Source organism: Amycolatopsis sp. NPDC006131 (genome assembly GCF_040614175.1).
Taxonomy (GTDB): Bacteria; Actinomycetota; Actinomycetes; order Mycobacteriales; family Pseudonocardiaceae; genus Amycolatopsis_E; species Amycolatopsis_E tucumanensis.
In genome coordinates this window covers 1-56,043 of sequence record NZ_JBEXTX010000044.1, presented here as the reverse complement: position 1 = coordinate 56,043, position 56,043 = coordinate 1, and the positions used below count along the sequence as shown (strand labels likewise).

Sequence of the window (56,043 nt, the reverse complement as noted above, 5' to 3'; positions counted from 1 at the left end):
AGCCTTGACGCCCCACCAGCCGGACTGGACCATTCCTCCCCACGCCAAGCGGAACCCCACTTCCGCAATGTGGAATCGAGGTCGGCATGTTCGTGCAGGAGCTCGCCCCGCTAGCCGGTTCACTCGGCCTGTCCGCGCTGGTCGCGGCACTCCCACTGGCCACCGTCCTCGTCCTGCTGGGCGTGGTCCGGATGAAGGCCCACCAGGCCGGCCTGATCGGCCTGGCCGTCGCCCTCATCGTCGCCGTCACGATCTTCGGCATGCCGATCGGGCAGGCGATCTCCAGCGGTTTCCAGGGCGCCGCGTTCGGCCTCTTCCCCATCATGTGGATCGTCGTCAACGCGCTGTGGATCTACCGGATCACCGTGCGCACCGGCCACTTCGACGTGCTCCGCCGGTCGTTCGGCCGGGTCTCCGACGATCCCCGCATCCAGGCGCTGATCATCGCGTTCTGCTTCGGCGCGCTGATGGAGGCGCTGGCCGGCTTCGGCGCGCCGGTCGCGATCAGCTCGGTGATGCTGGTGGCGCTCGGGTTCACCCCGGTGCGGGCGGCGGTCGTCGCGCTGGTCGCCAACACCGCGCCGGTCGCGTTCGGCGCCATGGGCACCCCGGTCGTCACCCTCGCGCAGGTCACTGGGCTGCCGCTGGACACCGTGTCGTCGATCGTGGGCCGCCAGACGCCGATCCTGGCGTTGTTCGTGCCGCTGCTGCTGGTCTTCATCGTCGACGGGCGTCGCGGGCTGCGGGAAACGTGGCTGCCCGCGCTGGTGTGCGGCGTGGCGTTCGGGGTGGTGCAGTTCGCCGCCGCCAACTACGTTTCCGCGCAGCTCGCCGACATCGGCGCCGCGCTCGCCGGCGCCGCCGCACTGGTCGCGCTGCCCGCAGCCCGGAAGCCGGCCCGCGAAGAGGTCCGGACCGCCGTGCTCACCGGTGTGGCCACCGAAACGCTGGACCGGCCGGAGGACCGCGGCGAGGTCGTCCGCGCCTACCTGCCGTACGGGCTGATCATCGTGATCTTCTCGATCGGCCAGCTGCCGCCGGTCAAGCGGCTGCTCGACGCGGCGACGTGGAAGTTCGACTGGCCCGCCCTGTCGGTGGCGAACTCGGCGGGCAAACCGGTGTCCGGCAACACGTTCTCGGTGCCGTTCCTCAGCACCGGCGGCACGCTTGTGTTGGTCGCGGGCGTCCTGACCGCGGTGTTCCTGCGGGTCCGCGCCCGGGACGCGGTCCGCGAGTGGGGCGGCACGGTGCACGAGCTGCGGTTCGCCATCCTGACCGTGACGAGCGTGCTCGCGCTGGCCTACGTGATGAACCTGTCCGGCCAGGCCACCACGATCGGCTACTTCATCGCGGGCGCGGGCGCCGGCCTGGCGTTCCTGTCCCCGGTGCTCGGCTGGTTCGGCGTGGCGGTCTCGGGTTCGGACACCTCCGCCAACGCCCTGTTCGGCGCGCTCCAGGTGACCGCGGCGCACCAGGCCGGGCTGTCGCCCGAACTGCTCGCCGCGGCCAACTCCTCGGGCGGCGTGCTCGGCAAGATGATCTCCCCGCAGAACCTGAGCATCGCGTGCGCGGCGGCGATGCTGCCGGGCGAAGAGGGCACGCTGTTGCGCAAGGTGCTGCCGTGGAGCGTGGGACTGCTGTTCGTGATGTGCCTGATCGTGGTGGCGCAGGCGAGCTTCCTCAGCGGGATGCTGCCGTGAGCTCCGGGCGCGTGACCGCGGCGCGGTGCCAGCTCCACCAGCCGTGCACGACCAGCGCCGCGAACACGAGGTACACCGCCGCGGAGAAGTACAGGCCCGAGGAGATCTGCAGCGGCACGCCGATCGCGTCGACGACCAGCCACACCAGCCAGAACTCGACCAGGCCGCGGCCCTGGGCGGCGAAGGCGACCAGCGTGCCGATGAAGATCGCCGCATCCGGCCACGGCGCCCAGGAGGCGTCCAGCGCGTCGAGCACCAGCGCCATCACCACGGTGCCGACCACGAACGCGGCCGCCATCACCAGCCGCTCGACGGCCCGGCCGCTACGGACGACCACCCCGTAGACCGGGTCGCGGCGGCGGGTCCAGGCCCACCAGCCGTAGACCGAGATCAGCAGGATCGCGACCTGCCGGGCCGCGAGCCCGCCCAGGTGCGCGGAGGCGTAGACGGCGAACAGCAGCACCGTCGCGCCGACCTGCACGGGCCAGGTCCAGAGCGTGCGCCGCTGCGCCAGGAAGACCACGGCGAGCGCGCACAGCTGGCCGACCAGCTCCGCGATGGAGATCCACTGCCCGAAAACGGACAAACCGTGCTGCAACAGAACGTGCATGGCGCCTCCCGTCTGGCCGGATCAACCTGCCACAAGAGGCGGTGATTCCCTCACCCGCAGTGAGCCCCGCAACATCATCGGAAAATTACTTGCACGATCGAGTGAGAAGACTGGCGGAAAAATATCCACAAGGTCCATAGTGGACCTACCGGTGGGGACCGGGGAGATGAGGCCGCCCGGCGCTGCGAGAACCGCGATGCGCCGGGCGGCCTCGCGTTTACCGGACGGCCGGTTAGAGTCGGTTCACCATGACCCAGACCCACGGCAGCCAGCCCCACGGCAGCCAGACCAGCGGCAGGCGCCTGGCCAAGCACCACGGCCTTTCCGCGAAGACGCTGCGCAGGCTGGAGCGCGCCTCCGGGCGCCTCGCCTCGGCCAGCGTCGCCGCAATGGAGCAGCGGCTGCCGTGGTTCGGGCGGCTGCCCGCGGAGCAGCGGGCGAGCATCCTGCTGATCACCCAGACCGGCGCGGCCGGGTTCGTCGACTGGCTGCGCGATTCGCAGGAGGCGCTCAAGCTCACCACCGACGCCTTCCGCGGCGCCCCCGAGGACCTGTCCCGCTGGATCAGCCTGCGGCAGGCGGTCGGGCTGGTGCGGCTGGCGATCGAGGTGTTCGAGGAGCAGCTGCCGGAATTCGCCGCCACCGAGGCCGAGAACGCCGCGCTCACCGAGGGCATCCTCCGCTATGGCCGCGAGATCGCCTTCGCGACGGCCAACTCCTACGCCGCGGCCGCGGAGGCGCGCGGCGCGTGGGATGCCCGGCTGGAGGCGCTGGTCGTGGACGGCATCGTCCGCGGCGACGCCGAGGAGGCGGTGCTGTCGCGGGCCGCGGCGCTCGGCTGGGAGCCGTCGGCGATGGCGACCGTGCTGGCGGGCCGCCCGCCATCGGACGACCCGCCGAGCGTGGTGTTCGAGGTGCGCCGGCTGGCCGCGCGGCTGGCACGGCCGGTGCTGCTGAGCGTCCAGGGGTCGCGGCTGATCGTGGTGGCAGGCGGCCCGACCGACGGCGACGCCAAGCAGAAGGAGGTCCTCGGCAAGCTGGCGGGCGCGTTCGGCGAGGGCCCGGTGGTGGCCGGCCCGACGGTGGACAGCCTGGCCGAGGCGCACCGCAGCGCGGCCGAGGCGCTGTCCGGGCTGCGCGCGGTGGTCGGCTGGCCGGGCGCGCCGCGGCCCGTGCGATCCTCGGACCTGCTGCCGGAACGAGCGCTCTCCGGCGACGCCGAGGCCGAGCGGCTGCTGATCGAGGAGATCGCGCAGCCGCTGGAGGCCGCCGGACCGACGATGCTGCAGACGGTGGACGAGTACCTGGAGTCCGGCGGGGTGCTGGAGACGTGCGCGAAGAAGCTGTTCGTGCACCCCAACACCGTGCGCTACCGGCTGCGCCGGGCGGCCGAGCTGACCGGCCGCAACGCCACCGAACCGCGGGACGCGCTGGTGCTGCGGGTGGCCCTGACCGTGGGACGGCTGGCCAGGGCACGCGGCCTCTGGTGACCGGTCTCACTTCCGGCCTGCCCGGAACCGACAACACATCAGCGCTGCATGCGGGCCCGCGGGCGCCATTTTTGTAGGCTCCCTACAAGATCGCCGCTCCGACTTGGTGAACGGCGGCATCCCGGGCCCGCCGGGGAAGCATGTTCCCTAGAGGCGTGACAGCAGTGCTCGCTCCCGGACAGGGCTCCCAAGCGCCCGGCATGTTCTCCCCCTGGCTCGAACTCGACGGCACCCGCGAGAAGCTCGCGCGCTGGTCCGAGCGAACCGGGCTCGACCTGGTCCACCTCGGGACCGAGGCCGACGCCGAGACCATCCAGGACACCGCGATCACGCAGCCGCTGATCGTCGCGCTCTCGCTGCTGGCCTTCGACGCCCTCGGCGACGTCCCGGACGACACCCCGGTCGCCGGCCACTCCGTCGGCGAGCTGGCGGCCGCCGCCGCGGCGGGTGTGCTCACCGCCGAGGACGCTGTCGCTCTCGCGGCCGTGCGCGGCGCCGAGATGGCCAAGGCGTGCGCGATCGAGCCGACGTCCATGGCGGCCGTGATGCTGGGCGACCCGGACGAGGTCGTCGCGTGGCTGGAGGGCCACGGCCTGACCGCGGCGAACCGCAACGGCGCCGGGCAGATCGTCGCCTCCGGCGCGAAGGACGCCATCGAGCGCATCGTCGCCGAGCCCCTCGACGGCACGAAGGTCCGGCCGCTGAAGGTCGCCGGCGCCTTCCACACCTCTTACATGGCCCCCGCCGAGGAGGCCCTGCGCGCGCACGCCGCGTCGATCACGCCGAAGGACCCGGTCCGCCCGCTGCTGTCCAACGCCGACGGCACCGTGGTCACCAGCGGCGCCGAGTACCTGGAGCGGCTGATCAAGCAGGTCACCCGCCCGGTGCGCTGGGACCTGACGATGGACGGCTTGGTCGAGCTGGGCGTCACCGCGACGGTCGAGCTGCCGCCCGCGGGCACCCTGACCGGTCTGGTCAAGCGCCAGCTCAAGGGCACGGTCACGCAGACCGTCGCGTTGAAGACCCCCACCGACCTGCCCGCCGCGAAGGAGATCCTGTGAGCCCGGTGTTGCGCCAGAAGCAGGGCCCGGCCGCCACCCGGATCCTGGGCGTCGGCAGCTACCAGCCGGACCGCGTCGTCACCAACGACGACCTGTCCCAGATCATGGAGACCAACGACCAGTGGATCCGTGAGCGGGTCGGCATCATCGAGCGCCGCTTCGCCGAGAAGGACGAGCTGCTGGTCGACATGGCGGTCAAGGCGGGCAACGCCGCGCTCACCGACGCGGGCCTGCAGCCGTCCGATGTGGACACCGTGATCGTGCCGAACTGCACGATGCCCGCGCCCATCCCGAACGCGGCCGGTCAGGTCGCCGACCGGATCGGCGTGAAGGCGGCCGGCGCGTTCGACCTCAACGCCGCGTGCGCCGGGTTCTGCTACGGCCTCGGCGTCGCCTCCGACCTGATCCGCGCCGGCTCGGCGGGCAAGGTGCTGGTGATCGGCGCGGAGAAGCTGACCGACGTGGTCGACCCGGTGGACCGCGCGAACGCGATCATCTTCGCCGACGGCGCGGGTGCCGCGGTGGTCGGTCCGTCCGACGAGCCGGGCATCGGGCCGGTGTCGTGGGGCAGCGCGGGCGACCTGGTCGACACGATCTACATGCGCGACCACAAGTACATCTACCAGGAGGGCCAGTCGGTCTTCCGGTGGGCGACCACGCAGATCGCGCCGATCGCGTTGAAGGCGGTCGAGCTGGCCGGGCTGGAGCCGTCGGACATCGACGTGCTCATCCCGCACCAGGCGAACCTGCGGATCGTGGACGCGATCGCCAAGCGGCTCAAGGCCAAGGGCGCGCGGGAGGACCTGGTCGTCGCCGACGACATCAAGTTCTCCGGCAACACCTCGTCCGCGTCGATTCCCATGGCGCTGGACCACATGCGGAAAGCGGGCACCGTCAAAACGGGTGACGTGGTGCTGATGGTTGGATTCGGCGCGGGCCTGTCCTACGCCGGACAGGTCGTCATCTGCCCGTGATACCACTATCGCCGGCAGGCGCGGGCCTGCCGGTGTCGAACCCCCAGAAAGGAAACACCATCGTGGCGGACAAGCAGGAGATCCTCAGCGGCCTCGCGGAGATCGTCGAGGAGGTCGCGGGTGTCGCGCAGGACGACGTGAGCCTGGAGAAGTCCTTCGTCGACGACCTGGACATCGACTCGCTGTCGATGGTGGAGATCGCGGTGCAGGCCGAGGACAAGTTCGGGGTCAAGATTCCGGACGACGAGCTGGCCAACCTGAAGACCGTCGGCGACGCGGTGGACTACGTCGCCGCGAACGCCAAGTAAGCACGAGCTGAATTCTTCGTCTGAACCTCGGGGAGACTCCTCATGAGCAACATCGACGTCGTGATCACCGGGATCGGCGCGACGACGCCACTCGGCGGGGACGTCGCGTCCACGTGGGAGGGCTTGCTCGCCGGCCGCAGCGGCATCCGGCGGATCGAGGCCGACTGGGTCGAGAGGTTCGACCTGCCGGTCAAGATCGGCGCCACGCTCGCCGAGGATCCGGCGGAGAAGCTGCCGCGCGTGCAGGCGCGCCGGCTGGACCGGTGTGAGCAGATCGCGCTCATCGCCGCCCGGCAGGCGTGGGCCGACGCCGGTTTCGAGCAGCCCAGCGACGAGCGCACGGACGTCGACCCGGACCGGCTCGGCGTGTCCATCGGCACCGGCATCGGCGGGCCGCTGACGCTGCTGGCGATGGACGACCTGCTCGAGCAGGAGGGCATCCGGAAGGTCTCGCCGCTGACCGTGCCGATGCTGATGCCGAACGGGCCTGCCGCGCACGTCGGCATCGACCTCAAGGCCAGGGCCGGGGTGCACTCGCCGGCTTCGGCGTGCGCCTCCGGCGCCGAGGGCATCGCCAACGGCTACCAGATGATCCAGAACGGGCGGGCCGACGTCGTGGTGGCGGGTGGTGCGGAGTCCTGCATCCACCCGATCACCGTGGCCGGTTTCGCGCAGGCCCGGACGGTGTCGACGCGCAACGACGAGCCCGAGCGCGCGTCGCGCCCGTTCGACACCGACCGGGACGGGTTCGTGCTCGGTGAGGGCGCCGGTGTGGTCGTCCTGGAGCGGGAGGACCGGGCGAAGGCCCGCGGCGCGCGGATCTACGGGCGGCTGGCCGGGTACGGCATCACCTCGGACGCGCACCACATCACGGGCAACCACCCGGAGGGCATCGGCCAGATCGCCGCGATGGCGAACGCGATGACGATGGCGGGGCTGACGTCGGCGGACGTGGGGCACGTGAACGCCCACGCGACGTCCACGGTGGTCGGCGACATCGGCGAGGCCGCCGCGATCCGCAAGGCCGTCGGTGAGCACCCGGTGGTGACGGCGCCGAAGTCCGCGCTGGGTCACCTGGTCGGTGGCGCGGGGGCGGTCGAGGGCATCCTCACGCTGCTCTCGATCTACCACGGTCTGGTGCCGCCGACGCTGAACCTGGAGAACCTGGACCCGAAGGTCGGGCTCGACGTCGTGGCCGGTGAGCCGCGGAAGGTCGAGCTGACCGCGGCGCTGAGCAACTCGTTCGGCTTCGGCGGTCACAACACGGCGCTGCTGTTCACGGGCGCCTGAGTTTCGCTGGTATTGGGAGAACCCCGGCCCTTGGTGGCCGGGGTTTTCTCGTGTGTGCGGTCAGCAGCGGGAGAGTTCGGGGGTGGTGGAGCCGGTGACGGTGTCCACCTTCCAGGCGCCGGATTCCAGGGTCAGCGGGAGCACGAGGCGCCAGTGCACGCAGGGTTCCGGGAGTTCGGCCGGGGCGTCCTTGACGTCCTGGGTGCTGGTGAAGCCGACGAGGGCGCGGAGTTCGTCGTCGGCGACCGGGTCGATGCGGTAGACGAGGATGCTGCCGTCCCTCGTCGTGCGGTAGTCGTTGAGCCAGGTGCTCTTCGACTTGGCCTGGACGCGCTCGCGGGTGACGGCTGATTTCCACAGCTCGTAGTCGCGGTTGTTGATCGAGTCGAAGTACGTCTGGAGCAGCGCGCGGACCGTGGTGTTCTGCGGGTGAGCCGCGGCGTCCGGGGTGAGCTCGACGGTGCCCGGCCCTGGCTGCTGCGCGAGCGGCCGGGCCGTCGACGACTGGGCGAGGATCGCGTCCGGGGCCGCTTCGGGCAGCCGGTACAGCTCGCGGGCCAGCAGACCCCCACCGACCATGATCGACACCACGACGATGACGACGGGCACCAACCATCGCGGCGGTGCTGCGGAAGGCGCCGGCATGGCTGTCACATCGGCAGCGTAGTGGTGATCGTTACCGAGTGCTGTCTTTTGTGCGGAGTGGGCTGGGGTGGTTGGGCCGGGCAGGTGAAGGGGCTCGGCTGTTGTGGGGTTGTTGTGGCTGGGGTGGGTGCGGGTGGTGACGGCGGTGGGGGTTGGTTCGGGGCGGGGGTTGGGTTCGGGCGGGTTGGTTCAGGGCCGGGGTTGGTTCGATGAACGGCCCGTTCATCGCCGCACGAGCGGACACCTCGCGCGGGCTGAAGCCATGAACGGTCCGTTCATCGCCGCGCGAGCGGACACCTCGCTGGGGAAGCGCTGGGGGAAGCAATGAATGGACCGTTCATCACCACACGACTGGACACCTCACGCGGCGCAAGGCATGAACGGCCCACTCATCGCCGCACGACTGGGCACCTCGCGCGGGCCGAAGCGATGAACGGTCCGTTCATCAGCGCGCGAGCGGACACCTCGCTGGGAGAAGCGATGAATGGACTGTTCATCGCCGCGTGACTGGGCATCTCACGCGGCTACGCGGCGCAAGGCATGAGCGGCCCCTTGATCGCCGCACGACTGGACACCTCACGCGGGCCGAAGCGATGAACGGTCCGTTCATCGCCACACGAGTGGGCACCTCACCGCGCACCGCGCCGAAGCGCCGAGCACCGCTGGGCACCTCACCGCTGGGCACCTCACCAAGCACCAAGCACCAAGCACCAAGGCAACCAACCAAAGCCACCCACCCGACTCGCCCGAAGACTCACCCCACCCGGTGCAGCCAGGTGACCGGAGCCCCGTCCCCGGCGTGCCGGAACGGCTCCAGCGCCTCGTCCCAGCTCGAAGCCAGCAGCTCGTCGAGCTTGTGCGCCAGCTGCTCCCCCGCACGACAGGTCGCCACGAGGGTGCGCAGCTGGTCTTCCCCGACGACGATGTCTCCGTTGGCGCTCGTCCGCCCGCGCCACAGTCCCAGCCCCGGCACGTAGCAGAACCGCTCGCCGTCGACGCCGGCGCTCGGCTCCTCGGTCACCTCGAAGCGCAGCATCGGCCACGCCTTGAGACCGGCCGCCAGCTTGGCGCCGGTTCCGGCGGGCGCGCTCCACGTGCACTCGGCGCGAAGCTGCCCTGGAGCGGCGGGTTGCGCCGTCCACTTCAGATCCACTCGGGTACCCAGGGTGCCCGAAATCGCCCACTCGACGTGCGGGCACACCGCAGACGGCGACGAGTGGACGTAAACCACGCCACGGGTGCTCACTGCTGACCTCCGCTACTCGACGAGGGGCGTCTTCCCCTACGACCTCGCGAGCTCGGAGCCTGCGTTCAAGCATCCCTGCCGTGACTGCCCATATTGTGCACCCCGGCGATGGCATTTCGCCACAGGAACCTCAGATGTCGCACGACCACCACTGGACGGAAAGCCGTCAGGCCCCGGCGAGCGCCCCCACAGCGGCGACCGTGTCGACCAGCCCGGCGCCCTTGTCGAAGCTCGAACCGCCCTGGTACGGCGCGCCGTCACTGTACTTGTACGCCGTCGACTTGATCGCGGCCTCGATCTCGCCCGGCGTGGCGTCCGGCCGGGACTGGAACAGCTGCGCCACGATGCCGGTGATCTGCGGCGTCGCCATCGAGGTGCCGCTGATCACGTTGTAGGTGCCGAGGTCGAGCATCCCCGGCCCGTTCGACGGCTGCAACCCCGTCGCGCAGATCACCAGGTACGGACGGCACGCGGACAGGATGTTCTCACCCGGCGCGGACACGTCCGGCCACGTCGACGGGTCCGACGCGAGCCCCCGCGAGGAGAAGTCCGACACGGTCCCGTCGCGCGTCCCGGTGCCCTGGTCGTTGTAGGAGGCCACCGAGATCACGCCGGGCGTCGGGTCCTTGCCCGGCGGGTTCGACAGGTCCGCCGAGCCGTCCCCGCCGTCGTTGCCGTTCGCCCACACCGTCACGACCCCTTCGGCCGCGAGCGCGCGCTGCAGCTTGACCGTCGCCGACTCCGGGTCGAACTCGCCGCCGCCGCTCGGGCCGTACGAGTTGTTGATCACCTTGATCGGCGGGCACACCGTCGCCGGCACCCCGGCCCCGCACGGCGCGGCGTGGTTCTCCAACACCCAGTTCAGGGCGGCGTCCGTGCCCAGCACCAGGATCGCCAGCCCGGTCGAGATCGACACGATCTTCGCGCCCGGCGCCGAACCGCCGACGGACGAACCGTCGGCCAGCGTGTACGGCGCGCCCGCCGCGATCCCGGCGACGTGGGTGCCGTGCCCGCCGAGCGCGGTCGCGTCGGTGTCGACCGAGGTGGGCACGTCGACGATGCACGAGGTGGTGGTGCCGTCGAGGCACAGGCTCTTCAGGTTGCGCACCACGCGGGTCGACCCGTCGGCGCCGCGAAACGCGGGATGCGTCGGGTCGATGCCGGTGTCGATGATCGCCACGGACACCCCGCGCCCGTCCAGCGGAGCACCGTCCGCGCCGGTCAGCGTGGTGCGTGCTTCGGCGCTGCGGGTCGCGGTAGTGCCGGACGAGCCGAACGCGACAAGCGGGTCGTTGTTCTCGACGTAGGTGACGCCGGCCGCCTTGCGCACCGCGGCGACCTGCGCGGCGGTACCCGTCGCGGCGACGACGCCGATGCGCGGGAACCGGGTGATCTCCCGCATCCCGGCCGTCCGCACGGCCTGTGCGGCGGTGCCCGCGTCCGCCGCGTGCACGAGGGTCGTGACAGGGGTCAGCGCGGTCGCCGTGGCCAGCACCCGGTCCAGCGTGTCCGACACCGGCGCGAGCGGGACCTGGGCGTTCGCCGCGGGGACGGCGCCGGTGAACGGGAGGACGAGCACGGCGGCGGCGATCGCCACCGCCCGCGTGGAGCGCCATCGCATCGGGGTCCCCTATCTCTCCAGCCGGCCCTACGATCTACTAACGAGTAGCACTCAATAGGGTGACCCCGATCACTGTCAATGATCAATTACCCGCACGGGTGTGCCCGAAAGCAGACACCTTCCGCGAGTGATTTTCACACCATCGAGGGTCAGCGACTGCACAGCGCGCTAGCGTAAGCGCGCACGTGAACGGGTCCGGGGAGGTGCGAGGTGCGGCTGATCCGCCTGGAACGACAGCCCTCGCGCGTCGCCGACGACGTGCGGGCCGCGCTCGCCGCGCTCGGCCGCGGGGACGACTTCGCGGGCGGAATCGCGCTGGCCGGGGCCCGGCCGCTGCCGGACCGGCCGCCGGTCGAGGCGGTCGTCGTCCTGCCGGCCGTCGTCCTGGTCGTGATCGGCGTCGACCTGCCGGACCCGGCGATCCGCCTCGAAGCGCCCCTGACCGGCCAGTGGAAGGCCGACGGCTGGCCACTCGTCGCCGACGGGGACGTCGTCAACCCCGCGGCGGATGCCCTCGCGCTCGCCGACGCCGTCATCGAGCGGCTGCGCCCGGACGTCCCGGAACATCTGCCGATCGCCACGATCCTCGCCGTCGGGCCGTTCGTCGAGGAGATCGAGCAGCCGCCCGCCGACCTCGCCGGCAACGTCCGCGTCCTGTTCCCGACGCAGAACAGCCTGCTCGCGGCCATCGCGTCGCTGACTCCCGCGCCATGGCCGTGCACCCCGGCGCAGGCCCGCGCCCTGATCGGCAAGCTCGCCCCGGACACCGGTCTCACCGACGACGACCTGGCCGCTGAAGGCTTCACGGTCACGGAGGAGTCGGCGACGGTGAAGCTGGCGCCGGTCAAACCCCGCCCCCGGCGGCACCGCCAGGCCGAACCCGCCGCCGTGCCGCCGATCGTCCCGCCCGCCGAGGTGACAATGCCGGTGCCCCGGATCGCCGCGGCCGCGCCCGTGCGCGCGATCCCGGCTTCCGCTCCCGTGCCGTGGCGGCCGGTCGCGGCGATCGCGGTGGCGCTGGTGCTGCTGGCCGTCGTGCTCGTGCTGGTCACGACCGGCGGGGACGACGAACCGGCCACCGCGTCCGCGCCGACCACCGCGGTCACTCCCGCGCCACAGGCCGTCGCGGGCATCGAGTTCACCAAGCGCGCCTCCGGCACGGAACGCACCTGCGCCGCCCGTGCCTACGGGGACCTGCAGGCGCGGTTGCAGGCAAGCGGTTGCGCGGGCATGGAACGCGGCAGCTTCGAGGCCACCGTGGACGGGCGGGCGGTCGCCGTGTCGGTCGCGGTGCTCACCTTCGGCAGCGACGAACAGGCCGCGGCCTTCAAGCAGCTCGCCGACACCCCGGGCAGCGGCGGGATCGCCGATCTCGCCACCGAGACCCACCAGTGGCCGCGCGAGCCGGACACCGCGGGCGCGGCGTACCAGAGCGCGATCTCCGGCCCGGCCGTCCGGCTGGTGCTGGCCGCCTACGTGGACGGCAAGTCCGCGCCGGACGACCCCGCACTGCTGCGTGCGGCGGGCGCCGCGCTGGGCGTGCGGATCAGTTAGCCGATCGCCGCGGCGAGGATCTCCTCGGCGTGGGTCCACAGCAGAGCGCCGCCCGCGCCGGGCACCACGTGACGTCGCGCGCCCGGGATCCGGGAGGTGAGCAGCGCGCCGAGGTCCGGTGAGTGCACGCGGTCCCGATCGCCGAACCACACCTGCACCGGCACCCGGATCGCGGCCCAGTCCAGCTGCCACCGCGACATGGCGATGATCGTGTCGGTCGCGTAGCCCGCGCCGTCGTTCGCGAACCCCTCCCGCAGAGCCGCGCGGTACCGGGCCAGGAACACCGGGTCCTGGTACACCTCGCGGTCGGCCGGATCCGAGCCGTCCAACACCATCCGTTCCATCCCACTGGGGCCGAGCCGGGCGAAGAACTCCCGTGCGGCCGCCGGGTCCTCCCGCACCTGGGTGACGACGTCCCGCACCGGGCCGGGCAACTGCGCGAACACCCGGGGATCGGCGACCTCGTCGGCCGGGGACACCAGCAGCAGCCGGGACGCGATCCCGTGCTCGGCGGCCGCGAGCCCGAAGACCGCGGCCTGCGAGTTCGCCACGACCGGCACCGGCCCGCCGAGCCGCGTCACGAGTGCGGCGAGGCCGGCGGCGGTGGACGCCGCAGACCGGTGCGGGTCGGGTGTCGAGGCGCCGATGCCGGGGCGGTCCACGGTCACCAGCCGGACCCGGGACCCGTCACCGAAGACCATGGACCGGCCGGTCGCGGCGCCGGCCAGGAACAGGACCGGCGTGCCGTCCCCGGGCCCGGTCTCGGACCAGGCGAGGACCCGGCCGCCGGGGAGCGGCAGCTCATGATCAACGCGCACACGCGAAGCGTCGGCCAGGGCTGCCCCTCCCGCAACCGGTTTTCAGAGCCCGTACTCCTCCAGCAGCCGCAGCCACACCTCGCTGATCGTGGGGAACGACGGGACCGCGTGCCACAACCTGCCCAGGGGCACCTCGCCGGCGATGGCGATGGTCGCCGAATGCAGCAGCTCCGCGACGTCCTGGCCGACGAACGTGACGCCGACGAGCACCTCGCGCTCGGTGTCGGCGATCATCCTGGCCTTGCCCGCGTAGCCGTCCGCGTGCAGCGACGACCCCGCGACGGCGATGTCGATGTCGACCACCCGGTGCGGCGCGCCCGATTCCGGCTCGGTCAGGCCGACCGACGCGACCTCCGGGTCGGTGAACACGACCTGCGGCACCGCGTGGTGGTCGGCGGTGGCGCTGTGCTTGCCCCACGGGCGGGTGTCCACCGGCTTGCCCGTGGCCCGCGCGGAGACCACGTCGCCGACCACGCGGGCGGCGTACTTGCCCTGGTGCGTCAGCAACGCGCGGCCGGTCACGTCGCCCGCCGCGTACAGCCACTCGCCGTCCACTTCGGACACAAGGCCACTGTCGTCGACGGTGAGCGGCTTGCCCGGGGCGAGACCGATGACCTCCAGGCCGAGGTCGTCGGTGGCCGGACGCCGCCCGGTCGCGACGAGCACCTGGTCGGCCGTGACGACCGCGCCGCCCTTGAGCTCCAGGCGGGCGGCACCGTCCACTTGGGACGCTCGCTCCAGTCCGGAGTCGGTGTGCACGCGCACGCCGTCGGCCCGCAAGCCCTCCGCGACGGCGTCGCCGGCGAAGTCCGGGTACCGGGGCAGCGGACGCGGGCCGGTGACGATCAGGTCCACCTGCGCGCCGAGGCGGGCCCAGGCCTGCGCCATCTCGACGCCGACCACCCCGCCGCCGACGACGGCCAGCCTGCCCGGCACCGTGCTGCTGGACGTGGCTTCGCGGGATCCCCACACCGGCACCTCGTCCAGGCCCGGGATCGGCGGCGTCTTCGGCACGCTGCCGGTACAGACCACCACAGCGTGCCGCGCGCGCAGGACCCGGCCGCCGTCCACAGTGATCTCGCGCTCACCGGTGATGCGGCCGCGACCGCGGATCGTCGTGATGCCCGCGCCGCGCGCCCACTCGACCTGGCCGGTGTCGTCGCCCTTGCCGGTGAAGTAGTCGCGGCGTTCGAACACCGCCGCCGGGTCGAGCGCTTCACCCACCGGAACGCCGGGCAGCCGCCGGGCCGCGGCGAGCGCGTTTCCCGGTCGCAGCAAGGCTTTGCTCGGGATGCAGGCCCAGTAGGAGCACTCGCCTCCGAACCGTTCCTGCTCCACCAGCGCGGTGGACAGGCCGCCCTTGACCGCCCGGTCCGCCGCGTTCTCCCCCACTGGTCCGCCACCGATCACGATGACGTCAAAAGTCTCCTCGGACATGGGTCACAGCGCACACCAGCCCGGCGCCCGGCGCAAGTGGGGCGGGTATTCTCAGCGGCAAATCGTAAGTACTGGAGGTTTTCGGTGGCGAAGAACACCGCGGTGCAACTACTGGACGACCTGAACGGCGAACCGGCCGCGGAGACGGTGCGGTTCGGCCTGGACGGCGTCGAGTACGACATCGACCTCTCGGACTCGAACGCGGGCAGCCTGCGCGAGCTGCTGGCCACCTACGTGCAGGCGGGCCGCCGCACGGGTGGCCGCAAGCGCCCGCCGCGCCGCCTCGCCCCGGCGAAGCGCACGCGCCGCACGGCGACCTCCAGTGCCGCGACCGCGCGGAAGGCCGCGGAGTCCCCGGCGAAGAGCACCCGCGCGACGGGCGCCACCGGGGCGAAGGCTGCCGGTGCTGCTGGGAAGCGCACGGCGACTGCGGGCAAGACCACGAAGGCGGCCAGCGCTGCCAAGGGCAAGACGGCGGCGGCTGCCGAAGCCACCACCCCCAAGCCGGCCACGCGGCGCAAGGCCACCGCGGCGGCGCCGAAGACCACCGCTGCCAAGGGCAAGAAGGCGGCGGCTGCCGAGGCCACCACGCCGAAGCCGGCAACCCGCCGCAAGGCTGCCCCGGCGCCGAAGACCACCACGAAGGCCGCGGCGAACACCAAGAAGACCACGCCCGCCGCGAAGCCGTCCCGCGCCAAGGCGAAGGCCACCGAGGCCGCAACCGCCAAGGCCGCGCCCGCCAAGGCGAAAGCCGCCGAGACCGCAACCGCCAAGGCGAACGCTGCCAAGACCGCGCCCGCCAAGGCGAAGGCCACCGAGGCCGCGACCGCGAAGGTGAAGGCCACCGAGACCGCAACCGCCAAGGCCGCGCCCGCGAAGGAGAACGCGACCGCCAAGAAGCCGGCCACCAAGAAGGTCGCGCCGGCGGAGAAGGCGCCACGCAAGAGCGTGCGGAAGGCACCGCCCGTGGTGTTCTCCGCGGCCACGAACTGAGCCGGACATCCGCGCCGGGGCGCTCCAGCAAAGCGCCCCGGCCAAGATTTTGACTGAAACCACCGGCACTGCGGCGCACTCGACCAAGCGCCGCAGATCTCAGCAGCCGTCAAGCATTCCCGCCGCCGGGGCGCTCCAGCAAAGCGCCCCGGCGTGGTTGCGCGGCCCCGGACTCACCGGTCGATGCCGAGGTGCTCCCGCAGCGTGGTGCCGCTGTAGTCGGCGCGGAAGACGCCCCGCTCCTGCAACAACGGCACCACCTTGTCCGCGAACGGGTCCAGCCCGCCGGGCGTCACGTGCGGCACCAGGATGAACCCGTCGCTCGCGTCCTCCTGCACGTACGTGTTGATCGCCTCCGCGACCGTCTCCGGCGAGCCGACGAACGTCTGCCGTCCGCTGACCTCGACCACCAGGTCCCGGATCGACAGGTTCTTCGCCTCCGCGAGCTCCCGCCATTGCCGCACAGTCGCCACCGGGTCGCGGTACATGCGCGTCTGCGCGCGCCCCTTGGCCACCGCCTCCGCGCCGACCGCCGGCTCCACGTCGGGCAGCGGGCCCTCCGGGTCGTAGCCGGACAGGTCACGGTTCCACACCTGCTCCAAGAACTTGATCGCCGTCTGGCCGCTCACCTGCTGGTACCGCACGACGTTGGCCAGCTCCTCGGCCTCCGCGTCGGTGTCGCCGAGCACGAAGGTCGCCGCGGGGAGCACCAGCAGCTGGTGCGGCTCGCGCCCGTAGGCGGGCAGCCTGCGCTTCACGTCGGCGTAGAACTTCTGCCCCGCCTCCAGCGTCCCGTGCCGCGTGAAGATCGCGTCCGCCGTCGCCGCGGCGAACTCGCGGCCCTCGTCCGAGTCGCCTGCCTGCAGGATCACCGGCCTGCCCTGCGGCCCGCGCGGCACGTTGAACCGGCCCGCGATGTCGAACTGCGCGTCGTGGTGCTCGAACGCCCCCGCGCGGGCGTTGCGCAGGAACACCCCGGACGCCTTGTCCGCGGCGATGTCGTCCGCGCCCCAGGAGTCGAACAGCTCGAACGCCGTCTGCAGGAACAACTTCGCGCGCTGGTAACGCTGTTCCTCGGGCAGGTAGCCGCCGCGGCGGAAGTTCTCGCCGGTGAACGCGTCCCACGAGGTGACCACGTTCCAGCCGGCGCGCCCCTCGGACAGGTGGTCGAGGCTGGCGAACTGGCGGGCCACCTCGTACGGCTCGTTGAACGTCGAGTTGATCGTCCCGGTCAGGCCGAGCCGGTCGGTGACCGCGGCGAGCGCGGCCAGCACGGTGAACGTGTCCGGGCGGCCGACTACGTCCAGGTCGTAGATCTTGCCCGCGTGCTCGCGCAGCCGCAGCCCTTCGGCGAGGAAGAAGAAGTCGAACTTGGCTCGCTCGGCCGTCCGCGCGAGGTGCGTGAACGAGGAGAACTCGATGTGGCTGCCCGCCTCCGGGTCGCTCCACACGGTGGTGTTGTTGACGCCGGGGAAGTGCGCGGCGAGGTGGATCTGCTTCATCGCGTCGCTCCTGCGTAGCGGTTGGCGGGGCGCTCCAGGCCGAGCAGGCCCCGCAGCGTGCCGGCCTCGTACTCGCGGCGGAACGCGCCGCGCTGCTGCAGTTCGGGGACGAGCCCGCGGGTGATGGCGGTCAGGTCGTGCGGCAGGGCGCCCGGACGCAGCCGGAAACCGGACAGGCCGGCGTCTCGCCAGGCCAGCAGCTGGTCGGCGAGCTGGGCCGGGGTGCCGGTGAAGACCAGCGCGTCGGAGGTGAACTCGGCGCGGTCGTCCAGGCGGGCCTTGCGGTCGCGGGCGGCCTGCTCGGTCTCGTCGAGGAACACCACGACGTCGCCGAACACCAGCAGGTCCTCGCGCAGGCCGCGCACCTCCTGCCCCAGTGCGCGCGCCTCGTCGGTGTCCTGCGGGGTGAGGAACACGAGGTCGGCCGAGCGGGCGGCGAGCCGGTGGATCTCGGTGACGTGCGAGAGCACCGCGACCGGCGGCTGGCCCTGCGGCGGGCGCGGCGTGATCGACGGGCCCTTGACGCTGAAGAACCGCCCGGTGAAGTCGATGTAGTGCAGCTTGTCCCGGTCGATGAACCGGCCGGTGGCGGTGTCGCGGATCTCGGCGTCGTCCTCCCAGCTGTCCCACAGCCGCCGCACGACCTCGACCCAGTCGCCGGCCTCCTCGGCCAGGTCGGGCAGCGGAACCGGGAACTCGCGGCGGCCGAAGTGCGCCGCGTCGTCGGGGCTGCTCGCGATCCGGACGCGCACACCGCCGCGCCCGGTGGACACGTAGTCGAGCGTCGCGATCGCCTTGGACAGGTGGAACGGTTCGGTGTGCGTGGCGATCGCCGTCGGCAGGAACCCGATGTGCCGGGTCAGCGGCGCGACGCGGGCGGCGATCAGCACGGCGTCCAGCCTGCCGTCGACCCGGTCGGTTCGGCCGTCCCGCGGCGCGCCCAGTGAGTCCTCGATCGTGACGAAGTCCAGCAGGCCGTGTTCGGCCTCGATCACCAGATCGGCCCAGTACCGCGGGCGGAACAGCTCGTCCGGGCGCGCGTCGGGCTCCCGCCACGCGGCCGGGTGCCAGCCCGCGCCCTCCAGTGCCACCGCGAGATGAACCATGCCTCGCTCCTTTCGCCTCCCCCGGTCCAGCGATCGGGCGGCCCGCGCTATTTCGCGTACCACCCGTTGGGACGCCTACGGTGGAGGCATGTACTCCAAGGAGATCGAGGTGAAGACCGGCGGCCGCGCCGTGGTGCACGACCTGACCAGGGAGGCCGAGGCGTTCCTGGCCGAAGCGGACGCGTCGGACGGCCTGCTGCACGTCTTCGTGCCGCACGCCACCGCGGGCCTGGCGATCCTGGAGACCGGCGCGGGCAGCGACGACGACCTGCTCGCCGCGCTGGACGAGCTGCTGCCCAGGGACAACCGGTGGCGGCACCAGCACGGCACCAAGGGCCACGGCCGGGACCACGTGCTGCCCGCGCTGGTGCCGCCGTACGCGAGCGTTCCCGTGCTGGGCGGGTCGCCGGCGCTGGGCACCTGGCAGTCGATCTGCCTGGTGGACACCAACATCGACAACCCGGTCCGGCACGTCCGGTTCAGCTACCTCGCCGGCTGAAGCTCCGGCGCCGCCTCCACCGGCACCGCCGGCTTCGCCCGGCCAGGCCAGAGGACGACCACCAGGCCGGCGACCAGCATCGCGCCGAGCACCCAGATGCCGGTGGTCACGTCCGGCGCGTCCGGGGTGCCCTGCAGCAGGCTGCGGGTGCCCTCGGTGGAGAAGCGGAACGGCGTCCACGACCACAGCAGGGCCCGGTAGGCCGGGTTGAGCAGCTCCGGCACCTGCCCGGCGACGTTCGGCGCGAGCAGGTAGAGCGGCGCGAGGATCGCCATGGCGCGGATGCCAAGCAGGCGCAGCAACGCGGTCTGCACGGCCGCGAACGCCGCGGCGACCAGCAGGATGTAGCCGAGGACGTCCCAGCCGAGCGGCAGGGACGAGTCCCACAACGCGAGGAACCCGGCCGCGACGCCGGTGATCAGCACGGCGGTGACCGCGACCTGGGTCAGGCGCGCCGCGACGCCGATCCGCCGCCCGGTCCGCTCGGCGACGACGACCAGGATCGCGCCCGCGGCCAGGCTGCCGACCCAGGCGAGGATGCTCACCGCGAGCGGCGCCGTCCGGCCCGCGGGGCTCGCCGGGTGCACGGTCTCCACCCGCACCGGGGCGGACGGGGTGCCGGTGGCCTGGCTCATCGCGGTCGACAGCGCCTGCCCGGCGCCGGTGAGCGCCTGTTGCACGACCTGGGTGCCGCTGGGGTTGACAGCGCCGGACACCACCACGCCCACCTGTCCGGGCGCCAGTTCCAGCACGCCGTAGACGTCCTTGTCGTCGAGCAGCGTCCTGGCTTCGGCGGGTGTGGTGACCCGCCAGCTGAGGGCCTCGCCGCCCTGGCTCGTGAGCTGCCCGGCCGCGGCGCGCAGCTGCGGCGGAGCGTTGTCCGGCACCGCGACCGCCACCGGCAGCCCGTCCGGTTCGACCGACGCCTGGACCCCGACGGTCAGGAATCCCAGCACCACCGCGACCACCGCACCGGCCAGGGCCGCCAGCCCGGCCACCGGCCTCCGGGATGTGCCAGCCATGGGGACCTCCCCTAAATTTCTTCGACTGTTGAATTCAAGGGGAACGGTAGCCCTGCGATTGGTCGAAGTCAACGCTTGATGAATAATGGTCTTGGTAGCGTCGGCGGACGTGACGAGCAGTGCGCACCGGCTGGTGCTGTGGGACATCGACCAGACCCTCATCGACCTGCGCGGGGCGGGCCGCGGCTGGTACCGGCAGGTGCTCGAGGAGGTGACCGGCGTCTCGATGACCGCGATGCCGGACTTCTTCGGGCGGACCGAGCGCGCGATCACCGCGGAAGTGCTGACGCTGCACGGGATCGAGCCGACCGAGGAGCTGATCCAGCGGATGTGGGCAGCGCTGACCGCGGTGTCCGAGCTGGCGCTGCCGGAGCTGGCGAAGCGCGGCCTGGCGCTGCCGGGCGCGGCGACGGCGCTGGCGGGGGTGGCCGCGGCGGGCGGGGCCGTGCAGTCGCTGGTGACCGGGAACCTGCGGGAGATCGCGTGGCACAAGCTGTCCGCGTTCGGGCTGCACACGCACTTGGACTTCGAGATCGGCGGCTACGGGAACCTGTCCGCGCACCGGCCGGACCTGGTGGCGTACGCGGTCGACCGCGCCCATGCGACGCTCGGGCGGCCGTTCGAGCCCGCGTCGGTCATCGTGGTGGGCGACACGCCCCACGACATCGACGCGGCGCGTGAGCATGGAGCGGTCGCCGTGGGCGTGGCGACGGGCCGGTTCGACGCGGCCGCGCTCCGGGAGGCCGGGGCGCAGGTGGTGCTGCGCGATCTCAGCGACACGAAGCTGGTGCTGGCGGCGGTCTTCGGGGAGGGCTGAGCGTCTCGGCTGGGCGCCGGGTCAGTGCGGACGCCCGCCTGGGGCGACCATGCGTGCGGCACCGCCGGTGCCGCACGACTCGCGCTGGCCGCCGCGTCCGCCAAAACCGACCACCCCGGCCCGCATCACCACGGGACACCACCACCACCAGCCGATGCGACCAGGCCCGGCCACCGCCGCAGGTGCCGCACGGGCCTCAACAACACTCGCGCTAGCCGCCGCCTTCGGCCGAGACCGACCGCCCCGGCCCAGGTAACGACAGACACCCCCGACCAATGCGACCAGGCTCCGCGGCACCGCCGTGCTCGCGACCTCAGCGGCACAAGCGCACCAGCCGCCGCGTTCGGCGAGGGCTGACACGGCAACGGGCCCGCCGCGAAAAGCGACGGGCCCGTTGCCGGAAAAGGCGGTTCAGCCGCGGACGAGCTTGACCAGGTGGTCGACCACCGCGTCCACCGCGATCTCCTCGCGGTCGCCCGTCTTGCGGTCCTTCACCTCGACGACGCCCTTCGCCAGGCCGCGCCCGACCACGAGGATCGTCGGCACCCCGACGAGCTCCGCGTCGGCGAACTTGACGCCCGGCGTGGCCTTCCGGTCGTCCAGCAGGACCTCCACACCGGCCGCGTCGAGGTCGGCGGCCAGCTTCTCCGCGCCCGCCGCGATCGACTCGTCCTTGCCCGCGATCACCACGTGCACGTCGTACGGCGCGACCTCACGCGGCCACACCAGGCCCAGCTCGTCGTGGCTCTGCTCGGCGATCACCGCGACCAGGCGCGACACGCCGACGCCGTAGGAACCCATCGTGATGCGGATCGGCTTCGAGTCCGCGCCGAGCGCGTCCAGCTGGAACGCGTCGGTGTACTTGCGGCCCAGCTGGAAGATGTGCCCGATCTCGATGCCGCGCGCCGCGACCAGCGTGCCCTGCCCGTCGGGCGAGGCGTCGCCTTCGCGCACCTCGGCGGCCTCGATCGTGCCGTCCGGGTGGAAGTCGCGGCCCACGACGAGGTCGACGACGTGGTGGTCGGCCTTGTCGGCGCCGGTCACCCACGCCGTGCCGGTGACGACGCGCGGGTCGACCAGGTACCGGACCCCGTTGTCCTGCAACGCCTTCGGGCCGATGTAGCCCTTGACGAGGAACGGGTTGGCGGCGAAGTCGGCTTCTTCGAGCAGCGCGACCTCGGCCGGCTCCAGCGAAGCTTCGAGCCGCTTCTGGTCGACCTCGCGGTCACCGGGGATGCCGATGCCGAGGATCTGCCAGTCCTTCTCGCCCGGCTGGCGGATCTTCACCATCACGTTCTTCAACGTGTCCGCGGCGGTGAAGGTGCGGCCAAGGTCGGCCTTGTCGTTGAGGTAGTCGACCAGCGTCTGGATGGTCGGCGTGTTCGGCGTGTGGTGGACCTGCGCCTGCGGTTTGTCCTCGATGGACTGAGCGGGCGGCGCGGGCGTGACGACGGCCTCGACGTTGGCCGCGTAGCCGGACGCGTTGCTGCGGACGTAGGTGTCCTCGCCCGTTTCGGCGACGGCGAGGAACTCCTCGGACGCCGAGCCGCCCATCGCGCCGGACGTCGCCGCGACGATCACGTACTCCAGGCCCAGCCGGTCGAAGATCCGGATGTAGGCGTCGCGGTGCAGCTGGTAGGAGCGGGACAGGCCGTCGTCGTCGAGGTCGAAGGAGTAGGAGTCCTTCATGACGAACTCGCGGCCGCGCAGGATGCCGGCCCGGGGGCGCGCCTCGTCGCGGTACTTGGTCTGGATTTGGTACAGGATGACCGGGTAGTCCTTGTACGAGCTGTACTCGCCCTTCACGGTGAGGGCGAACAGCTCCTCGTGCGTCGGGCCGAGGAGGTAGTCGGCGCCCTTGCGGTCCTTGAGGCGGAACAGGGCGTCGCCGTACTCGGTCCAGCGGCCGGTCGCCTCGTAGGGCTCGCGCGGCAGCAGCGCGGGGAACAGGATCTCCTGCCCGCCGATCGCGGCCATCTCCTCGCGGACGACCTCCTCGATCTTGCGCAGCACCCGCAAGCCCAGCGGCAGCCACGAGTACCCGCCCGGCGCGACCCGGCGGACGTAGCCTGCCCGCGTCAGCAGCTTGTGGCTGGGAACCTCGGCGTCGGCCGGATCCTCACGCAGCGTGCGCAGGAACAACGACGACATCCTGGTGATCACTGGGCTGCTCCTCGGTGTCGAAACGCGGTGTGAACAGGGTAGTCAGGGGCGTCCAGCGGTTTTCGGGCGGGCCGGGATTGTCGGTGGGGCGCGCTACCGTGCCGAGATGACTCTCGAACTGGGGATGGTGACCGTGGACTGCGCGGATCCACGGCAGATGGCGGCGTTCTGGTGCGCGGCGCTGGGCGTGCGGGTGGACCTGGACTGGGGCGAGTACCTGGTGCTGACGCCCGCGCGCGAGGGCGGCGTGCGGCTGGGGTTCCAGCAGGTGCCCGAGGAGCGGGCCGGGAAGAACCGGCTGCACCTGGACCTGGCGACCACCGACCGGGACGGCGAGGTGGCCCGGCTGGTGGGCCTGGGCGCGGCGAAGCTCGCGGAGCACGAGGTGCCCGGCCTGGCTTGGACAGTGCTCACGGACCCGGAGGGAAACCAGTTCTGCGTGGGCGAACCGCACTGAGTTTTTCGCGGTTGCCGGCCCGGCGCGGTGGGTTCCACGGCTGGGCCGGCAAGTTCCCGTGCGCGGGGCGGTGGGTTCCACGGCTGGGCCAGCAAGTTCCCGTGCGCGGCGCGGTGGGTTCCACGGCTGGGTCGGCAAGTTCCCGTGCGCGGGGCGGTGGGTTCTACGGCTGGGTCGGCGAGTCTGTGCGCAGGGCGGTGGGTGCCCTGGACACCTCGCGAAGCAGGAGCGCGGAACCCACCCGCGAACGTGGGACCCGCAGGGCGGGCGTGGATTCAATGCTGCAGTCGGCGCGCCGCCCATCTGCGCGCCCGCCCGGCCGCACGTCGCTTCGCGAACCGGGTGCCAACTCCGCGCTTCCTGCGGCGCCTGGCCTCGGGACGCCCGGGGGGCCGCGGCGCGGGCGGCGCCTGGCCTCGGGACGCCGGGGGCGCGGCGCGGGCGGCGCCTCGGCTCGGGCGGGTGGCGTCGCAACGCGCTCAGCGCGGCAGCACCGCCCCAACCGCCGTGCCCCTCCCGGCACGGGCGGCGCCACCCTGGGCCTCGCGGCCACCGTCAGCGTGGCAGCACCGCACCCAGCTCGCGCGCCGCTGCGTGGAGGGCGGGTACGAAGGCCTCCAGCTCGGCCACCGACATCCGATACGCCGGCGCCGCGGTGGAGACTGCGGCGATCGCGTGCCCGTCGGGGCCCAGCACGGGCACCCCGACGGCCCTTATCCCCGGCTCGTGCTCCTCGTCGGCGATCGCGTAGCCCTGGGACCGCACCGCGGCGATCTCCTGCGCGAACTCCGCCCGTGAGGTGATCGTCCGCGGCGCCAAGCCCGCCAGCTCCAGCGACTCCACCAGCGCCTCCCGGTCCGGCGCGAACGCCACCAGGCACTTGCCCATCGCCGTGCAGTGCAGCGGCCCCCGCTGCCCCGGCTCGCCCCGGATCTGGATCTGCCGCGGCCCCTGCACGGAATGCACGTACACCTGCTCGCGCCCGTCCAGCACCGCCATCAGCGTCGGCTCGCCGGTCTGCTCCGTCAGCGCCCGCAGCACCGGCAACGCCACCCCGGCGAACCCCCGCGCGTGCGACACCCGCTGCCCCAGCTCGAACAGCCGCACGCCGAGCGCGTACCGCTTCGACGCCGGATCACTGCGCGCGAAACCCTGTTCCTGCAACGAACCCAGCAGCCGGTGCGTCGTGCTCACCGGGTAGCCCGCCCGGCGCGCGAGCTCGGACAGCCCGACCCCGTCGGGGTACTCGCCGAGCAGCGACAGCACCCGCAGGGCCTTGCCCACCATGTCAGCCACACACCACCCCTTGACGTCTCCCGGTGGAAGTTCCACACTCATCGAGCACCACAATACGGAATAGCTTTCCACATCATGGAAAGAACGGCAAGGAGGCCGCCTTGGAGAGCCCGCCAGTGACCGGCATGGCCACCCAACCGGGCAGGCAGCGCTGGCTGCGCCTGATCCCGATCGTCTTCGTCACGTACAGCCTCGCCTACCTGGACCGCTCGAACTTCTCGATCGCCGCGGCCGGTGGCATGTCCGAAGACCTGGGCATCACGAGTTCGACGTCCGGCCTCATCGCCGCCTCGTTCTTCGCCGGCTACTTCCTGCTGCAGGTCCCCGGCGTGCTCTACGCCGACCGCCGCAGCGTCCGCGACCTGATCTTCTGGTCGGTCCTGGCCTGGGGCACGCTCGCCACGCTCCAGGGCCTGCTCAGCTCGGTCCCGCTGCTGATCGTCGTCCGCTTCCTGCTCGGCGCCGTCGAAGCCGCGGTGCTGCCCGCGCTGGTCGTCCTGCTCGCGCGCTGGTTCACCAAGGCCGAGCGCGGCCGCGCCAACGCCTTCCTCATCCTCGGCAACCCGGTCACCGTGATGTGGCTGTCCGCCGCCTCCGGCTACCTCATCGAGGCCACCAGCTGGCGCGGCATGTTCATCATCGAGGGCGTGCCCGCCCTGATCTGGGCGTTCTACTTCCGCGCGCAGGTCCGCGACCGGCCGGCCGACGCGCCGTGGCTCGCCCCGGCCGAACGCGAAGCCGTCGACACCGGGATCGCCGCCGAGCAAGCCGAGCTCGCGAGCACCGCCGACACAACCGGAGTGCACCCGCTCCGCGAAGCCCTGCGCACTCCGGCCGTGCTGGTCCTGTCCGCGCAGTACCTGCTGTGGAGCATCGGCGTGTACGGGTTCGTGTTCTGGCTGCCGTCGATCGTGAAGGCCGGGTCGTCTGCCGGGATCGGCGCCACCGGCCTCCTCTCGGCCGTCCCGTACGCCTTCGCCGTGGTCGCGATGTTGCTCAACTCGCGCCGCTCCGACCGCACCAGCCGGCGCATCCGCTACGTGTGGCCTTGGCTGCTCGGCGGCGCGGTCACGTTCTACGGTTCCTACCTGGCCGGCCACGACGCGTTCTGGCTGTCGTTCCCGCTGCTGGTCCTCGCCGGGATCGCGATGTACGCGCCCTACGGCCCGTTCTTCGCGATGATCCCGGAGCTGCTGCCGCGCCGCACCGCCGGTGTCGCCGTGGCCCTGGTCAACGCCGCCGGCGCGCTCGGTGGCTTTCTCGGCACATACCTGGTGGGCTGGTTGCGCACCGCGACCGGCACCGACGCCGCCGCGTTCCTGATGCTGGCCGGCACGATGGCCGCGTCCGCGCTGGTCCTGCTCGCCGTCCGCACCCCGAAGAGGAAGGTCGCATGACGCCCCGAGTTCTGCTGCCCTGGTCCGATCTCGCCGTCCCGGACGGCCTGGAAACCGCCTGCTACGACGGCACCGGCACGCCACCCGGCCTGGACGGCGTCGAGTTCTACGTCCTGCCCTACGACAGCGGGCCCGAGCCGCCGAAGCTGATCGCGAAGATGCCGTCGCTGAAGGCCGTGCAGTCGCTGTCCGCGGGTGTCGACAGCCTCCTGCCGCTGATCCCGGACGGCGTCACCCTCGCCAACGGCCGCGGCCTGCACGACCTCAGCGTCGCCGAGCACACGCTCGCGCTGATCCTCTCCGCCCAGCGAAACCTGCCGCGCTGGTTCCGGCAGCAGAGCACCGGCTCGTGGGACCGCGAGCACACCCGGTCACTGGCGGACGAGCGCGTCCTGCTCGTCGGCTACGGCTCCATCGGCAAGGCGATCGAGCGGTACCTCGTGGCCGGAGAAGCGGAGGTCGTGCGCGTGGCGAGCACCGCGCGCGAGGGTGTGCACGGCATCGACGAGCTGCCGGAACTCCTGCCGTCCGCGGACATCCTGGTGCTGATCCTGCCGGACACCCCCGCCACCCGCGGCCTGATCGGGGCGCCCGAGCTGGCGGCGCTGCCGGACGGCGCGCTGGTGGTCAACGTCGGCCGCGGCACCGCGATCGACACCGCGGCGCTGACGAAGGAGGTCGTGGCGGGCCGGCTGCGGGCCGCGCTGGACGTGGTCGATCCGGAGCCGCTGCCCGAGGACCACCCGCTGTGGCGAGCGCCGGGCGCGATCATCACCCCGCACGTTGCGGGCGGCTCCGACTCGTTCTACCCGCGGGCGAAGCGGCTGGTGGAGCAGCAGCTCCAGCGGTTCGCGCGGGGCGAACCACTGGTCAACGTGGTGCGGTGATCAGGACGCCTGCGCGTACTCCACCACGTAGTCGGCCGTGCAGACGCAGCCGCCGTCGACCTCGTCGCACCGGATCGTCAGGCTGTGCCGCACCAGGTCGGTGTCGGTGCAGTCCGGTTCGGTGCACTCCACCAGGGCGTCCACGTGCAGGACGAGGGTGCCGTGGCAGTGGTCGAGGTCCCGTGCGCAGCTGGGGCACTCCATGTCTGACACCTTCCGCCGGTTCGTGTTGCGGCACCTTGGTACCACCGCGCTTCACCGGAAGGTGGGAGGAGGTCCCGGCGTGTCGGCGTGACGTCAGGCGCTCTTCGGCGAGCGGCGGCTGCGCGCCGGGGTCGCGGCCGGCTTCTTCGCGGCCGTGCGCTTGGCCGGTTTGCGTGCCTTCTTCGCCTCGCTGACGCTGGCCTCCAGCGCCGCCATCAGGTCGACCACGTCGGTCTTGGGCGAGCGGCCCTTCGGCCGGGTGGTCTTCTTGCCCGCGATCTTCGCCTCGATCACCGATTCCAGCGCCTCCCGGTACTGGTCGGTGTACTTGTCCGGGTCGAAAACCGGCTCGGACAGCGACTCGATGAGCGAGCCGGCCATGCTCAGCTCCTGCGGCCGCACCTGGGGCAGCTCGTCGCGCAGGAACCCGAAGTCCGGGGTGCGCACCTCGTCCGGCCACAGCATCGTGGTCATGACCATCACGTCGGCGTGCACGCGCAGCAGCGCGAGGGTCTCGCGCTGGCGCAGCGCGACCTTGGCGATGGCGACGTTGCCGGACTTGTGCAGCGCGTCGCGCAGCAGCACGTACGGCTTGACCGCGGCCTTCTGCGGCTCCAGGTAGTAGTGGCGGTCGAAGTGCAGCGGGTCGATGGCCTCGAGCGGCACGAACTCCAGCACGTCGATGACGTTGGAGCTGGACAGCGGCAGCTCCTTGAGGTCCTCGTCGGTGATGACCACCATCTCGCCGTCGTCGGTCTCGTACCCCTTGGCGATGTCGGCGTAGGGCACCTCTTCGCCGTCGATGGTGCAGAAGCGCTTGTACTGGATGCGCCCGCCGTCGCTGACGTGCACCTGGCGCAGGGACACGTTCTTGTTCTCGGTGGCCGCGTAGAGGTTGATCGGGATCGTGACCAGCCCGAACGACACCGAGCCCTTCCACATCGATCGCATCGCCGGGCCCTCCGCTCCCTGCCGACATAACCGCAGGTCGGACGTTACGCGAGAACCGGGCGCGCCACCAGGCGGCCAACCGGCCGCACCGGGTGCTCAGCCGCTGGTGGCGCGCGTGATCCGGCCGGCGAGCGCACGCAGGTGCGCGGCCAGTTCCGGTGGTTCGTGGACCTCGAACTCGCAGCCGAGGGCCAGCAGCCGGAACGCCAGCCAGTCGAGGGTGTCGGCGTGGGTCTCCAGCCGGCAGGCCGCCGGGCCCGTCGCCGTCAGCTCGCCGGCGTTCTCCACCCGCGGGCGCATCTCAGCCAGCGACGCGTGCAGGGTCACCACCGCGCGGTGCGTCGGCACCGTGCGGTAGAGCTTGGCCGTGACGAAGGCCGCCGCGTCGTCGGCGGGCAGCTCGCGCGGGGTGGTCCGGGCGCCGGTGCCGTGGGGGCGGCGGACGCGGTCGACGCGGAACAGGCGCCAGTCGTCGCGGTCGACGTCCCACGCCACCAGGTACCAGCGACGTCCCGCGGCGACCAGGCGGTGCGGTTCGGCCAGGCGGCGGGATTCGCGGCCCTCGGCGTCGCGGTAGCCGAACCGGACGCGCTCGTGGTTGGCGATCGCGGCGGCCAGCGCGGCGAGGTCCTCGGGCACGACCGGCGGGCCGGGATCGGGCATCGGCACGGTCGCCGCGCCGAGCGTGCGCACCCGGCGGCGCAGCCGCGAGGGCAGCACCTGCTCGAGTTTCGCCAGCGCCCTGGCCGAGGCCTCGTCGATTCCCGCCACCGCCTGGCGGGCGGCGGTGCGCAGGCCGACCGCGATCGCGACCGCCTCTTCGTCGTCGAGCAGCAGCGGTGGCATCGCCGCGCCGGCCACCAGCCGGTACCCGCCCTCGGCGCCCATCGTGGACTCCACCGGGTACCCGAGCCCGCGCAACCGGTCGATGTCCCTGCGGATCGTCCGGGTGCTGACCGCGAGCCGCGCGGCCAGCTCGGTGCCCGGCCATTCGCGCGGTGTCTGCAGCAGGGACAGCAGCGTCAGCAGCCGCCCCGGGGTGTCCGTCATGGTTCCAGAATGCGACCGATCGGTGACGGAAACTGACCTAGTTCATCATTTCCTCAGCATCACGACCCCACCGATCACCGTCCGGGCGAACTACGCTGTTGCGGTGGCGGGCACACTTCCGAGCGAGCTCACCAGTTTCGTCGGCCGGCGGCAGGAGCTCGCGGACATCCGGCGGCTGCTGTCCGCCGCGCGCCTGGTGACGCTGACCGGACTCGGCGGGGTCGGCAAGACCAGGCTCGCGGTGCGGGCCGCGGTCGGGTTGAAACGCGCGTTCCCGGACGGGGTGCACTTCGCCGAACTCGCGGATCTGGACGACGCGGCGCTGCTGCCCCAGACCGTCGCCACCGCGCTCGGCCTGCGGGACGAGGCCGTCGAGCCCGCGGACCGGCTCGCCCAGTTCCTCGGCGACCGCCAGGTGCTGCTGGTGCTGGACAACTGCGAGCACCTCACCGACGCGTGCGCGACGCTGATCGGCAAACTGCTGGCGGCGACCAGCGGGCTGCGCATCCTGGCGACCAGCCGCCAGCGGCTCTCGGTCGAGGGCGAGCACCTGCTGCCGGTGGAACCGCTGAGCCTGCCCGACCGCGAGGGCACGACCGAGGGCACCAGCGGCTGGGACGCGATGGCGCTGTTCGCCGACCGCGCCGCCGCCGTGTCGCCGGGGTTCGCGCTCACCGCCGAGAACGAGGCGCTGATCGCGACGATCTGCCGGCACGTCGAGGGGCTGCCGCTGGCCATCGAGCTGGCCGCGGTGTGGTTGCGCACGCTGTCGCTGACCGAGCTGAACGACCGGTTGACCGACCGGTTCGCGTTGCTGAGCGAGGCCTCCCGCACGGCGCCGCCGCGGCAGCAGGGCCTGGAGGCGCTCGTCGACTGGAGCTACCGGCTCTGCCTGCCCGCCGAGCAGCGGGCGTGGGAACGGCTGTCGGTGTTCCGCGGCGGGTTCGACCTGCCCGCGGCCGAGTTCGTGTGCGCGGGCGACGGGATCGGCGGTGACTCGGTCTTGGGCGTGCTCGCGGGTCTGGTCGACAAATCGGTTCTGGTGCGGGTGCGGGAGACCTACGGGCACAACGCGCGCTACCGGATGCTGGAAACGCTTGCCGAGTTCGGCGCGGCGCGGCTCGCGGAGAACGGTGATCCGGCCGGTTCCACGAGGCGGCACCGCGATTTCTACCGCGAGCTGGCCCGCCGGTTCACCGAGGAGAAGATCACCTCGCGTCAGCAGGAGTGGATCTCCCGCATGCAGAGCGAGCACGCGAACCTGCGCGCGGCGCTGGAGTCGTGGCTGGAGGAGCCGGATCCGCGGCCGGCGCTGGAGATGGCGGGGAACCTGTCGACGTTCTGGATCGCGGGCGGGCACCTGCTGGAGGGCAGCCGGTGGCTGGACCGGGTGCTCCAACTCGACGGCGGCCCGTCGCGAGAGCGGGCGCGCGCGTTGCACGCGTCGCTGCTCACCTGCACGTGGCTGGGGGTGCGGCGGGGGTTCGCCGGGCGGCTGCGGGAGTACCGGTCGATCGCCGCGGAGCTGGACGACCCGGTGATCAGCGTCGAGTTGCTCGTGTGCGAGGGGGTGAGCCGCTACTTCCTCGGCGATCCGCGGCGGGCGTGCGAGTTGCTGGAGGAGGCGCACGAGGTGTGCCGGGCGGCCGGGCACGACGGGCTGGCTTTGCAGATCCTGCCGTACCTGGCGCTGGCGCGGTTCGTGCTGAGCGAGCCGAACGCCGAGGAGGCGGGCGAGCAGGCGGTCGAACTGTGCGCGGCGCATGGGAATCCGCCCTGGTACACGGCGCTGGCGGTGTGGGTGCTGGGGCTGGCGCTGTGGCGGCGCGGTGATCTGCAGCGCGCGGAACGCCTCCAGCGCGACGCGATCCGCCTGCGCGAGCCGGCGGGCGATCATTCCGGGATCGCGCTGAGCCTGGAGTCGCTGGCCTGGTGCGCGGCGGCCGACCGGCGGTTCAACCGGGCCGCGCGGCTGCTCGGTTGCGCCGCGACGGCGTGGCGCTTGTCCGGGGCGGGGCGGATCGAACCGGCGCTGCAGCAGGTTTCGCAGACCCACGCCGCACTCCCGGCGCGCGAGGCCCTGGGACGGCAGGTGTTCGAGCAGGAGTACGCCCGCGGGGCTTCGATGACGTTCGAAAAGGCGGTCGCGTTCGCCCTCGACGAGCGGCGGATGTCGGCGGCGCCGGTTAGCCCTTCGCGCAACCCGCTGACCGCCCGCGAATCGGAAATCGCGGCACTGGTCGCGAAGGGGCTGAGCAACCGGCAGATCGCCGGGCAGCTCGTCATTTCCCAGCGCACGGCCGAAACGCACGTCGAGCACATCCTCGCCAAGCTGGGGTTCACTTCGCGGAGCCAGATCGCCGCTTGGGTCACGGCGAATGAGGCTTGAGGGGTTGGGGTTGGGGTTGGGGGTTGGTTCGTTGGTGCCAGGGTTTGGCTCGGCATTTCGTGGGATGCGAAGCGATGAAGGGACCGTTCATCAAGGCACGGTTGGACATCTCAGGGCACTGAAAGCCCGAATGGACCACTCATCGCGGCACGGCTGAACATCTCGTGACGCGCAAGCCATGAACGGTCCAGTCATCGAGGCACGGCTGGGCAGCTCGCCACCCGCAAGCCATGAAACTCCATTCACCGGCACGTGACTGGACACCCCATGCCACCAAGACTCATGAACGGACCATTCATCCCTGCTCCACTGGGCAACTCGCAGACCCAAGCCATGAATGGACCATTCATCGCGACACGACAGGGAATCTCGCGCCACCCGCAAGCCATGAACGGTCCATTCATCCCAACACCACCAGTCCCCTCGCGCGGACCACCCGAACCCCACCCGGGTTCACCCATCACCCCAACACCACCAGCCCCGCGAGCAAACCCCCGAACCCCACCCCGGGTTCACCCAACCTCCGCCCCCTCACGCCGCCGAAGACGCCCGACGCGCCCAAGCCGTGCAGGCACGTCGAACCCGACCAGCACCGCGGTGAGCACCGTCAACCCGGCCGCGAGCCATCCCAGCGCGGGCCCCAGCCCGATGTGCCCGGCCACCTGCGCGCCGAGCAGCGGGGCGACCGCGCCGCCGAGCGCGCCGACGTTGTAGGTGAACCCGAGGCTCGCCGCGCGGAGGCGGGTCGGGAAGTGGTCCCCGATGTACTTCGGCAGCAGCCCCGAGATCCCGGAACTCGTGCCCTGCAACACGAACAGCAGCAACCAGACCAGCACGATGCTGCCCGAGCCGAGCGCGAACGCCGGGAACACGAACACCAGCGACAGCAGCAGCCCGCCGACGTACGTCGCGCGCGTGCCGAACCGGTCGCCGACCACCCCGGCCAGGCACGAACCGGCCGCGTACCCGAGCCCGGCCCAGGTCAGCGCGTTCGCCACCTGCCCGGCGTTGTAGTGCAGCTCCGTCTTCAGGTACGTGGGCAGCAGCGACTGGATCGGCCACGAGTACAGGAACGCGCAGAACACGGTCAGCATCAACCCCACCACCACCGGCCACGCTCGGCCGCTGATCTGCACCCCGAACACCACGAACCCCACCACGCACAGCGCGATGTACAGCGGGTACAGGCTCCCCGCGTGCCCCGAGAAGATCAGCACCAGACAGGTCGCCAGCACCACCGCCACGACCACGTTGAGCGGCGCCCACCGCCGGTTCAGCAACGCCGACACGCTCGTCGAGCCGCCACCCGAGCCGACCTCCTCGGCCCAGTCCTTCGCCTCGGGCAACGTGCGCCGCAGCCACAGCGCCACGAACACCGGCAGGATCCCGATCCAGAACAGCCACCGCCAGCCGAAGCTCGGCACGATCAGGTCGTAGGCGCGCGCAGCGAGCACCGTGCCGATCGGGTACGCCGACAGCAGGAACCCCGTCGCGCGGTTGCGCAGCCCCTTCGGCCAGCTCTCCATCACGTACGTGCTGCTCGACCCGTACTCCCCCGCCATGCCGAGGCCGACCACGACCCGGAAGATGAACAGCGACCAGTAGTCCCAGGCGAACCCGCACAGCGCCGTGCCGACCGCGTAGAGCACGATGGACGCGATCATCGCCGGACGGCGGCCGAAGCGGTCGCCGAGCGCGCCCAGCGCGAGCCCGCCCAGCCAGCGGGACACGAAGGCGGCCGACACCAGCGTGGACGCGGTGGCCAGCGACAGGTCGAACTCGTCGCGCAGCTCGGTGAGCACCAAGGTGATGATCACGAAGTCGAAGCCGTCGAGCAGGTAGCCGAGCCACGCTGCGCCGAACGCCTTCCACTGGCCCGGACCGAGCCGGCGGTACCACGGGTTCATGTTCCTTACCTCTTCATCGAGGACTAGTCGTGGGACGTTGGACGTCGTATGATGCTGCGGACGTTAGCCGACGATTCCGGATGGTGGCAAGAGTGCGGACACTGCGCAGCCAGGAACTGGCCGACTCGATCGTCGAGCTGATCGACCGGCGGCGCCTCGGGCCCGGCGACCCCCTGCCGCCGGAGCCGCGGCTGATGGAGGAGTTCGGCGCGGCCCGCAACTCGGTCCGCGAGGCGCTGCGCACCCTGCAGGCGCTGGGCATCGTCGAAATCCGCCACGGCTACGGCACCTTCGTCGGCGCGGCGAGCATGACCGCGCTGAGCCCGTCGCTGCTGTTCCGCACGCGCGCCCGCTCGCGCGACGACCTGAGCGGGCTGCGCGATCTGCTGGAGGTCCGGCAGATCCTGGAGACCGAGCTGACCCGCAAGCTCGCCCGGCAACGCGACGAGGAACTGCTCGAACAGCTGACCGAGCGGGTGCGGCGGATGTCCGACCCGGCCACCGCCACGGCCGCAGACGGCGAGTTCCACGAGCTGATCTGCACCGCGGCGGGCAACGAGCTGGCCGCCGAGTTGATCCGCCTGTTCTGGAGCGTCTACCGGCAGACCGAGGCGCTCATCGGGGCGCCGCGCACGCCGTCGGACGCGCTGGTCGCCAAGCACCAGCGGATCGTCGACGCCATCGCCTGCGGCGACCCGGAGGCGATCGACGACGCGGTGCGCCACCACTTCGACGAGGTCCGGAGCCGGCTCACCTGATTGTGGCGAATTCGATTTTCGCCCGAAACGAGTGAAGTCGGGTGGACGTCCGCACCGCCGCGAGAGGACCCTGGGTCCCAGGAGCAGAAGGGGTGGGGCGATGGCGACAGTGGCCGAGCAGATGGTGCGGATCCTGCGGGACAGCGGTGTGCGCCGCATCTACGGGATCGTCGGCGACAGCCTGAACCCGGTGGTGGACGCGGTGCGCCGCACGCCGGGCATCGAGTGGGTGCACGTGCGGCACGAGGAGACGGCGGCGTTCGCGGCGGCCGCGGAGGCGCAGATCACCGGGCGGCTCACCGTGTGCGCCGGCAGTTGCGGTCCGGGGAACCTGCACCTGATCAACGGCCTGTACGACGCGCACCGCAGCGGGGCGCCGGTGCTGGCGATCGCCTCGCACATCCCGTCCAACCAGATCGGCACCGGGTTCTTCCAGGAGACCCACCCCGAGCAGTTGTTCGCCGAGTGCAGCCACTTCAGCGAGCTGGTGTCGCAGGCGGAGCAGATGCCGCGGCTGCTGCGGATCGCGATGCAGACCGCGGTCGGGCGCGGCGGGGTGTCGGTGCTGAGCATCCCGGGTGACGTGTCGGAGCGGCGGGCCACCGGCTCCGCGGCCGAGACGGTGCACGTGGTCGAGCCGTCGCCCGTGGTGCCGCGGGAGGCGGCCATCGCGGAGCTGGCCGAGGTGCTCGACAGCGGCGAGAAGGTGATGCTGTTCGCCGGCGCCGGCTGCCGGGACGCGCACGACGAGGTGATGGCGCTGGCCGGCCGCCTGCAAGCGCCGGTGGGCCACTCGCTCGGCGGCAAGGAGTGGATCCAGTTCGACAACCCGTACGACGTCGGCATGAGCGGCCTGCTCGGGTACGGCGCGTGCTACGACGCGATGCACGAGGCGGACCGCGTGGTGCTGCTGGGCACCGACTTCCCGTACGACGGGTTCCTGCCGCAGGCGCGCACCGTGCAGATCGACACGAACCCGGCGCACCTGGGCCGCCGCACACCGCTGGACCTGGCGGTGCACGGCTCGGTGAAGGAGACGCTGGCTGCGGTGCTCCCCCGCCTGCGGCAGCGCACCGACCGGTCCTTCCTGGACCGCATGCTGCACGAACACACGCGGCGGCTGGAGAAGGTGGTCGACGCGTACACGAAGGACATCGAGCACCACACCCCGATCCACCCCGAGTACGCGGCGGCGGTGCTGGACGAGGTCGCCGCCGACGACGCGGTGTTCACTGTGGACACCGGGATGGGCAACGTGTGGGCGGCGCGGTACCTGACGCCGAACGGGCGGCGGCGGGTGATCGGCTCGTTCCGCCACGGCAGCATGGCGAACGCGCTGCCGCACGCCATCGGCGCCGCGCTGTCCTCGCCCGGCCGCCAGGTGGTGTCCATCTCGGGCGACGGCGGACTGGCGATGCTGATGGGCGACCTGCTGACGCTGTCGCTGTACGACGTGCCGGTGAAGGTGGTGCTGTTCAACAACGCGTCGCTGGGCATGGTGAAGCTGGAGATGCTGGTGGACGGCCTCCCGTCCTACGGCACGGACCACACGCCGGTCGACTTCAGCGCGATCGCCGCGGCGTGCGGCATCTGGTCGACGCGGGTCGACCACCCGGGCGAGGTGCGGTCGGCGCTGACGAAGGCGTTCGAGCACCAGGGGCCCGCACTGGTCGAGCTGACCACGGACCCCAACGCGATGTCCATCCCGCCCAAGATCACCAGCGAGATGCTGCGGGGCTTCGCGCTGGCCGCGAGCAAGACGGTGCTGAACGGCGGGGTGGGCAAGATGGTCGAGCTGGCGCGCAGCAACCTGCGCAACATCGCACGCCCCTGAACGTCTCCGACGGGGTCCTCGCTCCGTGAATGCCGGCGAGCATCCACGGAGCGGGCGATCGATGGCTTGATCACCTCGCGCGCGGCGCCGTCCGCGGACGGCAGCGCACGTCGCGGCAGGACTTCCGCACCTCACCCCGGCGTGACCGCCCACCGCCACGCGCGGGGCTGCCGTGGTCAGTGCGGCTGGAAGTCCGGGTAGTAGGCCGCGGCCGCCTTGGCGGTGTCGACGTTCCGCGGGAAGAGTTCTGCTTCGTAGGCGCGGATGGCCGCGTCGATGTCCCCGGGCTGTTGCGCGATGGCGTTGCCGAGCCGGCCGGCGTCGAAGAGCGCCCAGTTCGCCCCTTCGCCGTCCGGCGGCGCCAGGTGGGCGGCGTCCCCGATCAGCGTGACCCCGGGAACGTGTTCCCAGCGGTGCCCGATCGGCAGCCCGTACAGGGGGCGGAAAACCGGCGGGATGTCGCTGTCCGCGACCAACGCGACGAGCTCCGGCGCCCACCCCTCGAACATCGCCGCGACCGTGCGGGCGGCCGCGGGGCCGTCGTCGAAGTCGATGCCGTCGAACCAGTCGAGCGGCTTGTCGAACATGGCGTAGGAGTGCAGCGTGTCCGCGCGCTCGCGCTGCACGCCGAGACCGATGCCGGTGGTTTCGTCGTAGGCCGTCATCGAGCCGCCGCCGACCAGGGCCAGCGTGGCGGGGTGGCGGGTGCCGCTGTCGAACAGGTACGTCTCGATCATCGAGCGCCCGGCGTAGGTGGGCGTGGCATCAGACAGCAGTGGCCGGACCTTCGACCAGGCGCCGTCGGCGCCGATGAGCACGTCGGTGACGATCGTCGATCCGTCGGCGAAGGTCACTTCGTGGCAACCGTCCTCGAGGGTCCGGACGCTCCGGGTCTTGTGGCCCCAGACGACCGCGTCGGCAGGCAGGGAGTCCAGCAGCAGCTGCCGGAGCTCGCCACGCTGCACCTCGGGGCGGCCTCCGGCGGGGTCGTCGGGCACGTCAGCCAGGACGGTGCCGTCAGGCGCCACGTCGCGGGATGCCTGGCGTCCTTCGAGGACGAGGGACCGGAAGCCGTCCATGAGGCCGGCGGCACGGATCCCCTGCTGTCCGTTGTAGTCGTGGATGTCGAGCATGCCGCCCTGGCCCCGGGCCTGCGCCGACGTCTCCGCCTCGTACACGGTGGACGGGATTCCGTGCACCGCCAGGGTTCGCGCCAGCGTCAGCCCGGCAAGACCGGCCCCGATGATCGTGATCTGAGTCATGCGTGCGTTCCTTGCTGCTGATGGGTGAAGGGCGGGTCGATCCGGGATGCGAGCTGCGCCAGGAGGTCGTGGAGCCGCGCCCGCGCCTCCGCGCCCAGCGGCGCGAGGATCGACTCCTCGACCCGGTCCATGGCCTCTTCGAAACCCTGGATCAGTTCGGAGCCGGCTGGGGTGACGCGCACCCGGCGGCTGCGTGCGTCATCCTCCTGCGCCTGGCGTTCCACGAGCCCGCGGCGCTCGAGCCCGGCCAACAGCCGCGAGACACCCGGCGCACTGGTGCGCATGGCCCGCGCGACGTCCCGCTGGATGGCGTCCGGGTTCTTCGTCAGGTACGCCAGCACCGCGCTCTGCTCGTGGGTGAGGCCGCGTTCCCGGATCCAATCTTCGGCGATGCGCCGCTGTCCCCACACGACCCACCGCATCAGTTCCAGCGTGCTCTCCCGCTCCGGCTCGCTCATAGTTAACATGGTAACTGTTGCGTAGTTAACTATCAACCGCTTAGGGTCGCGGCGTGCTGGTTCTCCGTTCGATCGCACTGTTCGTGCTGGCGGCGCTCGCCGAGATCGGTGGCGCCTGGCTCGTCTGGCAGGGTGTCCGCGAGCACCGCGGGTGGATCTGGATCGGCGCGGGCGTGATCGCGCTCGGGTTGTACGGCTTCGTCGCCACCCTGCAGCCGGACGCCAACTTCGGCCGCATCCTCGCCGCCTACGGCGGTGTGTTCGTCGCCGGCTCGCTGGCCTGGGGCGTGGTCGCCGACGGGTACCGGCCCGACCGGTTCGACGTCATCGGCGCGCTCATCTGCCTCGCGGGCGTCGCGGTCATCATGTACGCCCCGCGCGGCTGAACATCGTTCCACCGACCGCGCCGGGGGTAGCAGCACAGCCGTGGGGCACGTCGTGGCGCTGCGGGCGCTCAAACTCGGGGATTTCCTCGTCACCGTTCCGGCGCTCAAGGCGATCCGCCGCGCGTGGCCGGACCACGAGATCACGTTCGCGACCTCCGGCTGGCTCGGCCCGCTCGTCGAGCTGACCGGCTGTGTCGACACCGTCCTGCCCACCCACGGCATGACCCCGCTCGACCCGCGGGCCAGCCACCCCGCCGTCGCCGTCAACCTGCACGGCACCGGCCCGCACAGCAACGCCGTCCTCGACACCCTCGGCCCCCGCCGCCGCATCGGCCACAGTGGACACGGCTGGCCAGGTCCGAAGTGGATGGACCTGCACGAACGCGACCGCTGGTGCCGCCTGCTCACCGAGCACGGCATTCCCGCCGACCCCGGCGACCTCCACCTCCCACCGCCCCCGCGCACCAGCCCCGCGCCGGGCGCGGTCGTCATCCACCCCGGTGCCGCCTTCGGCAGCAAACGCTGGCCCGTCGAGCGCTTCGCCACCGTCGCCCGGGCGCTCCGCGCGGCCGGTCACCGCGTGGTGATCACCGGCAGCACGTCCGAACAGGACCTCGCCGCCACCCTCGCCGCGCCCGCGGACCGCCTCGCCGGGCGCACCGGCCAGCTCGACCTCGCGGCGCTCGTCGCCCAGGCCCGGCTGGTGATCTCCGGCGACACGGGCATCGCACACCTCGCCTACGCCTTCGACACCCCGTCGGTCACGTTGTTCGGCCCCGTCCCGGCCCGGCACTGGGGACCGCCACCCGGCTCGCACCGCGCGTTGTCGGCCGACGAGCTGCGCCGCGGCGACCCGTTCTCGCCCGATCCGGACCCGGCGTTGCTGCAGGTCCAGCCCGCCGACGTGCTCGCCGCGGCCGCGGAGCTGGTTTGCGGGCCTGCGGAAGTGGTAGCCGGGAGCGGACGAAGGGAGGCGATCGTGCCGGACGAGAAGCACGACGAGCTGGCCGAGTCGAGGCAGGCACTGGCCGAGGCGAAGGAAGCGGCGCGGGACGCGAAGCTCACGCGGCCCCACGAGCAGGCCGAGCAGGAGGGCGCCCCGGCCGAACACCCGCCCCACCAGGAGGACGACGACCACTTCTCCCCCTCCTGAGGGACGCGACCTACGCGCGCACCGCCGCCGCGACCTCGGCCACCAGGCCCGGCTCCGCCTCGTACGGCAGGTAGAGCGTCGCGCGCGTGAACAGGTCGCCGTAGCGGCGCCGCACCTCGGCCGCGACCTCGTCGGCCTTGCCCACCACGGCGATCGCGGCCAGCAGCTCGTCGTCGACGAGCGTGCCCATCCGCTCCCACTCGCCGCGCCGGGACAGCCGGTGCAGCTCGTCGCCCAGCTCGCCGCGGTCGTGCAGCTCCAGCACCCCGCGGTAGGCCGGCGTCGAACCGTAGAACGCGATCTGCCGCCGCGTGCCCGCGAGCGCGGCGGCGATCTCGGCGTCCGACCGGCCGGTCACCACCATCGGCGAGCCGACCAGTTCGAAGCCGTCCAGCGAGTCCCGCCCGGACCGCAACGCAGGCACCGTCACCTCGCGCAGGTACCGCTCGGTGGTGAAGCCGTGGCACAGGAAGCCGTCCGCGACCTCGCCCGCCACGCGCGTCATGCCCTCACCCACGCCCGCGAGCAGCACCTTCGGCGGACCGTACGGGTGGGGCTGCGGCTTGAACATCGGGGTCATCACCGTGTGGGTGTAGAACTCGCCGCGGAAGTTGAGGCGCGCGCCGGTGTGCCACGTGTCCCAGATCGCCCGCAGCGCCAGCACGAACTCGCGCATCCGGGCGGCCGGCTGCGACCACGGCATCGAGAACCGCCGCGTGACGTGGGTCTTGATCTGCGTGCCGAGGCCGAGCAGCAGCCGTCCGCCGGAGAGTTCCTGCAGGTCGTTCGCGGTCTGCGCGACGGTCATCGGGTTGCGCGCGAAGGCCACCGCGATCGCCGTGCCGAGCGTGACGCGCTCGGTGACCGTGGCGCCGAGCGCGAGCGGCAGGAACGGGTCGTGCTTGACCTCGGTGGTCCACACGCCGTCGAAACCGTCGCGCTCGGCCCGCCGCATCGTCTCCCGGGAGTCGGCCGGACTGGAGAACGGGACCGCGAAATCGACCTTCACCCGCCGAACGCTACCGCCTGCGGTTCCGGAACAGGCACTCCTGCGCGAGGCTCGCCAGCAGCACGCCGTCCCGCGTGCGCACGGTGCCGGTGTACCAGCCGCGGCCGCCCGCGACGCTCTGCGGCACCAGGTCCATGTGCACCCAGTCGTCGAGACGGCCCGGCCGGTGGAACCACACCGCGTGGTCCAGGCTCGACGACGCGGACGCCTCCTCGTTGCCGAAGGCCGCGACGCCGGACGAGATGTCCGACAGGTAGGTCAGGACGCAGGCGTGGATGAGCGCGTTGTCGGGCAGTTCGAGCTTGCAGCGCGCCCAGAAGCGCGTCGGCCACTGGCCGTCCGGGTAGGGCTGCGGCGGCAGCGCGCCCTGCATCGAGAACAGCCGCGGCATGCCGCCGCCGGGCAGCTGCTCCGGATCGCCCTCGGGACGCTCCGGGTGCGCCTCGCGGTCGACACCCTCCTCGCGGCGGTGGAAGGACGCCGACATGTTGAAGATGACCTCGCCGTTCTGCACGGCGACCACCCGGCGGGCGGAGTAGGAGCCGCCGTCGCGATCCCGGTCGACGTGGAAGATCGTCGGGCGCGTCGCGTCACCCGGGCGGAGGAAGTAGCCGTGCAGCGAGTGCGGCAGCCGGTCCTCCGCCACGGTGCGCCCGGCCGCGGCGAGCGCCTGCGCGGCGACCTGGCCCCCGTAGAGCGGCAGGGGGTCGTCGAACACGAGGTTGGCGCGGTAGAGGTCGCGGTCGATCTCCTCGAGGTCGAGCAGGTCGGCCAGGGTGGGCTCGTCCACCGCTTTCTCACTGACGGCGTGCATTACCGCACGGTAATACAGGAAGTACGCGCGGGCAGGCGCTGGTAGACGGGCATCACAACGGGCGGGACGCCCCTGCCCGGGGGACACTGAACCGCATGCGGCGACTCGACGAAGTCCGATCCGGGCCAACGCTGGCCGAGCACGTCGCCGCCGCGCCGCTCGTCGACCACCACGTGCACGGCGCGTTCACGGTCGAGCTTGAGCGCGCCGAGTTCGAGGGGCACCTCAACGAGGGTTCGCCCGACCCGATCCCACCGTGGATGACGCAGTTCGACTCGCAGCTCGGGTTCGCGGTGCGGCGGTGGTGCGCGCCGGTGCTCGACCTGCCCGAGCACGCCCCGGCCGACGAGTACTGGAAGCGCCGCACCGAACTGGGTGTGGCGGAGGTGACGCGGCGGTTCCTCGGCGGCGCCGGGGTGAGCGACTGGATCGTCGACACCGGGTACGCCACGAGTTCGCTGCTCGGGCTGGAGGGCATGGAGTCGGCGTCCGGCGCGCGGGCGCACGAGGTGGTGCGGCTGGAGGCGCTGGCCGAAGAGATCGCGCTGGAGAACGTGTCCGGGCGCGACTACGCCGACGCTTTCACCGCCCGGCTGGCCACGCGGGCCGAGAACGCGGTGGGGGCCAAGTCGATCCTGGCCTACCGCACGGGCTTCGACATCGACCTGACGCCGCCGTCGCCGGCCGAGGTGACGCTGGCGGCGGACCGGTGGCTGGACACGGCGGGCGACGAGCCGCGGCTGGACGACGAGGTGCTGATCCGGTTCGGCCTGCACGCGGCGATCTCGCAGGGGCTGCCGCTGCAGCTGCACACCGGGATCGGCGACCGGGACCTCGACCTGCACCGCGTCAACCCGTTGCACCTGCTGGACTTCCTGCGCGCGACGCCGGACGTGCCGGTTCTGCTGCTGCACTGCTACCCGTACCACCGCGAGGCCGGGTACCTGGCGCAGGCGTTCCCGAACGTGCACTTCGACGTGGGGCTGGGCATCAACCACACGGGGGTGCGCAGCGTGGCGGTGGTGGCGGAGTCGTTCGAGCTGGCGCCGTTCGCGAAGCAGCTGTACTCGTCGGACGCGTGGGGGCCACCGGAGCTGCACTACCTCGGCGCGCTGCTGTGGCGCCGCGCGGTGACCACGACGTTCGGCCGGTGGGTCGCCGAGGGCGACTGGTCGGAGCCCGACGCGCGGCGCGTGGTGACCATGATCGCGCGCGACAACGCGCGGCGCGTTTACCGGCTTTGAGCGCGTAGTGAGCCGGCGCGGGGCCGCCACACCGCAGCGCGGCAAGCCGCGTGGCGACATCGCGCCACGACGAGGCCACCCGGCTCTGCCTCAGCCACGCCGCGATGCGGCAAGCTCCCGCCGCTCACCAGCCCCGGCCCGCGTCGCGACACGGGCCGGCCGCCGCGGCTCACCAACCCGCGCCCCGGTAGCTCACCAGCCCTGGCCGCGCAGCCGGTCGAGCAGGCGGCGGTCCCGCTTCGTGGGGCGGCCCGCTCCGCGCTCGCGGCGGGCGACCGGCGTCAGGGCCTCCGGCGGGGGCGCCGGGGTGCGGTCGATGTAGCACGTGGCGGCGTCGGGGGCGCCCACCCGCTTTTCGATGACCCGCACGACCTCGACGATCCGCGTCCGGTCATGGACGCGCGCCCGCACGGTGTCACCGGGGTGCACGCCCGTCGCGGGCTTCGCCGGGCGGTCGTTGACCCGCACGTGCCCGCCGCGACAGGCCGCGGCCGCGTCGGATCGGGTCTTCGTCAGACGGACCGCCCACAGCCAGCGGTCCACGCGCGTGGACTCCATGGTCATCCATCTTGCCTCGCCGGCGCCTTGACCGGCAGGATCGCCACCAGCCCGGCCGCGAGGATCAGCACGATCCCCGCCATGCCGGCGCGCTGGCTGTCGAAGATCGCGATGAACCCGCTGAACGCCAACGGCCCCAGGAAGCTCACCGCCCGGCCGGTGGTCGCGTACAGGCCGAACGCCTCGCCCTCCCGCTCCGGCTCGACGATGCGCGCCAGGAACGTCCGGCTCGCCGCCTGCGCCGGGCCGAGGAACACCGACAGCGCCAGCCCGCACACCCAGAACGTCGCCTTGCCGGGCAGCACGGTCAGCGCGACGCCGATGATCACCAGCGCGATCAGCGACGTCACGATCACGGTCTTGGGCCCGAGCCGGTCGTCCAGCCGGCCACCGCTGACCGCGCCGATCCCGGCGGTCACGTTCGCCACGATCGCGAACATCACGACCTCGGTCTGGCTGAACCCGAACGTTCCCGCCGCGACCACGCCGCCGAAGGTGAAGATCGCGGTCAGGCCGTCGCGGTAGATCGCGCTCGCGGCGAGGAACCACAGCGTCCGCCGGTCCGTCCGCCACAGGTGCGCCAGCCGCTTGGCGAGCACCTTGTATCCGGAGAAGAAGTTGCCCCTGGCCAGTTCGCGGGACGGCGGGTTCTCCGGCACGAACAGCAGCACCGGCAGGGCGAACACCAGGAACCACACCGCCACGAACAACGCCACCGCGCGGATGTTCAGGCCGTCCTCGGAGGTGACGCCGAAGAGCCCGACGTCCGGCTGCACGAACGCGAACAACACGATCGCGAGCGCGATGACGCTGCCGAAATAGCCCATGCCCCAGCCGAAGCCGGACACTCGGCCCATCGTCTTCGGCGTGGACACCTGCACGAGCATCGCGTTGTAGTTGACCTCGGCGAACTCGAAGAACACGCTGCCGACCGCGAGCAGGATGAGGCCGGCCAGCAGGTAGGACGGCTCGTCCTGGACGAAGAACAGCCCTGCGGTGCAGGCGATCGCGATGGCGCTGTGGATGCCGAGCCAGAGCTTGCGCCTGCCGCCGACGTCGCTGCGCTGCCCGGTGACCGGGGCCAGCAGGGCGACCGCCACGCCGGCGATCGTCAGCGCGACGCCAAGCGCTTGCGACCCGCTTTCCGTGTCGGCGGCGACACCGTCGGTGAGGTAGACGGAGAAGACGAACGTGAGGATGACGGCGCTGAACGCGGACGCTCCCCAGTCCCAGAACGCCCAGCTCAGCACGGCTTTGCGCGCGCCCGGCGAGGCCTTGGCGGTGACGGTCACGGCATGATTGTCCACGAGCCGGATGAACCGCGCCGCCCGGCCGGGTGAACGGCGTCACGCCCCGTCGCGGTGGTGCGCGGGCTGGCGACTCGGGTGTCTGGAGGGGGCCGAGTCGGTGCCCGGAAGGGCCAGGCGGCGGTGGGGTTTGACGGTGGGGGCAACGGGGTGCCGCCCCGGGCCCCGCTAAGCCGGGGGGCGGGATGCCGGGCGGCCGTTGGCCGGTGGGGCGACACGTGGGCGGGGGGCGGGTTGCCGCGCCGAGCGGCACTCGGACGGTGGGGCGGCTTGCCGAGCCAGGCGGGCAGTCACCGAACGGAGCGAATCGCCGCGCTGGACGAGATTGCCGCGCTGGACGAGGCAGTCGACCGGCGGGGCGGTGCCGCGTCGGGCGCGGCGGTCGGCCCGTGGGGCGGTGCCGCCTCGGGGCGCGGCGGTCGGCCCGTGGGGCGGTGCCGCCTCGGGACGCGGCGGTCCGTGGGGCGGTGGGGGGGCCGCGCCGAGCGGCACTCGGACAGTGGGGCGGCTTGCCGAGGCACGCGGGCAGTCACTCGGACGGAGCGAATTGCGGCGCTGGACGAGGCGGTCGACCGGCGGGGCGGTGCCGCGTGGGCGCGGCGGCCGGCACTTGCAGCGGTGCCGCGTGGGGCACGGCGGCCCGTGGGGCAGTGCTGCATTCAGGCGCGGCGGCCCGGGGGCCGGTGCTGCCCCAGGCGCGGCGACCCGTGGAGCGGCGGTCGGCTGCGGCGGTTACCGGTGGAGCGGCGGTCGGCTGCGGCGGTTACCGGTGCGGCGGCGGTCGGCTGCGGCGGTTACCGCTGCGGCGGCCGTTGGCTGCGGCGGTTACCGGTGGGCGCGGAGCGTCAGCCCGTGCAACGGCGGACTGGCCGCCGGGCGGCAGCAGTTCGGTGCGCGCAGCGGGTGGCCCACACGGGCTGCAGGCTGGCCACTCCGAGCAACGCGCCACTTCAGGCAACGCACCACTCCAAGCAACGCGCCACTTCAGGCAACGCACCACTCCAAGCAACGCGCCACTCCGCGCAGCAAGCCCGCCGCGGGCAGGAGCCAACTGGCAAATGTTGACAACGTCACGGATCGTGCCCAGCGGTAACCCGGGCGGGCCACTTGGCGATACCAGGGGTATCTGGAAGATCGCGGGAGGGGTTTCGCAGTGGGTTTGGGCCAGTCCAAGACTCCGGTCACCGACCGTCCGGTCTGGCTTGTCCTGACGGCGGTGTTCGCGGTGACCGCGGCGGTGCAGGTCTACCTGGCGCTCGCCATGTCCGTGTGGTTGTCCGGCGTTCTGGCCATCGTGCTCGCCTTCGCCGCGGCGGGATCACTGGCCGCCGCGGCGAAGGCGGTGCCCATCACACGTCGAAGTCGACCGTGAGCGCGTCGGACACCGGCATCGACTGGCAGGTCAGCACGAACCCGTCGGCGACCTCGCCCTCCTCGAGCGCGAAGTTGCGGCGCATGTCCACGGCACCGGCGGTCACCTTCGCCCGGCACGTGCCGCACACCCCGCCCTTGCACGCGAACGGCAGGTCCGGCCGCACGCGCTGAGCGCTGTCCAGCACCGGCACGTCCCGCGGCACGGCGACCGTCGTGGCGCGGCCGTCGAGGATGATCGTCGCCTGGGTGACGACCCCGTCGAGCGCCTTCTCCTCGTGCCGCACCGGCTCCGGCGGCACGTCGTCCACATAGAACAGTTCCTGGTGGATCCGCGACGACGGCACTCCGGCGGCACGCAACCGTTCTTGCGCCACCGTGACCATCCCGAACGGCCCGCACAGCCACCAGTGCCCGACCGCCGACACGTCCGGGAACAACGCCAGCAACGCCGACAGCTTCTCACCGTCGAGCCGCCCGGTGAACAGCTCCGCCTCGCGCGGCTCCCGGGACAGCACGTGCACCAGCTCCAGCCGGTCCGGGTAGCGGTCCTTCAGGTCGGCCAGCTCGTCGGCGAACATCACGGTGTCCGTGCGGCGGTTGCCGTACAGCACGGTGACCGTCGCGGCCGGGTCGCGCAGCACCGTCGCCGCGATCGACAGCACCGGCGTGATGCCCGAGCCGGCCGCGATCAGCACGTGGTGCTCCGGCACCGACAGGTCGGGCGTGAAGTTCCCGGTCGGCGTGCCGACCTCGATCTCGTCGCCCGGCCGCACCTGGTGCACCAGCCACGTCGAGAACAGCCCGTCCGGCACCTCGCGCACCCCGATGCGCGGCTTGCTGCCCTCGGGCGAGCAGATCGAGTACGACCGGCGCTCCTCGCGCCCGTCGATCGTCCGCCGCAGCGTCAGCGACTGCCCCGCCCGGAACGCGTAGGCGTCCGCCAGCTCCTCCGGCACGTCGAAGGTGACCGCGACGGCGTCGTCGCACAGGGGCGTCACCTCGGCCACGGTCAGCGTGTGGAAGTCGCCCCGCCGCCTCGATTTGGTGCTCGCGGTCACCTCAGATCTCCTTGACGTGCTCGAAGGGTTCGTCGCAGGACCGGCAGCGCAGCAACGACTTGCAGGCGGTGGCCCCGAACTCCGACACCAGCTCGGTGTCCGCCGACCCGCACCGCGGGCAGGACACCCGGCGCACCGGTGGGCTCAGCGTCAGCGGGATCGGCCCGGACGGCCGCCGCGGCGCGCTGCCCGGCGGCGCGATACCCGCCTCGGCCAGCGCCCGGCGGCCCCGCTCGCTGATCCAGTCGGTGCTCCAGGCCGGCTGCAGCACCGTGCGGACCTCGACGCGCGAGTACCCGGCGCCCTGCAGCGCGTGCACCAGGTCGTCGCGCATGGTGTCCATGGCCGGGCACCCGGTGTAGGTGGGCGTGATCGACACCGTCACCGCACCGTCCTGTTCGGACACTTCGCGCAGCACGCCGAGGTCGGCCAGCGTCAGCATCGGCAGCTCGGGGTCGCGGACGGTCTCCGCGACGGCGCGGGCGCTCACCATGTCGCCTCCGGATGGGCGCGGGCGACGCTCTGCAGCTCGGCCAGCAGGTAGCCCATCGCCTCGGTGTGCCGGCCACCCCGGCCGGTCTGCCCGTTGACCCCGGCCTTGCCCGCGCTCTCCGGGCGAGCCAGGGAACCGGCGGCGAACACCTGCGCCAGCACGTCGTCGAACTCCGCGCGCACCGAAGCCGGGTCGACCGCGACACCCGCCGCGGCCAGCCGCGACTCGGTCTCGTGGGGCACGAACAGCTCGTCCACGAACGGCCAGATCCCGTCCAGCCCGGCCTGCATCCGCTCGTGCGAGAACGCGGTGCCGTCGCCGAGCCGCACGGCCCACTGGGCGGCGTAGTCGCGGTGGTAGGTCAGCTCCTTGACGCCCTTGTCGGCGATCGCGGCGAGCACCGGGTCCACCGACGACCGCAGCCGCTGGAACAACGCCAGCCGCCAGGTCGAGAACACCAGCAGCACCGCGATGAGCTGCCCGAAGTCGCCGCGCTCCAGCTCGGCGAGCCGGACGTTGCGGAACTCGTGCTCGTCGCGGAAGAACGCGTAGTCGTCCTCGCCGCGATCCGTGCCGTCGGCCTTGCCCGCGCGGGCCAGCAACAGCCGCGCCTGGCCCAGCAGGTCGAGGCCGATGTTGGCGATCGCGACCTCGTCCTCCAGCTCGGGCGCGCGGGTGCACCACTGCTGCAGCCGGTGCGAGAACACCAGCGCGTCGTCGCCCAGCATCAGGCAGTACCGCGCCAGGTCCGCACCGTCCACACCGGACGGCACCGAGGTGTCGACCCCGGCGAGCGGGTCCTCGAACCCGGTGCCGAACGCCCACCGCGAGTCGTCGTGAGCGTCGATCAAAGCCTCGTAGGCGTTGTCAAAGGACATCATCAGCTCACATGTGGGGAACGTTGTCGGGGATGTCGTAGAACGTCGGGTGCCGGTACACCTTGTCGCCCGACGGCGCGAAGAACGGGTCCTTCTCGTCCGGCGAGGACGCGGTGATGTCGGCGGCCTTGACCACCCAGATGCTGACGCCCTCGTTGCGCCGCGTGTACAGGTCACGCGCGTTGTGCAGGGCCATCTGGTCGTCGGCCGCGCGCAGCGACCCGACGTGCACGTGGTTGAGGCCTCGCTTGCCGCGCACGAACACCTCGTACAGCGGCCACTCGCTCTTGCTCACTTCGCCTCCGCCATCTTGCGCGCGTGCGCGGCCGCGGCCTCGCGGACCCACGCGCCGTCTTCGTGCGCCTGCCGCCGCCGCGCCAGCCGCTCGGTGTTGCACGGGCCGTTGCCCGCGACGACCTGCTTCATCTCGTCCCAGTCGACCTGGCCGAAGTCGTAGTGCCCGCGCTCGGGGTTCCACTTGAGGTCCGGGTCCGGCAGGGTCACGCCGAGCGCCTCGGCCTGCGGCACGGTCATGTCGACGAACCGCTGGCGCAGCTCGTCGTTGGTGTGCCGCTTGATCTTCCACGCCATCGACTGCGCGGTGTTGGCCGATTCGGCGTCCGGCGGGCCGAACATCATCAGCGACGGCCACCAGAACCGGTTCACCGCGTCCTGCACCATGTCTCGCTGCGCCTGCGTGCCCTTCATCATCGTCATCAGCAGCTCGTAGCCCTGCCGCTGGTGGAACGACTCCTCCTTGCAGATCCGGATCATCGCCCTGGCGTACGGCCCGTAGGAGGACCGGCACAGCGGCACCTGGTTGCAGATCGCGGCGCCGTCGACGAGCCAGCCGATCGCGCCCACGTCGGCGAACGTCAGCGTCGGGTAGTTGAAGATCGACGAGTACTTCTGCCTGCCGCTGATCAGCTTCTCGGTCAGGTCCGCGCGGTCGGCGCCCAGCGTCTCCGCCGCCGAGTACAGGTACAGCCCGTGCCCGGCCTCGTCCTGCACCTTCGCCAGCAGGATCGCCTTGCGCCGCAACGACGGCGCGCGGGTGATCCAGTTGCCCTCCGGCTGCATGCCGATGATCTCGGAGTGCGCGTGCTGCGCGATCTGCCGGATCATCGTCTTGCGGTAGCCCTCCGGCACCCAGTCCCGCGGCTCGATCCGCTGGTCCTTTTCGATGGTGTGCTCGAAGTGCCGTTCGAGGTCCTTCTCGTCGAGGATGGCAGTCATCGGTTCTCCTTGGCCACCAGGGTGAGCACGTCGTACTTGGCGACGGACTCGCCCGCGGAGTTGGTCACGTCGGCGTCCCAGCGCACCTCGCCGTAGTCGGCGTTCTCGCGCGGGGTGATCTGCTTGGCGGTCAGCGTCACGGTCAGCTCGTCGCCGGGCTTGACCGGGGTCAGGAACCGCAGGTTCTCCAGGCCGTAGTTGGCCAGCACCGGCCCCGGCTCGGGCGAGACGAACAGGCCGGCGGCGAACGACACGACCAGGTAGCCGTGCGCCACGATGCCGCCGAACAGCGGGTTCGCGGCCGCCGCTTCGGGGTCGGTGTGGGCGTAGAACGTGTCGCCGGTGAACTCGGCGAAGTGGTCCACGTCCTCCTGGGTCACGGTGCGTGGCCCAGCCACCACGCTGTCGCCGATCTTCAGCTCTGCCAACGACTTGCGGAACGGGTGCACGTCCTCGGTGTTGCGCGGCGCGCCCTCCACCCAGCGGCCGGTGACCGCGGACAGCACCTTCGGGCTGCCCTGCACGGCGGTGCGCTGCATGTGGTGCAGCACGCCGCGGATGCCGCCCATCTCTTCGCCGCCGCCGGCGCGGCCCGGGCCGCCGTGCACCAGGCCCGGCATCGGCGAACCGTGGCCGGTCGACTCCTTCGCGTCGTCGGCGTCGAGCACCAGCAGGCGGCCGTGCCACGGCGCCACGCCCAGCACGACCTCGCGGGCGAACTGCGCGTCGCCGGTCACGACCGACCCGGCGAGGCTGCCCTGGCCGCGGGCGGCGTAGCCGATGACCTGCTCGACCGAGGTGTAGGGCATCAGCGTGGAGACCGGGCCGAAGGCCTCGACCTCGTGCGGCTCGGCGCGGTCGGCGTCGCCCTTGAGCAGCACCGGCGAGATGAACGCGCCGCGCTCGGCGTCGGCGTCGACCACCTCGACCCGCTCCGGGTCGCCGAACACGATGCTGGAGGCGTCCTGCAGCGCCTTGAGCGAGCGGCGGACCTCCTCGCGCTGCTCCAGGCTGGCCAGCGCGCCCATGCGGACGCCCTCGGCGGACGGGTTGCCGATCTTGACCTTGGCCAGGCGCTCGGCGGCGGCCTCGGCCACGTCGTCGAGCAGCTCGGCCGGCACGAACGCCCGGCGGATCGCGGTGCACTTCTGACCGGCCTTGACGGTCATCTCGGTGACCAGCTGCTTGACGTAGAGGTCGAATTCGGCCGTGCCGGGCTTGGCGTCCGGGCCGAGGATCGAGCAGTTCAGCGAATCGGCCTCGGCGTTGAAGCGAACGGCCTGGCGCACGATCACCGGGTGGGTGCGCAGCTTCTGCGCGGTCGACGCCGACCCGGTGAACGACACCAGGTCCTGCTCGGTGAGGTGGTCCAGCAGGTCGCCGGCGCTGCCGGAGATCAGCTGCAGCGTGCCCTCGGGGATCAGGCCGGATTCGATGATCAGCTCGACGACCCGCTCGGTCAGGTACGCGGTCTGGCTGGCCGGCTTCACCAGGCTCGGCACGCCCGCGAGGAACGCCGGGGCGAACTTCTCCAGCGGGCCCCAGACCGGGAAGTTGAAGGCGTTGATCTGCACGGCGACACCCCGCAGCGGGGTGGCGATGTGCTGGCCGAGGAACGTGCCGCCCTTGCTCAGCGGCTCCACGCCGCCATCGACGTAGACGGTGTCGTTGGGCAGCTCGCGCTTGCCCTTGCCGGAGTAGGCGAACAGCACGCCGATGCCGCCGTCGACGTCGAACTTGGAGTCGCCGAGCGTGGCGCCCGTCTTCGCGGACAGCTCGTACAGCTCGTCGCGGTGCTCGCGCAGGTGGGAGGCCACCGCCTTGAGCAGCGCGGCCCGCTGGTGGAAGGTCAGCTCGCGCAGGGCAGGTCCGCCGACGCGGCGGCCGTGGTCGAGCGCGGCGGCCATGTCGATGCCGGCGGAGGAGATCCGTGCGACTTCGGCGCCGGTGACCGCGTCGTGCAGGGGCGCCCCCTCGCCCTCCCCGGTCCGCCAGCCGCCGCTGACGTAGCTGCGCAGCATCCTCGTCGACTGCTGGGCCATCGTTCCTCGCTTCTCCGGATTAACCAACCGAACGTTCAGGAAGTCATGGTAGCGTCTCGGCATGGCTGACGAAAGCACCAGTGACGTTGTTTCCGTTTCCCGCGAAGGCGCAGTGGCCACGGTGACGATGCTCCGGCCCGCCCTCACCGGCGAACTGAAGACCGAGCTGCGGGACGCGCTCGAGCTCGTCGCCTCCGACGAGACGGTCCGCGCCGTCGTGCTCACCGGCGCCGGCCGGGCGTTCTGCGTGGGTCAGGACCTGGCCGAGCACGCGGACGCGCTGCGCGCCGACCCGGCCACCGCGTTCGCCACCATCGACGAGCACTACAACCCCATCGTCACCACGCTGGCGACCATGCCGAAACCGGTGGTCGCGGCCGTCAACGGGACGTGCGTCGGCGCCGGGCTCGGGTTCGCGCTCGCCTGCGACCTGCGGGTCACCGCGGACACCGCGAAGTTCGGCACCGCGTTCACCGGCATCGGCCTGACCTGCGACTCCGGCCTGTCTGCCAGCCTCGCGCGGGCCGTCGGCGCGGCCAGGGCGAGCGAACTCGTCCTGCTCGGCGAGACCTTCACCGCGGCGCAGGCCGCGGAGTGGGGCATCGCCGGGCGCGTCGTGCCCGCCGACGAGGTGGCCGCCACCGCCGCCGACCTGGCCGCCCGGCTGGCCGCGGGCCCCACTCGCGCCTACGCCGAGGCCAAGCGCGCACTCGCCGCATCCTGGGGCGCGCCGTTGCCGGAAGTTCTGCGGCTGGAAGGCGAAGCGCAGGCGCGACTGGGGCTCACCGACGACCACCGCGGTGCCGTCGAGGCCTTCCTGAGCAAGTCGAAGCCGGTGTTCCAGGGGTCTTGACAGTGCCGAGGCCGGACGCACATTATTAACCGTCCATTCGGTCAGTAACGACGGAAGGCAGTGCCGCCGTGTCCCAAGCCGCGCAGGCGATGTTCGCCGACGACGTCGCGTCGAAGTCGCTCGGCATCGAACTCGTCGAAGCCGACGCCGGCCGGGCGGTCGCCCGCATGACGGTCACCGAGCAGATGGTGAACGGGCACGCGATCGCCCATGGCGGCTACATCTTCCTGCTGGCCGACACGACGTTCGCCTGCGCGTGCAACAGCCACGGCCCGGTGACGGTCGCGGCGGGCGCCGAGATCTCGTTCGTCGCCAGCGCCCGCCTCGGCGACCACCTGGTCGCCACGGCCGAGGAACGCACGCGCTACGGGCGCAACGGCATCTACGACGTCACGGTGCACCGGGAGACCGGCGCCGGGCGCGAAGTGATCGCCGAATTCCGCGGCCGCAGCCGCACGATCGGGAAGAACTGAGGAGCCGGCCCCCATGACGACCATGCACAGCGACGTGCCTCACGCGAAGCGCCTCGGCACCGCGCCGGCGCCGGACGACCTGACCGCCGCCGAGCGGATGAGCGTCGACGAGCTGCGCGCCACCCAGCTGGAACGTCTGCAGTGGACACTGCGGCACGCCTACGAGAACGTGCCGTTCTACCGCCGCAAGTTCGACGAGGCCGGGGTGCACCCGGACGACTGCCGCGAGTTGTCGGACCTGGCGAAGTTCCCCTGCACCACCAAGCACGACCTGCGGGACAACTACCCGTTCGGCATGTTCGCCGTGCCCCAGGAGCAGGTGCGCCGCATCCACGCCTCCAGCGGCACCACCGGCAAGCCGACCGTGGTCGGCTACACCGAGGCCGACATCGACACCTGGGCGACGGTGATGGCCCGCTCGATCTACGCGGCGGGCGGGCGGCCGGGGCACAAGGTGCACGTGGCCTACGGCTACGGCCTGTTCACCGGCGGGCTCGGCGCGCACTACGGCGTGGAGAAGCTGGGCTGCACCGCGATCCCCGCGTCCGGCGGCATGACCGCGCGGCAGGTGCAGATCATCACCGACTTCCAGCCCGAGGTCATCATGGTGACCCCGTCGTACATGCTGACGCTGCTGGACGAGTTCGAGCGCCAGGGCCTGGACCCGGCGAAGTCCTCGCTGCGGGTGGGCATCTTCGGCGCCGAACCGTGGACCGAGCAGATGCGCCGCGAGATCGAGCAGCGGATGGACCTGCACGCCGTGGACATCTACGGCCTGTCCGAGGTGATGGGGCCGGGTGTGGCGCAGGAGTGCGTGGAAACCAAGGACGGCCTGCACATCTGGGAGGACCACTTCTACCCCGAGGTGGTCGACCCGGTCGAGGGGAACGTGCTGCCCGAGGGCGAGACGGGTGAGCTGCTGTTCACCTCGCTCACCAAGCAGGCCATGCCGGTCATCCGGTACCGCACGCGGGACCTGACCGCGCTGCGCCCCGGCACCGCGCGACCGGCATTCCGGCGCATGGACAAGGTCACCGGCCGCAGCGACGACATGATCATCCTGCGTGGCGTCAACGTGTTCCCGACGCAGATCGAGGAGATCGTGCTGGCGACCGAGGGCCTGGCGCCGCACTTCCAGCTGAAGCTGACCAAAAAGGACCGGATGGACCACCTGACCGTGCTGGTCGAGGCCCGCCACGACACCGCGGCCGAGCGCCGGGTGTCGGCGGCGTCGGAGATCGCGGCGCGGGTCAAGGACGGCGTGGGGATCAGCGTCGGCGTGGAGGTGCTCGACCCGGACACGCTGGAACGGTCGATGGGCAAGCTGCGCCGTGTGATCGACCAGCGCCCGCCGGCCTGAGACCGCTTGGGATACTGGGGTCATGACGACCGCACCTCCGGCCCGGCCCACCCGGCGTGGCAGGCCGGGCTACGACCTGGAGTCCCTGCTCGCGGTCGCGGTCAAGCTGTTCAACGAGCGCGGCTACGACGGCACCAGCATGGAGGACCTGTCGCGCAAGCTGGGCATCACGAAGTCGGCCATCTACCACCACGTGCCGAGCAAGCAGGAGCTGTTGCGGCTGGCGGTGAACCGGGCGCTGGACGGGCTGTTCGAGATCGTGGCCGAGCTGGATTCGGTCGACGGGCGCGCGGTGGACCGGCTGGAGTACCTGGTGCGCGGCAGTGTCCGGGTGCTGGTGGACCGGTTGCCGTTCGTGACGCTGCTGCTGCGGGTGCGCGGCAACACGAAGGTGGAGCGGGACGCGCTGGCCCGTCGTCGTGAGTTCGACCACATCGTGTCCGAACTGGTCACCAAGGCCGTGGACGAGGGCGACCTGCGGCCGGACATCGACCCGCCGACCGCGGCGCGCCTGTTGTTCGGCATGGTCAACTCGCTGATCGAGTGGTACCGGCCGCGCGGCGGGCAGAGCGGCGACGAGCTGGCGGAGACGGTGGCGGCGGTGGCCTTCGACGGGCTGCGGGTGCGGTCCGCTTAGGACTCGTTTGCCGGGTTTCCCGGGTGAACGGTCTCACACCGGGAATGCACTGGCCGCGCGTGGTGTCCGCACAGTCATGCCGGAAATCCGCAACCTGCGGCTGATCATGGTGGTGCTCGCGTTCTCCTGCGGCGCCACGGTCGCGAACCTGTACTACGCGCAGCCGCTGTTGGCCGAGATCGCGACGGCGTTCGGCGTGAGCCAGGGCAGCGCGGCGCTCGTCGTGACGTTGACGCAGCTGGGTTACGCGGCCGGGCTCGCGTTGCTGATGCCGCTGGGCGACCTGGTGGAGAACCGGGCGCTGGCGTCGCGCACGCTGGTGTTCACCGCGCTCGCGCTGGTGGTCGCGGCCGTGGCGCCGGTGTTCGGGGTGTTCCTGGCCGCGTCGGTGCTGATCGGCGTGACGTCGGTGGTGGCGCAGATCCTCATCCCGTTCGCCGCGCACCTCGCGCCGGAGGAGCAGCGCGGCCGGTTCGTCGGCACGGTGATGACCGGTCTACTGCTGGGGATCCTGCTGGCGCGGACGTTGTCCAGCCTGGTCGCCGGGGCTTTCGGGTGGCGAACGATCTACTTCGTGTCGGCGGTGCTGATGCTGGTGGTGGCGGTCGCGGCGCGCCGGATGCTCCCCCACCGCCGCCCCTCGCACGACGAGGGTTACGCCCGGTTGATGCGGTCGATCCTCACGCTGGCCCGGGAGGAACCCGCGTTGCGGCGCCGGGCGGTGTGCCAGGCGTTGATGTTCGGGGCGTTTTCCGCGTTCTGGACGTCGGTGGCGTTCGAACTGGTCGGGCGGCACGGGCTCACGCAGACCGAGGTGGGGGTGTTCGCGCTGGTGGGCGCGGCCGGCGCGGCGGCCGCCCCGTTGGCAGGGCGCTTGGGCGACCGCGGGCACGGCGGGATCGGCAGCGGGATCGCGCTGGCCCTGGCCGCGGTGGCGATGGGCGTGGCGTGGCTGGGCGCGGGGTCGGTCGTGGTGCTGGCGCTGGCCGGGGTGGTGCTCGACCTCGCGGTGCAGGGCCACCAGGTGCTTTCGCAGCGGGAGATCTACGGCCTGCGGGCTGAGGCGCGGGCCCGCATCAACACGGTGTTCATGACGACGATCTTCGTCGGAGGCGCGGTGGCGTCCGCAGTGGCGGGGAGTCTGTACGACGCGTTCGGGTGGGCCGGGCCGAGCTTGTTCGGCGCGGTGCTGCCGTTGGTCGGGTTGGGGGTTTGGGCGGTGTCGACGGCGCGCCAAGCGACACAAGCGAAGCTGGGTGGTCATCCCGTCGCCTGACACTGGCGGGGAGTCCGCCCTTTGGGCGGTGCGCCTTTCGGGCGGTGCGCCTTACGGCGCCGGAAGGTCACCTTCCGACCACCCCCGCCCCCGATGGCTGATTGTGTTTCAGTCGCCGAGCAGGGTTGTCAAGGCGGGAAAGCGTGCCTTGGCCGCGGCACCTTCGTCACCCATCCTGGATAGGGC

Annotated in this window: 52 protein-coding genes; 25 read left to right on the top strand and 27 right to left on the bottom strand. The window is 71.9% G+C overall.

The genetic code is table 11. From position 1 onward, the window contains the following. Positions 1-86: 86 nt before the first annotated feature. Positions 87-1,700, top strand: coding sequence for an L-lactate permease (locus ABZ215_RS22685; protein WP_354951361.1), 1,614 nt, complete (start codon positions 87-89; stop codon positions 1,698-1,700). Here ABZ215_RS22685 and ABZ215_RS22680 read toward each other — a convergent pair. Beyond that, on the bottom strand, positions 1,681-2,310 hold the full coding sequence (locus ABZ215_RS22680) for a nicotinamide mononucleotide transporter family protein (RefSeq protein ID WP_354951359.1): 630 nt from the start codon (positions 2,308-2,310) through the stop codon (positions 1,681-1,683). The genes ABZ215_RS22685 and ABZ215_RS22680 overlap by 20 nt on opposite strands. A gap of 248 nt (positions 2,311-2,558) precedes the next feature. Between ABZ215_RS22680 and ABZ215_RS22675 the strand changes: the two genes are divergently transcribed. The 5 genes from ABZ215_RS22675 (at position 2,559) to ABZ215_RS22655 (ending at position 7,433) form a co-directional block, all read left to right on the top strand. Further along, entirely contained in the window at positions 2,559-3,800 is a 1,242-nt protein-coding gene (locus tag ABZ215_RS22675; RefSeq protein WP_354951357.1) for a helix-turn-helix domain-containing protein, read from the top strand. 140 nt (positions 3,801-3,940) lie between these two features. Continuing rightward, entirely contained in the window at positions 3,941-4,861 is a 921-nt protein-coding gene (locus ABZ215_RS22670; protein WP_354951355.1) for an ACP S-malonyltransferase, read from the top strand. After that, positions 4,858-5,835 carry a beta-ketoacyl-ACP synthase III gene (locus ABZ215_RS22665; protein WP_020422496.1) on the top strand — a complete coding sequence of 326 codons (978 nt, stop codon included), beginning with the start codon at positions 4,858-4,860 and terminating at the stop codon, positions 5,833-5,835. Before ABZ215_RS22670 ends, ABZ215_RS22665 begins: the two co-directional genes overlap by 4 nt. A gap of 62 nt (positions 5,836-5,897) precedes the next feature. Further along, a complete protein-coding gene (locus ABZ215_RS22660; RefSeq protein ID WP_017984121.1) occupies positions 5,898-6,143 on the top strand; it encodes an acyl carrier protein in 246 nt (81 codons plus the stop codon). Positions 6,144-6,185: 42 nt separating this feature from the next. After that, positions 6,186-7,433, top strand: coding sequence for a beta-ketoacyl-[acyl-carrier-protein] synthase family protein (locus ABZ215_RS22655; protein WP_354951353.1), 1,248 nt, complete (start codon positions 6,186-6,188; stop codon positions 7,431-7,433). Between the two features lie 60 nt (positions 7,434-7,493). Here ABZ215_RS22655 and ABZ215_RS22650 read toward each other — a convergent pair whose 3' ends face one another. From ABZ215_RS22650 to ABZ215_RS22640, 3 genes are all read right to left on the bottom strand, one after another. After that, the gene (locus tag ABZ215_RS22650; RefSeq protein ID WP_020422498.1) at positions 7,494-8,042 is read right to left on the bottom strand and encodes a hypothetical protein; all 549 of its coding nucleotides are present in this window, start codon (positions 8,040-8,042) and stop codon (positions 7,494-7,496) included. A gap of 790 nt (positions 8,043-8,832) precedes the next feature. Further along, positions 8,833-9,324 carry a DUF3145 domain-containing protein gene (locus ABZ215_RS22645; protein WP_027934727.1) on the bottom strand — a complete coding sequence of 164 codons (492 nt, stop codon included), beginning with the start codon at positions 9,322-9,324 and terminating at the stop codon, positions 8,833-8,835. Between the two features lie 166 nt (positions 9,325-9,490). After that, the gene (locus ABZ215_RS22640) at positions 9,491-10,945 is read right to left on the bottom strand and encodes a S8 family serine peptidase (protein ID WP_354951351.1); all 1,455 of its coding nucleotides are present in this window, start codon (positions 10,943-10,945) and stop codon (positions 9,491-9,493) included. 210 nt (positions 10,946-11,155) lie between these two features. Between ABZ215_RS22640 and ABZ215_RS22635 the strand changes: the two genes are divergently transcribed. Beyond that, positions 11,156-12,499, top strand: coding sequence for a hypothetical protein (locus ABZ215_RS22635; protein WP_354951349.1), 1,344 nt, complete (start codon positions 11,156-11,158; stop codon positions 12,497-12,499). Here the strand turns inward: ABZ215_RS22635 and ABZ215_RS22630 are convergent. Beyond that, positions 12,496-13,317 (bottom strand): alpha/beta hydrolase, encoded by an 822-nt coding sequence (locus ABZ215_RS22630; protein WP_354951347.1) that lies wholly within the window; start codon positions 13,315-13,317, stop codon positions 12,496-12,498. The two genes, ABZ215_RS22635 and ABZ215_RS22630, sit on opposite strands and share 4 nt — an antisense overlap. 42 nt (positions 13,318-13,359) lie before the next feature. Next, entirely contained in the window at positions 13,360-14,754 is a 1,395-nt protein-coding gene (locus ABZ215_RS22625) for an NAD(P)/FAD-dependent oxidoreductase (RefSeq protein WP_354951345.1), read from the bottom strand. A gap of 84 nt (positions 14,755-14,838) precedes the next feature. On the opposite strand from ABZ215_RS22625, the gene ABZ215_RS22620 reads away from it, so the two are divergent. Beyond that, the gene (locus ABZ215_RS22620; protein WP_354951343.1) at positions 14,839-15,747 is read left to right on the top strand and encodes an Lsr2 family protein; all 909 of its coding nucleotides are present in this window, start codon (positions 14,839-14,841) and stop codon (positions 15,745-15,747) included. A gap of 173 nt (positions 15,748-15,920) precedes the next feature. Here the strand turns inward: ABZ215_RS22620 and ABZ215_RS22615 are convergent, their stop codons facing one another. After that, positions 15,921-17,249: an NtaA/DmoA family FMN-dependent monooxygenase gene (locus ABZ215_RS22615; protein WP_354951341.1), complete on the bottom strand. Its 1,329-nt coding sequence runs from the start codon at positions 17,247-17,249 to the stop codon at positions 15,921-15,923. Beyond that, positions 17,246-18,355 carry an LLM class flavin-dependent oxidoreductase gene (locus ABZ215_RS22610; protein ID WP_354951339.1) on the bottom strand — a complete coding sequence of 370 codons (1,110 nt, stop codon included), beginning with the start codon at positions 18,353-18,355 and terminating at the stop codon, positions 17,246-17,248. Before ABZ215_RS22610 ends, ABZ215_RS22615 begins: the two co-directional genes overlap by 4 nt. An 88-nt stretch (positions 18,356-18,443) precedes the next feature. On the opposite strand from ABZ215_RS22610, the gene ABZ215_RS22605 reads away from it, so the two are divergent. Further along, a complete protein-coding gene (locus ABZ215_RS22605) occupies positions 18,444-18,854 on the top strand; it encodes a secondary thiamine-phosphate synthase enzyme YjbQ (protein ID WP_354951337.1) in 411 nt (136 codons plus the stop codon). Here ABZ215_RS22605 and ABZ215_RS22600 read toward each other — a convergent pair. After that, entirely contained in the window at positions 18,839-19,876 is a 1,038-nt protein-coding gene (locus ABZ215_RS22600; protein ID WP_354951335.1) for an ABC transporter permease, read from the bottom strand. The genes ABZ215_RS22605 and ABZ215_RS22600 overlap by 16 nt on opposite strands. 109 nt (positions 19,877-19,985) lie before the next feature. Here ABZ215_RS22600 and ABZ215_RS22595 point away from each other — a divergent pair, with 109 nt between their 5' ends. Beyond that, on the top strand, positions 19,986-20,693 hold the full coding sequence (locus ABZ215_RS22595; RefSeq protein WP_354951333.1) for a haloacid dehalogenase-like hydrolase: 708 nt from the start codon (positions 19,986-19,988) through the stop codon (positions 20,691-20,693). Between the two features lie 411 nt (positions 20,694-21,104). Here ABZ215_RS22595 and ABZ215_RS22590 read toward each other — a convergent pair whose 3' ends face one another. Beyond that, entirely contained in the window at positions 21,105-22,856 is a 1,752-nt protein-coding gene (locus ABZ215_RS22590; RefSeq protein WP_020422510.1) for a proline--tRNA ligase, read from the bottom strand. Positions 22,857-22,962: 106 nt separating this feature from the next. Here ABZ215_RS22590 and ABZ215_RS22585 point away from each other — a divergent pair, with 106 nt between their 5' ends. Further along, on the top strand, positions 22,963-23,313 hold the full coding sequence (locus tag ABZ215_RS22585) for a VOC family protein (RefSeq protein ID WP_027936537.1): 351 nt from the start codon (positions 22,963-22,965) through the stop codon (positions 23,311-23,313). Between the two features lie 555 nt (positions 23,314-23,868). On the opposite strand, the gene ABZ215_RS22580 is transcribed toward ABZ215_RS22585, so the two are convergent. Further along, the gene (locus tag ABZ215_RS22580; RefSeq protein ID WP_020422825.1) at positions 23,869-24,600 is read right to left on the bottom strand and encodes an IclR family transcriptional regulator; all 732 of its coding nucleotides are present in this window, start codon (positions 24,598-24,600) and stop codon (positions 23,869-23,871) included. 110 nt (positions 24,601-24,710) lie between these two features. On the opposite strand from ABZ215_RS22580, the gene ABZ215_RS22575 reads away from it, so the two are divergent. Next, on the top strand, positions 24,711-26,006 hold the full coding sequence (locus ABZ215_RS22575) for an MFS transporter (protein WP_354951330.1): 1,296 nt from the start codon (positions 24,711-24,713) through the stop codon (positions 26,004-26,006). Further along, on the top strand, positions 26,003-26,893 hold the full coding sequence (locus ABZ215_RS22570) for a 2-hydroxyacid dehydrogenase (RefSeq protein WP_354951328.1): 891 nt from the start codon (positions 26,003-26,005) through the stop codon (positions 26,891-26,893). Before ABZ215_RS22575 ends, ABZ215_RS22570 begins: the two co-directional genes overlap by 4 nt. On the opposite strand, the gene ABZ215_RS22565 is transcribed toward ABZ215_RS22570, so the two are convergent. The 3 genes from ABZ215_RS22565 to ABZ215_RS22555 form a co-directional block, all read right to left on the bottom strand. Next, positions 26,894-27,097, bottom strand: coding sequence for a hypothetical protein (locus tag ABZ215_RS22565; RefSeq protein ID WP_020422828.1), 204 nt, complete (start codon positions 27,095-27,097; stop codon positions 26,894-26,896). A 93-nt stretch (positions 27,098-27,190) separates the two neighbouring features. Then, complete coding sequence (locus ABZ215_RS22560) at positions 27,191-28,048, bottom strand: Ku protein (protein ID WP_027934710.1); 858 nt, start codon at positions 28,046-28,048, stop codon at positions 27,191-27,193. 96 nt (positions 28,049-28,144) lie between these two features. Beyond that, positions 28,145-29,098 (bottom strand): YafY family protein, encoded by a 954-nt coding sequence (locus ABZ215_RS22555; RefSeq protein WP_354951326.1) that lies wholly within the window; start codon positions 29,096-29,098, stop codon positions 28,145-28,147. Positions 29,099-29,201: 103 nt separating this feature from the next. Between ABZ215_RS22555 and ABZ215_RS22550 the strand changes: the two genes are divergently transcribed. Continuing rightward, positions 29,202-31,487, top strand: a complete 2,286-nt coding sequence (locus ABZ215_RS22550; RefSeq protein ID WP_354951324.1) for a LuxR C-terminal-related transcriptional regulator — start codon at positions 29,202-29,204, stop codon at positions 31,485-31,487. A 512-nt stretch (positions 31,488-31,999) separates the two neighbouring features. On the opposite strand, the gene ABZ215_RS22545 is transcribed toward ABZ215_RS22550, so the two are convergent. Further along, entirely contained in the window at positions 32,000-33,394 is a 1,395-nt protein-coding gene (locus tag ABZ215_RS22545; protein WP_354951322.1) for a sialate:H+ symport family MFS transporter, read from the bottom strand. 92 nt (positions 33,395-33,486) lie between these two features. Here ABZ215_RS22545 and ABZ215_RS22540 point away from each other — a divergent pair, with 92 nt between their 5' ends. Beyond that, the gene (locus tag ABZ215_RS22540) at positions 33,487-34,152 is read left to right on the top strand and encodes a FadR/GntR family transcriptional regulator (RefSeq protein ID WP_020422833.1); all 666 of its coding nucleotides are present in this window, start codon (positions 33,487-33,489) and stop codon (positions 34,150-34,152) included. A 100-nt stretch (positions 34,153-34,252) separates the two neighbouring features. After that, on the top strand, positions 34,253-35,986 hold the full coding sequence (locus tag ABZ215_RS22535; RefSeq protein ID WP_354951320.1) for a pyruvate dehydrogenase: 1,734 nt from the start codon (positions 34,253-34,255) through the stop codon (positions 35,984-35,986). Positions 35,987-36,162: 176 nt separating this feature from the next. Here the strand turns inward: ABZ215_RS22535 and ABZ215_RS22530 are convergent, their stop codons facing one another. Both ABZ215_RS22530 and ABZ215_RS22525 read right to left on the bottom strand, forming a co-directional pair. Beyond that, positions 36,163-37,248 carry an NAD(P)/FAD-dependent oxidoreductase gene (locus ABZ215_RS22530; protein ID WP_354951318.1) on the bottom strand — a complete coding sequence of 362 codons (1,086 nt, stop codon included), beginning with the start codon at positions 37,246-37,248 and terminating at the stop codon, positions 36,163-36,165. After that, a complete protein-coding gene (locus ABZ215_RS22525; protein WP_354951316.1) occupies positions 37,245-37,706 on the bottom strand; it encodes a MarR family transcriptional regulator in 462 nt (153 codons plus the stop codon). Before ABZ215_RS22525 ends, ABZ215_RS22530 begins: the two co-directional genes overlap by 4 nt. 53 nt (positions 37,707-37,759) lie before the next feature. On the opposite strand from ABZ215_RS22525, the gene ABZ215_RS22520 reads away from it, so the two are divergent. Continuing rightward, on the top strand, positions 37,760-38,092 hold the full coding sequence (locus tag ABZ215_RS22520) for a YnfA family protein (protein WP_123685300.1): 333 nt from the start codon (positions 37,760-37,762) through the stop codon (positions 38,090-38,092). Between the two features lie 40 nt (positions 38,093-38,132). Continuing rightward, the gene (locus ABZ215_RS22515) at positions 38,133-39,245 is read left to right on the top strand and encodes a glycosyltransferase family 9 protein (RefSeq protein WP_354951314.1); all 1,113 of its coding nucleotides are present in this window, start codon (positions 38,133-38,135) and stop codon (positions 39,243-39,245) included. A 10-nt stretch (positions 39,246-39,255) separates the two neighbouring features. Here ABZ215_RS22515 and ABZ215_RS22510 read toward each other — a convergent pair whose 3' ends face one another. Together ABZ215_RS22510 and ABZ215_RS22505 are read right to left on the bottom strand one after the other, a co-directional pair. Next, entirely contained in the window at positions 39,256-40,254 is a 999-nt protein-coding gene (locus ABZ215_RS22510; protein WP_354951312.1) for a TIGR03617 family F420-dependent LLM class oxidoreductase, read from the bottom strand. Positions 40,255-40,264: 10 nt separating this feature from the next. Beyond that, positions 40,265-41,068, bottom strand: coding sequence for an acyl-CoA thioesterase domain-containing protein (locus ABZ215_RS22505; RefSeq protein WP_354951310.1), 804 nt, complete (start codon positions 41,066-41,068; stop codon positions 40,265-40,267). Positions 41,069-41,163: 95 nt separating this feature from the next. Here ABZ215_RS22505 and ABZ215_RS22500 point away from each other — a divergent pair, with 95 nt between their 5' ends. Further along, positions 41,164-42,312 carry an amidohydrolase family protein gene (locus ABZ215_RS22500; protein WP_354951308.1) on the top strand — a complete coding sequence of 383 codons (1,149 nt, stop codon included), beginning with the start codon at positions 41,164-41,166 and terminating at the stop codon, positions 42,310-42,312. Between the two features lie 192 nt (positions 42,313-42,504). Here the strand turns inward: ABZ215_RS22500 and ABZ215_RS22495 are convergent, their stop codons facing one another. Together ABZ215_RS22495 and ABZ215_RS22490 are read right to left on the bottom strand one after the other, a co-directional pair. Then, positions 42,505-42,870 (bottom strand): RNA-binding S4 domain-containing protein, encoded by a 366-nt coding sequence (locus tag ABZ215_RS22495; RefSeq protein WP_020422842.1) that lies wholly within the window; start codon positions 42,868-42,870, stop codon positions 42,505-42,507. Positions 42,871-42,872: 2 nt separating this feature from the next. Continuing rightward, positions 42,873-44,162 (bottom strand): MFS transporter, encoded by a 1,290-nt coding sequence (locus ABZ215_RS22490; RefSeq protein ID WP_354951306.1) that lies wholly within the window; start codon positions 44,160-44,162, stop codon positions 42,873-42,875. Positions 44,163-45,330: 1,168 nt separating this feature from the next. Between ABZ215_RS22490 and ABZ215_RS22485 the strand changes: the two genes are divergently transcribed. Further along, on the top strand, positions 45,331-45,549 hold the full coding sequence (locus ABZ215_RS22485; RefSeq protein WP_027936592.1) for a hypothetical protein: 219 nt from the start codon (positions 45,331-45,333) through the stop codon (positions 45,547-45,549). On the opposite strand, the gene paaE is transcribed toward ABZ215_RS22485, so the two are convergent. From paaE to paaZ, 6 genes are read right to left on the bottom strand one after another with little or no spacing between them, the layout of a single operon-like run. Further along, positions 45,527-46,609 carry a 1,2-phenylacetyl-CoA epoxidase subunit PaaE gene (paaE, locus tag ABZ215_RS22480; protein WP_354951304.1) on the bottom strand — a complete coding sequence of 361 codons (1,083 nt, stop codon included), beginning with the start codon at positions 46,607-46,609 and terminating at the stop codon, positions 45,527-45,529. The two genes, ABZ215_RS22485 and paaE, sit on opposite strands and share 23 nt — an antisense overlap. Before the next feature lies 1 nt (position 46,610). Further along, positions 46,611-47,102, bottom strand: coding sequence for a 1,2-phenylacetyl-CoA epoxidase subunit PaaD (paaD, locus tag ABZ215_RS22475; protein ID WP_020422846.1), 492 nt, complete (start codon positions 47,100-47,102; stop codon positions 46,611-46,613). Continuing rightward, on the bottom strand, positions 47,096-47,980 hold the full coding sequence (paaC, locus tag ABZ215_RS22470; RefSeq protein WP_354951367.1) for a 1,2-phenylacetyl-CoA epoxidase subunit PaaC: 885 nt from the start codon (positions 47,978-47,980) through the stop codon (positions 47,096-47,098). Before paaC ends, paaD begins: the two co-directional genes overlap by 7 nt. A 7-nt stretch (positions 47,981-47,987) precedes the next feature. Next, on the bottom strand, positions 47,988-48,275 hold the full coding sequence (gene paaB, locus ABZ215_RS22465; protein ID WP_017984160.1) for a 1,2-phenylacetyl-CoA epoxidase subunit PaaB: 288 nt from the start codon (positions 48,273-48,275) through the stop codon (positions 47,988-47,990). Continuing rightward, positions 48,272-49,216, bottom strand: coding sequence for a 1,2-phenylacetyl-CoA epoxidase subunit PaaA (paaA, locus tag ABZ215_RS22460; protein WP_020422848.1), 945 nt, complete (start codon positions 49,214-49,216; stop codon positions 48,272-48,274). The genes paaB and paaA overlap by 4 nt, the downstream gene beginning before the upstream one ends. After that, positions 49,213-51,237 carry a phenylacetic acid degradation bifunctional protein PaaZ gene (gene paaZ / locus ABZ215_RS22455; protein ID WP_354951365.1) on the bottom strand — a complete coding sequence of 675 codons (2,025 nt, stop codon included), beginning with the start codon at positions 51,235-51,237 and terminating at the stop codon, positions 49,213-49,215. Before paaZ ends, paaA begins: the two co-directional genes overlap by 4 nt. 82 nt (positions 51,238-51,319) lie before the next feature. Here paaZ and ABZ215_RS22450 point away from each other — a divergent pair, with 82 nt between their 5' ends. The 5 genes from ABZ215_RS22450 to ABZ215_RS22430 all read left to right on the top strand — a co-directional run bounded on the left by ABZ215_RS22450 (position 51,320) and on the right by ABZ215_RS22430 (position 55,857). Continuing rightward, entirely contained in the window at positions 51,320-52,111 is a 792-nt protein-coding gene (locus ABZ215_RS22450) for an enoyl-CoA hydratase-related protein (protein WP_354951303.1), read from the top strand. Between the two features lie 89 nt (positions 52,112-52,200). After that, positions 52,201-52,584: a hydroxyphenylacetyl-CoA thioesterase PaaI gene (gene paaI / locus ABZ215_RS22445; RefSeq protein WP_354951363.1), complete on the top strand. Its 384-nt coding sequence runs from the start codon at positions 52,201-52,203 to the stop codon at positions 52,582-52,584. A gap of 13 nt (positions 52,585-52,597) precedes the next feature. Further along, on the top strand, positions 52,598-53,944 hold the full coding sequence (paaK, locus tag ABZ215_RS22440) for a phenylacetate--CoA ligase PaaK (protein WP_020422852.1): 1,347 nt from the start codon (positions 52,598-52,600) through the stop codon (positions 53,942-53,944). 22 nt (positions 53,945-53,966) lie between these two features. Beyond that, entirely contained in the window at positions 53,967-54,581 is a 615-nt protein-coding gene (locus ABZ215_RS22435; RefSeq protein ID WP_354951300.1) for a TetR/AcrR family transcriptional regulator, read from the top strand. A 76-nt stretch (positions 54,582-54,657) separates the two neighbouring features. Then, positions 54,658-55,857, top strand: coding sequence for an MFS transporter (locus tag ABZ215_RS22430; RefSeq protein ID WP_354951298.1), 1,200 nt, complete (start codon positions 54,658-54,660; stop codon positions 55,855-55,857). Positions 55,858-56,043 lie beyond the last annotated feature (186 nt).

Excerpts from the sequence above, each read along its gene's own strand:
- ABZ215_RS22585 (WP_027936537.1), top strand. The coding sequence starts at position 22,963 with ATGACTCTCGAACTGGGGATGGTGACCGTGGACTGCGCGGATCCACGG.
- ABZ215_RS22570 (WP_354951328.1), top strand. The coding sequence starts at position 26,003 with ATGACGCCCCGAGTTCTGCTGCCCTGGTCCGATCTCGCCGTCCCGGAC.
- ABZ215_RS22435 (WP_354951300.1), top strand. The coding sequence starts at position 53,967 with ATGACGACCGCACCTCCGGCCCGGCCCACCCGGCGTGGCAGGCCGGGC.
- ABZ215_RS22450 (WP_354951303.1), top strand. The coding sequence starts at position 51,320 with ATGGCTGACGAAAGCACCAGTGACGTTGTTTCCGTTTCCCGCGAAGGC.
- ABZ215_RS22430 (WP_354951298.1), top strand. The coding sequence starts at position 54,658 with ATGCCGGAAATCCGCAACCTGCGGCTGATCATGGTGGTGCTCGCGTTC.
- ABZ215_RS22610 (WP_354951339.1), bottom strand. The coding sequence starts at position 18,355 with ATGGTTCATCTCGCGGTGGCACTGGAGGGCGCGGGCTGGCACCCGGCC.
- ABZ215_RS22580 (WP_020422825.1), bottom strand. The coding sequence starts at position 24,600 with ATGGTGGGCAAGGCCCTGCGGGTGCTGTCGCTGCTCGGCGAGTACCCC.
- ABZ215_RS22640 (WP_354951351.1), bottom strand. The coding sequence starts at position 10,945 with ATGCGATGGCGCTCCACGCGGGCGGTGGCGATCGCCGCCGCCGTGCTC.
- paaK (WP_020422852.1), top strand. The coding sequence starts at position 52,598 with ATGACGACCATGCACAGCGACGTGCCTCACGCGAAGCGCCTCGGCACC.
- ABZ215_RS22605 (WP_354951337.1), top strand. The coding sequence starts at position 18,444 with ATGTACTCCAAGGAGATCGAGGTGAAGACCGGCGGCCGCGCCGTGGTG.
- ABZ215_RS22525 (WP_354951316.1), bottom strand. The coding sequence starts at position 37,706 with ATGAGCGAGCCGGAGCGGGAGAGCACGCTGGAACTGATGCGGTGGGTC.
- ABZ215_RS22555 (WP_354951326.1), bottom strand. The coding sequence starts at position 29,098 with ATGACGGACACCCCGGGGCGGCTGCTGACGCTGCTGTCCCTGCTGCAG.
- ABZ215_RS22625 (WP_354951345.1), bottom strand. The coding sequence starts at position 14,754 with ATGTCCGAGGAGACTTTTGACGTCATCGTGATCGGTGGCGGACCAGTG.
- ABZ215_RS22565 (WP_020422828.1), bottom strand. The coding sequence starts at position 27,097 with ATGGAGTGCCCCAGCTGCGCACGGGACCTCGACCACTGCCACGGCACC.
- ABZ215_RS22545 (WP_354951322.1), bottom strand. The coding sequence starts at position 33,394 with ATGAACCCGTGGTACCGCCGGCTCGGTCCGGGCCAGTGGAAGGCGTTC.
- ABZ215_RS22615 (WP_354951341.1), bottom strand. The coding sequence starts at position 17,249 with ATGAAGCAGATCCACCTCGCCGCGCACTTCCCCGGCGTCAACAACACC.
- paaA (WP_020422848.1), bottom strand. The coding sequence starts at position 49,216 with ATGACTGCCATCCTCGACGAGAAGGACCTCGAACGGCACTTCGAGCAC.
- ABZ215_RS22495 (WP_020422842.1), bottom strand. The coding sequence starts at position 42,870 with ATGGAGTCCACGCGCGTGGACCGCTGGCTGTGGGCGGTCCGTCTGACG.
- paaC (WP_354951367.1), bottom strand. The coding sequence starts at position 47,980 with ATGTCCTTTGACAACGCCTACGAGGCTTTGATCGACGCTCACGACGAC.
- ABZ215_RS22530 (WP_354951318.1), bottom strand. The coding sequence starts at position 37,248 with ATGACTCAGATCACGATCATCGGGGCCGGTCTTGCCGGGCTGACGCTG.
- ABZ215_RS22685 (WP_354951361.1), top strand. The coding sequence starts at position 87 with ATGTTCGTGCAGGAGCTCGCCCCGCTAGCCGGTTCACTCGGCCTGTCC.
- ABZ215_RS22600 (WP_354951335.1), bottom strand. The coding sequence starts at position 19,876 with ATGGCTGGCACATCCCGGAGGCCGGTGGCCGGGCTGGCGGCCCTGGCC.
- ABZ215_RS22675 (WP_354951357.1), top strand. The coding sequence starts at position 2,559 with ATGACCCAGACCCACGGCAGCCAGCCCCACGGCAGCCAGACCAGCGGC.
- ABZ215_RS22560 (WP_027934710.1), bottom strand. The coding sequence starts at position 28,048 with ATGCGATCGATGTGGAAGGGCTCGGTGTCGTTCGGGCTGGTCACGATC.
- ABZ215_RS22535 (WP_354951320.1), top strand. The coding sequence starts at position 34,253 with ATGGCGACAGTGGCCGAGCAGATGGTGCGGATCCTGCGGGACAGCGGT.
- paaZ (WP_354951365.1), bottom strand. The coding sequence starts at position 51,237 with ATGCTGCGCAGCTACGTCAGCGGCGGCTGGCGGACCGGGGAGGGCGAG.
- paaI (WP_354951363.1), top strand. The coding sequence starts at position 52,201 with ATGTTCGCCGACGACGTCGCGTCGAAGTCGCTCGGCATCGAACTCGTC.
- ABZ215_RS22680 (WP_354951359.1), bottom strand. The coding sequence starts at position 2,310 with ATGCACGTTCTGTTGCAGCACGGTTTGTCCGTTTTCGGGCAGTGGATC.
- paaD (WP_020422846.1), bottom strand. The coding sequence starts at position 47,102 with ATGGTGAGCGCCCGCGCCGTCGCGGAGACCGTCCGCGACCCCGAGCTG.
- ABZ215_RS22655 (WP_354951353.1), top strand. The coding sequence starts at position 6,186 with ATGAGCAACATCGACGTCGTGATCACCGGGATCGGCGCGACGACGCCA.
- ABZ215_RS22670 (WP_354951355.1), top strand. The coding sequence starts at position 3,941 with ATGTTCCCTAGAGGCGTGACAGCAGTGCTCGCTCCCGGACAGGGCTCC.
- ABZ215_RS22500 (WP_354951308.1), top strand. The coding sequence starts at position 41,164 with ATGCGGCGACTCGACGAAGTCCGATCCGGGCCAACGCTGGCCGAGCAC.
- ABZ215_RS22505 (WP_354951310.1), bottom strand. The coding sequence starts at position 41,068 with ATGCACGCCGTCAGTGAGAAAGCGGTGGACGAGCCCACCCTGGCCGAC.